Here is a 57,671-nt window from a genome sequence, read left to right on the forward strand (position 1 = left end):
TTTACGCGCAGATGCTAAAGCTTGCTGGGGTTGATGATGTTGTGACGGTGCATAACCATTCTGTGTCTGTACAGAAAATGTTTAGCGAAGTGTTTGGTGGCCGATTCTACAACCTTATTCCTTACAAGATTTACGCCCACTACTTGTTGAATTCAAATATTTTGAGTTACGGGCCAGACGGTGAAGGACTTGTTCTGTGTGCGCCAGACAAAGGTGCTCGCGACTTCGTCAAAGAGATGTACAACACTCTTGGTTTAACCAAGGCAAAGTTCATCATGTTAGACAAAGAACGTACTGCTGAACGTAAGGTAGAAATCACCCTTCACGAAGAAAGCGAAGATACTTTCGACGGTCTGAATAACCCTAGTATCGTGCTATTTGATGATATGGTTCGAACGGGTTCAACAGTAGTAAAATCCTGCCAGTTCCTTCAGCAGTTAAAACCTGAGCGCATGGTATTTACCGTTTCACACTTCTACGCAAGCACCGAAGGCCGTGAGCGCATGTCTGACCCTGCACTGGGTGAGATCCTGACATTGAACACAATGCCGACGATCCTTAACAGAGATGAGCAAGGCCGTTTACGCAAGAAAATGGTTGTCCTGAAAATTGAGAAATTTTTGGCTCAAGAGCTGTGTAAGATTCTCAACATAGCACAGCGCTCTGAAGAGACTAATCCTTACAAAATTGACATGTCATCAAAGAACCCTCGCTTCCAGCGTAAAATTTGGTTCTCAGATCAACTATCCGAACTGTAATCGTTAATATGGTTACGTACGTAACTCATTTTGCCTCCGGTTCAGAGTGACGACTAAGGTAGAGGCTGCAAAAGCCTTTGCCACGAAAAAAGATGTCTCTATTCAAATAGATTTCTGAACAACATAGGGAAACGGGCTGTTTCCCTATATTCTCAACAGCTTTTGATACTCAAATATCTGTTTTCAAGGTCATACCCTGCTTACTGTGAGATTTTTCATATGTGGCATGCTGGATAAAAGCCTCGCTGAGCGGAGTTTGGTGTTTGAGCGGGGCGCGAACAATGTGCCAATTGGTGAGAATTGGAAAATTAGCGACAGAGAGTTTCACTAAACTTGTACTGGGCTCATCTTCCAATGCGTATTCCGATAAAATGGTCAGCCCCATACCTGCGATAACACAATGCTTGATCGCTTCGTTACTTTCGATAACCAGTTTCGGTTTGAACTGGAGGTTGAGTTTTTCAAAATGGGCATCGATAGCGAATCGGGTGCCGGACCCCGGCTCTCTGGATAGCCAGGGGTAGTTCAGTAGCTCTTTCGGTTCTATGTGCGATTGGTTTGCCAGTGGATGATCTTTGGGTGCAACGGGGTAGAGCCGATTAGGCAGAAACTGGATAGAGTGAGGTTCCATCTGCGGCTCTAAATGGCTGAATAGATAGATGTCATCAAGTCCTTGGTGATAGCGCTCCAAAATAGATTGCCTGTTACCCACTTTCAAAATGATATCTATAAGAGGGTATGTATCACAGAAGCTGCCCAATAAGTGCGGAATAAAATATTTAGCTGAGGTAACAACGGCAACTTTTAGGGTTCCTGCTTTTATCTCGCTCAGGTTAGCTAAATCAATTTCTAGCCGATCAATGGTATCAAACAGCTCGTTGCAGTAATTTGCCAAAATATCGGCTGCTTGAGTGAATACCATTTTTTTACCGACAACCTGGTACAAAGGCATGCCGATTAAGTCGGTGAGCTGGCGCAATTGGATGGAAACAGTGGGCTGAGTCAAGTTTAGTGTCTTGGCTGCTAGGGTGATGGACCCTAGTTCATAAACACTTGAGAATACTCTTAAGCCTCTAATGTTGCCGAGCCGGGATCTGAGGTGTTGTTGGGACATGTATAGATAAATACCTATGAATATCATGTTTAATATTAATTATACTTTGGGTATTGAATCCTGCATATTTTCCTCAAGCAAAGCACCCATGATGGTGTTCTGCACCGAGGAGGCAGCATGAGTTTCAATCAACTACTTATCCCTATTGCGCCAGAACAGCCGCTTGATGAATCCTTTCACCAGGCTTTCAGATTTGCTAATCAAATTTCAGCCCAGGTGACGTTGTTGACTGTCATTGAGGACTTGGCTGAGTTAAAGGAAATCTCTCGTTTTTCATGTACAACGCTCGATCTTATTGATAAATCAACTAAAATTTATCACGGCATTCTGAAAGAGTGGGTACAGGTGCTCAAACAGGAATACACCAACATCAAATTTCAGACCAAGATACGCATTGGCATCCCGTTTATCGAAATCATTAAAGAGGCGAATGATAGCCAAGCCACCATGGTGATCCTCGATACCCACAGAGAGGCAAAAGAAAAAGCCTGCCAGCGGGGGAGTACGACTTTACACATAATGCGTAAGTCCGAAGTGCCAATCTGGTCGATAAGTACAGCGCCACGGCCGGTGAAAAATATCGTAGCGGCTTTGGATATCTCAAACCAAGACTACCGTGAATTTAATGAAAAGATTTTGGCGCTAGCTGTTGAGTTTTGTTCGATAACAGGAGCCAACTTAACCGTTTGTCATGCATGGCGGCTGGATTCGGAAGGGTTCTTGAGAAAATGGAGCGGTTATGACGACTTGGATATAGCGCTTATATCTAAAAAAATGCGGGATGATAGGGTAGGAAGACTGCGATCTTTGCTGATGCCATACGAAAACAGCCCAATTCATACTTCGATAAAAATATTGGAAGGGGAAACCCGTCAGATATTGCCTAAATATGTCAATGAAGAAGGGGCTGATTTAGTGATATTAGGCTCGTTGTCTCGCACCGGTATTGCGGGTTTCTTGATGGGCAATACCGCTGAGTCACTGCTTAATGAAATCAATTGTTCGGTCATTACCCTTAAACCTGATGACTTTACGTCACCGGTGCTGGATGAGGGGTGATACGGATTTTCGCCCCATCACTTATACTCAATGGGTATGACGGTATTTTTGCGTAAACCTATTGCCTTTTGGGGGAGGGAAAACCATGAAAATAGATAGTAATGATGTGTTATCGGCAAAGCTGCAGGTTATTATTCATTGGGCTGTAAGAGCGCTCTCAATTATCATGGTTTTTGTTATTGTAATGGGCGTACTCGATGTGGCCTGGATATTGTACCAGCGCCTGATCACACCTCCTCAATATATACTGACAATCTCCGATATGCTGGCGACTTTCGGTGCCTTTATGGCAGTGTTGATAGCAATCGAAATCTTTATCAATATTACGATCTACCTTCGTGAAAATGTTATCCATGTAAAAATAGTCATGGCAACAGCTTTGATGGCGATTGCTCGTAAGGTGATAATTATTGATGTTGAAGAAATGGAAGTTGCCTACTTGTACGGTATCGCTGCGGTTGTGCTGAGTATGAGTATCGGCTATTGGTTGATACATCAGCTACCACGAAAAAGTCATCTAGAGGAATAATTGTGATAACGAAAGTTTATTCAAAAAATGAATATTCCTAGGGATATTTAAAGGTAAGCCATTACAAATTACCTCTGTAATAAAGAGTTTCCAGAGAGATTATTCCTTTTGGAATTATGTGTGGGTGAAAAAATACGCGCATCTTATTGACTTGATTGCATTTCGCCATTAAATTGACGCTCGTTAGAGTTAATACTCGATGGGTTTTATAATGAAAAAAAATGGCTTTACACTGATAGAAATGGTCGTTGTGATCGTGATTCTTGGCATCTTAGCTGTTACCGCTGCTCCGCGTTTCTTAAATTTGCAGGTAGATGCCCGAAATTCTGCACTGGAAGGATTGAAAGGTGCTGTTGAGTCTGGGTTAGAGATTGGCTATGGCAAAATGGCGATGGCAGGGCTAGAAAGTAGAGCCCATATTACAAATCTTGACTCAGCAGAAAATGATACCGGCAAATATGTAGGGGAACCGATTCCTATTCCAGGCTGTGAGCTGAACTCAAATAAGCGTGAGCGATGTATATTCAGATATGGTTATCCTGAGTCTAATTTTTATACGATTACAACCTTAGTAGATGGTATTAACAAACACTACGAGGAAGATAAAGATTGGGGGATTACGAAACTTAATGATGAGGATGCATTGCTTATAACCGATAAAAGGAACCTTGACTACACTGTTGTTCCTCCAAAGTTAATCAATAACAGCTGTTATCTACGCTACCTTCATCCTACTCAAAAAGACGAGACTTATCGCTTAGAGATAAGTACCTGCCAATAAGTATCACGAGTTAATTGATAACACCCGCTCTATGTAATGAGCGGGTGTTATTAATTTGAGAAGATGTTAGCAACAGAGTCTATGACCCTTTTGATTTACTGAGCTGTGGGAATAAGGAGGCTTACTCCTCCTTACTTTTTATATCTCATCTTTTTTATAGTTCACTTTATATTTGTTATTTTATTGATATAAAAGATAAATTTTGAATTGGTTTAGTCCTTCCTAAAACTGCACACTGTTTTCCAACAAGTCATTCCGAGAATTAACTCGAAGAAGGTTGGAGAATAATTGCATGAAAAAATCACTGTTTGTTATGGGGAGTCTGTTGGCTTCTTTAAGCTTCTCACCCATTGTCATGGCGGATTTAGAAGATTGGCACGAGGAGCGTGTAGAAGAACGCCGTGAGGACAGACGAGAGGAAAGGCGTGAGGAGCGTCAGGAAGAACGCCAAGAAGAACGCAGAGAGGAGCGTCGCGAAGAAAGAAGAGAAGAGCGCCGCGACGATTAATCTTTTTAGATAGTTATCAATGCTGCTGAGTCGCACAAGCTGTACTCAGCAGCTGTTATTGCTCAAGGCGTTTCTTGTCTAATGGGATTATTGAACCGGCTTGAGCCGGTATAGCTTGAGCTCGTAACCATTAAAGAAACTAGTGAGCAGGCGGTTCTCTCCGGGAATTAATCGTACCGAACTGACAACGTTGGTGTTTTTATCCAGGTTGTCTTTTAGAGTAGGATCATCCGCATTAGCATCAATTTGGCGGATCACGATGCGATCATCGACATCTTTCTGGTAGTGGCTGAGGTATTTCACCTCAAACTTCTGATCTTGCTTGTCCTGCCCATACACGTTCATTCGATTACCGTTTAACTCGATATAAAAACGCAGGCCGTTTTCGGCAGTGGTGTACCACATTCCCTCATGTTGGTTAAATGTTGGCAAGATCCTTTCTTTGGCTGTGATTAAAGCGGCAGAAAAAATCAGTACGGTAATGAAGAAGTGGATAATTACTGTTTTATTTTTGAACATACTAGATTCTCGTCGCAGCCATAAAGCGTTTCTTTTACCTTGTCGATATATTGGTAATTGTTTTGTTCAAGCAAGTTTTCAAGCACTTCGATTTCACTATCTTCAGGAATGAAGAGGACTGTTGTATCACCCATGCTGTAAGCGGTATCGGTTGGCAGGAACCAGTGCAGCATGGCAACAATCACTAGACTTGTACACAAAGCAGAAAGGTAGAACCGAACAGACTTTAGGTGAGAAAGCGAGTTTCTGTCGCTTCCTTCTTTAGTATCCGATATTGATTGGCTTGCGCTTTGTTCCGCCAAAGCTTTGTATGCAACTGTATTTGTGTTCCGGGCTTTAGAGTGAGCATTTTCAGCTGTTGGGCGAGTAACAATTGGCTGCTCAGAAGGCACTGAGGAGTCGACAGAGGAGCTATGCGCTAGATTCGAGGATTGATGAATCACTGAGGTGGTTGGCTCAGTGTCATGATATTCCGGCATAACGGTCAGTTTATAACCGCGCTTTGGCACAGTCACAATATACGCTTTGCCTAGATCAAACAGTTTGGATCTCAGACCATTGACCGTTTGGTTGATGGTGAAATCAGAGGCGTAGGTTCCGGCCCAAATGGTATCTGCCAATTCTTTTCTCAGAGTAACCTCTGGGTAGTTTTGGCAAAGGATTTTCAGCAATTCCATTTCTTTAACTCGGAGTTTATTTTTCGCGCCAGTCTGAGTATGCCGAATGGTCAACTCATTGACAGAGACTTCCAATGTCTGCAATGAGATATAGGGTGATGTAGGTGATTGGTTATTTTGCATATTGTTCGAGTAATGGTTGCGTTATCAAAAGCCAATATAGAGCAAAAAAATAGGTCTAACGTTATTTTTCTGTCAAAAACGGCCATATTTCAAGCAAATGATAGCTAATATACGCTGCTTTTTTGAGGTTGATAAAGGCAGGTTTATAACAATCCTGCCTTTATCATTTCAGGCTATGAAAAAGGCTGATTAAACGTAGGCTTCATCGTCCTATTCGAATGACTTGCTCATCCTTTCAAGCATCGTGACTTTTTCCCGCATCTGTTTGGATGCGGTTTCCATCCTTTCCACCTGCTCAAGATTTTTTGTCGATAGGTAGGAGATCTGGTGGACATTATTACTGACATCCTGAGTGACGGCACCTTGCTCTTCTGCTGCTGTTGCGATTTGGCTGGAGATGTCTGCGATTTCATCGACCATTTTAACCACCGCCCGAACCTTCTCGGCGGTGGTGTTGGTGTTGTCAACGCATTGCTGGGTACGGGTAATGCTTTCTGAGGTGGTCAGCTGCCACTGCTCGAGCGTGGTATTGATGTCTTCGATACTGGATTGAATTTGTTCTGTGGCACCATGGGTTCGCTGTGACAGCGCCCTGACTTCATCGGCAACCACGGCAAAGCCTCGCCCTTGTTCACCGGCGCGTGCGGCTTCTATGGCAGCATTGAGGGCCAGCAAATTGGTTTGCTCGGCAATGCCTTGTATTTCGACCATCATGCTGTGAATTTGATCTGACACCTTGGTCAGTGATTTGGCCGTCTGGGCTGTGTTTTGGGTTTCAATGGCTAGTGCGTTGATATTGTCGAGCGTTGTCGTCAACACCGATTCTGTATCACTGCACTGCTTTTGGGTTTCGTTGACTTTGTCGTTGGTCGTTTGGGTGTTGGTCGCAATTTCATTGGCAACGGCAGACAGTTCAGTAATCGCCGAGGCAACCAGCTGGGTGTCGCGGTCCTGCTCGGAGATAGAGGCTTGCGTTTCCTGCGACGCGGCCAGTAGGTCATCGGCAACGGTGTTGAGGTTTTTTGATACGTCAGCCGTCCGGCCAAGCACGGTTTTTATTCGGGCGTCATGGAGGGCGAGGTGAAATTCAGCAATCGAAGCCTGTTTGTCACCACTGTATATCAACCGGGTAATGCTGTCATAGTCCTGCTCAAGCCGTTCAAAAAAGCGGGGGGTAACATAGGTCTCTTGTCGGTAGAGCAGCCCTAACAAGCACAGTGGCAGCAGCTGGCCGATCAGCCGGTAGAAATCGTAAAAGAAAAAGGAGCTGGCCACCGAGCCTGTGATGAGCACCGTGGCGATCGCCAGCTTCTGCATGACAGAAAGCTTAAAGCTGTAAGGGTTTTTCTTTTGATTTAGCTTTTGGTAGGTCGTGGCGGCGGTGGTTTTCATTGCCGAGGTAGGCTTGCGTCTGACCGATTGAAAGCCAATCAGCTGGTTGTTTTCATATATCGGGGTAACATAGGCATCGACCCAATAATGGCTACCGTCTTTGCAGCGGTTTTTGACAATACCTCGCCAGGGTTGGCCTTTTTTTAAGTGCAGCCAGAGATCGGCAAAGGCCTGTGGCGGCATGTCTGGGTGACGGATGATATTGTGGTGCTGCCCAATCAATTCGTCAGCGCTGTAGCCACTGATAGTAATGAATTCCTCATTGGCATACGTGATAACACCTTGGGTATCGGTTGTGGTGACCAGTTGTGCGTCCGGCCTGAGTTCAACCTCATGGTTGTTCACATGCTGGTTTTTTCTCATCGTAAGTTCCTCTTCATACGCAAAAGGCCCTACGACAAAAGCGATACTGCAACTCTACAAGGCCGTAACTATCTTTTTGTTTTTTTTATAGCTTTATCATTGTTCTTCGTTCAACTATAGACGTATTTCCAACAAGAAAATTACAGCTACGGGGAAATACTGTAATGTTTTATTTTAATATGCTAATTCAGCATAATTATCTGGAGGGTATCTCTTTTGTGTATCCCATGGATCTTGGTAGCGAGCGTCGCTCAATATTTGAAGCAATATGTCGTCAGCAAAAAAAAATCCCGATATGGCTCATGCCCTATCGGGATTATTCGGCTCGCTATTGTGTTAGCTGTACATTGGAACCAGTGCCACGGTACCGATGATCACAGTCGCAAGACCACATAGCACAGGTACAGAAGTACGTTTAACCACTTCGAATGGGCTAACGTTACCCATACCTGAGGTTGCCACGATGACACCAGATACTGGAGAAATCGTACGGCCTAGGTTAGACGCCTGTAGCATCGGAATGATAAGGAAGGCAGGGCTAAGGCCCATTTTACCTGCAAGTGCTGGTGCTAGCTCTACGAATGCGTAGAACGGTGCGTTACCTGAACCTGTCGCGATAGCGGCTGCAACCGTCAGGCCGGTTAGCAGTAGCATCAGGGCAAAACCACCTGCACCGGCTGCTTCAGCAAGACCGATCAGGTTGTCGATAGCACCGATAGACATCAGACCCTGTGCAAATACACCCGCTGCAACCAACAGCATTACCACGCCTTTGAACGCATCAGCCATACCCTGGTAGCACGCTTCCAGATCTTCCAGTGTTTCCTTACCCTTGAAGCGCTTGGTCACGAAGTCAACAATAGCGCCAATGAAGATAGACATAACAACGATTGTGTAGATATCCAGCGATAGACCTGGGATAGTTTCACCGTTGAATGCAAAGACACCGATAATTGGCAGGAATGGCAAAATGGCGTAGTACGCAGGTGCTTTTACTTCGATTTCAGAAATATCGACTTTTTCCATCACGATGTTTTCTTTCTTATCGAGGTACTTGTTCCAGAAGAATGCAGCAGCAGCCATCACGATGATTGCACAGATTGAAACAGGCAGTACGGTTTCAACGGCAAAAACGTGCAGTGGCAGGCCTGATTTTTCGGCCGCAACAATCACGTCACCGGATGTTGGTGAAAGAATAATTGCCGCCGGTGAGGCACAGATAGCAACGGCTGCTGGGCGCGAGATACCCATAGCTGTCATCATCGGGAATAGGGTGGCCATCAATAGTACACCTAGGCCAGTTGCCGAACTTACTGCCAGTGACATCAAACACGCTACGATGTATGCCGCTACCAGCAATGTGTATGGTGATTTAATAACCGAAAGAGGTTTAGAGAATTGTTTTACCACCACATTGTTAGCGCCAATGTGCGTCATGTAGGATGCAAAACCACAAAGTAGCATGATCTGCATACCCAAACCGCCGCCACGGTATTGCAGCATGTATTTCACATACTCCAATGAATCGGTGACGAAGTTACCGGTCGCCTGAATCTTCTCAGGCAGTACTTTATATCCAAGAACGCCGGTAATGAGCAGTAACAATAGACCTGCTGTGAGTAGAACGCCCGCGGGCTTGTATCCTTTAATGATGAAATAGCCAACAGCAACCGTGACTGCCAAGCCAATCAATAGCTCCAACATGGAAAAAATCCTCTTAAACCACAAAATTAAGAAATAATGTGTCAATTGATAAAGTTTTCTTACACATTATTTTCGATAAATTTACCTAAAAAGTGGTGGAGGAACGACAATAATCGGACCAGTTTATGATCTGAAACAGAATTTTGAGTAATGTGTTAATTTTGCGCTACAGCTATGAAAAGATACGCAACATCATATGTTTGAATGTCGTTAATGATTATATTTTGCTTGTCTTTTGCGCAAGTAAACTTAAACACAAGTAATACATTGCCTATACGAGTTAATAACTAATTTACCCTGTTACAAAATGTAAATTTGATTACATTTAGCGATTATTCTTCACATATTCCATAAAAGCCTTATCTGCCACCGATAAATAACCGTCTTTTCGCCATGCAATGGCAATATTCAAGATGACAGGTTGTTCAAAGGGGATAGGGACAACACCGGATTCATTTTCTGTCACCATGTCGAGCAATGCCGTCACGGCAAAGTCGTTGCGGACAATCTTTAAAATCATCGGTAGCAAATTAGTTTCGAAAGCAATATTGGGTTCGAAGTGGTTTTCTTGGCAAATGCGGTCAATGTATTCGCGATGGAAATAACCGGGCTTGAACATGACCAAATCTTGTTCGAAGAAGGTTTTGAAATCGATGGTATCGAGCGTGGCCAACTCATTTTCTGGGTGAACGGCAGCCACCATTTGGGTCGTGAGTAAGTGCTCTGTCGCGAGTCTTTCCGGAATGTGGTCACAATGAATAATGCCCAAATCGAGTTCTTTATCCAACAGCATCTTACGGATTGTCTCGGTACCTGCTTCGACGATGGTCAACTTGAGATTGGGGTACTGGCTTTTGAAGCCCATTAAGATATCTGGCAGGTAATAGGAGCCTAGTGAGCTGGGTACGCCGAGCTTGACTTCGCCTTTGGTGAGTCCTTTTAGCTCTTCCATAGCTACGGTGGCATCATGCACGTTCTGCAGGATCAACCGGGCATGGCGTAAAAGTACTTCCCCTTCAGGGGTCAGGGAAACGCGGCGCTCGTTGCGATCGAACAATACGATACCCAGTTGGTCTTCGAATTTTTTCACCGCAATACTCAGTGCTGGCTGGGCTATATGGAGCTTGGCGGCTGCCCGGGTGAAATTGGCCGTGTCGGCGAGGGTAACAAAGTAATTGAGTTGGCGAATATCCATTGGCTATATAATTCCTTTATAGCTTCCATATTTTTAATATATTTTCACTATTCCTGTTGAATTGCTACGGTTGAAGCAGATTTCTTTTTTGCTGATAACCGACATGATAGACATTCAAACCACAGAGTATCGAAGAGCCAGCTTTGCCTTGTGTCTGGGCTCATTTCTTATTTTCTGCAATCTGTATTTATTCCAGCCAATGTTGCCACTAATGGCGGAGAACTTTGCGGTGTCAGCGACCCGGGTCAATTGGCTGGTGGCGGCTGCGACCTTGGCTTTGGCTGTCACGCTGGTGCCCTGGGCGGTATGGTCTGAACGCATTGGCCGGCGACCGGTAATGTTAATCAGCCTGAGTTTGTTGCCGGTAATTGGCTTTTTAATGCTGACAGCAGAAAGCTTGCTCATGCTTAGTTTGAGCCGTGCCTTGATGGGAGCGGCGTTGGCGGGTTTTGCCGCTGTAGCTGTGGCGTACATGGCCGAGGAGTTTACCTCTCGCGCCCTAATGCTGGCGGTCGGTGGTTACATTAGTGCTAACTCACTGGGGGGGATTGTCGGCAGGATTTCCGGTGGCTTTCTGTCTGAACGCTTTGGCTGGCAAGGTGCCGTGATTTGCATGGCGGTGTTTAGTTTGGTGGTTGCCATCGCTATCTATTTCCTTTTGCCTGAGCAGCGCAATTTTAAGCCCGCCAAAGGTCAGCTTCGCCAGCAAACCTACAGTGTACTGGTACACCTGCGTACCCCAGAACTGTGGCAGGCTATGCTGATCGGCGGGGTTAACTTTGCCTTGTTTGTGAACTTGTATTCTGTCATGGGGTTCAGGCTGGTGGCCGAACCTTACTCTGTGCCTGTAAGCTGGGCGTCGATGATTTTCTTGTGTTACCTCAGTGGTACGGTATCGGCAAAATTGAGCGGGCGCTGGACACAGCGGTTTTCGACAGTGCCGGGTATGGTGCTGGGAACCTGTATCAGTGCGATGGGGATGTGGGTCGCCTGGTATGAGTCCGTATTTGCTATGGTACTGGGGTTGTTGTTAATTAGCTCAGGGTCTTTCTTTACTCATTCGTTGGCTTATGGCTGGGTCAGCCAGCGGGCTAAAACGGCCAAGGCTACTGCGACGGCATTGTATCTGGTCCACTATTATGCCGGGGGGAGTTTAGGCGGCTTCTATCTTATTGGTTGTTGGCAGTACTTTGGCTGGACTGGCGTGATCGCTGGGGGCTCTGTCCTGTATGTGTTGATGGGTATGCTGTGTTACCGGTTGTACGCAACAACAGAAGGAAGCTCAGATGCACCACTGCCTTCTGAGCCCCGATAAGCCATTACTTGTACTTGAATTGACCGACTACTGCATCTAGCTGCTCGGCCATATTCGCAACGTCTTGGCTACTGGTGCTGGTTTGGCTAACAGCCGCTGCTGTATTGGTTGCCAGCTCAGCAATTCGATGAATGTTCTGATCGATTTCTGCAGATACCGCGGACTGTTGTTCAGAGGCCGATGCGATCTGAAGGCTTCTGTCTGAAATATCAGTGATAGCCTTAACAATTAAGTCGGCAGCCTCTTTAGCTTGTTTGGTGTGAGCCACTGTATCCCCAGCTAATGCTCGGCTATGCTGCATGGCAGCGACACTTTGGCTCACTGTTTCAAGCAGCTGTTCGATGGTTTGCTCTATTTCTTGAGTCGAGCTGTGGGTACGCTGGGCAAGTTGGCGTACCTCGTCAGCCACCACAGCAAACCCCCGGCCATGTTCACCTGCCCGTGCGGCCTCGATAGCCGCATTGAGGGCCAGTAGATTCGTTTGTTCTGTAATATCCCTGATAACGGATGTCACCTTGTTGATGTTCTGGCTTTGTGCTTCCAGTGTTTGGATTTGAACTTGTGCTGACTGGATCTCATCGGCGAGCGAATCAATAGACACGGCGGCCTGCTGGCTTATTTCTAGGCTTTTTACCGCATTATCTTGTCCGTTTTGTGCTGCTGTTGCGGTATCACTGATATTGTTCGCAATTTCACTACTGGTCGCCAGCAGTTCATTGACAGATGTGGCAACGTTGGCTGACTCACTTTGTTGTTGTTCGGCATTGGCCAAACTGCCAGATGCCGCAGATTTGGATTCGTTGGCCGCTTTGGATAGTTGCTTGGAGATATCGGCAATATTATTGATGATTGCCTGAAGTTTACTGGTAAAAAGATCGAAGGATCGACTTAGCTGGGCAAGTTCATCATCGCCTTGGTCATTCATTCTTACGGTTAGATCGCCTTCACCTTGGGCGATGTCGTTCATCATGCGGTTTACTGCGTTTAGCCGCTTATTGATAGTCCGGCTGATCACAAACAGCACCAGCGTCATAATGAGAGTAATAGTGCCGCCACCTACCAAGAGGATCATTTTTTCCTGAGACTGCATGTCATCAATTGTATTGATGATAGTTTGTTCTAATTGGTCGATTTGGCTCTCGACTTGTTGAACATTGGTTCTCAATTCACCATAAAGACCTTCATTGTAAGTTAGGCCTATATATGTATATCCCTGGACGAGCTCGTCGAACATCATTTGATAGATAGTGATACTTCTTCTTAATCTTCTTTTTTCTGATGCAGGGAGATCGCTAATGCCTAAGGTGGAAAGTAGGGTATCAAGGTTGTTGTTGAATACCTCGATATGGCTTTGATCTTTAGTGATCAGGAAATCTTTCTCGTTCCGGCGTAATGTCAGCAATAGTCGATAAAGTTTTTCGTGACCGTTGATCAGCAGTAACTCTTCGGTATCGTTTGCAGCAGAGCGGATATTTCCTCTTAGCCCTTCAGAAGGCGTTAGCCCGAGCAGTATGGTTTGATCGGCGATGATATTGAATTGATTGGCATATTTACTTAGAGACTGTTTGACTTGCTCAAATTCAGCGCTATGTTTATCGTTGTATTTGGCTAATAACGCTTCCACAGTTGCCAATCGAGCATTGAGTTCTATTTGTTTTTGATTGAATTTCTCTACGTAGCCAGCATCAAGACGGGCTAGAAAATCTTTTTCGTGGCGTCGTAAGGTTAGTAAGTCGGCATTGCTGTGTGCCGTTTCCTGGGCTGCGAGCTGAAGATTATCTAATTTGATAAATGAAAGGGTTTCGAAGGCACCGAACGTAACCATGGCACTGACCAGAAAGAGGCTGGTCAGATACAGCTTGGCTTTGATCGTTTTAACAAGATGGCGTTGCATTCCACTCTCCCTGCTTGCATATAACAACCCAATCACAGACATATGCGTACTTGTCATCAAATCAAGACAACCTAGTCTGTATTGCTATATATAACTATAGGGGCAGAAATGAAAAAATCCCGAAATTTGCCCTTTTAACTTGGGGAACAGAGGCAAATTTCGGGATGAGGGTGAATACCAAATGTTAAGCCAGCGCCATTGCTAGCAAGGAAACAGGGTGGATGGTTTCTAAATCAGTGTTTTCTTCTATTTGCCATTTGCAGGTTTCACAGTCGGTGATGGCAAAATCCGCTTTGGAGCGTTTGATTTGCTCGAACAGGTTGCTGCCAATAGCCATAGAGGTATCATAATTTTCCGTTTTGAAGCCATAGGTGCCAGCCAGGCCACAGCATTGGCTATCGAGTACTTCTACCTCAAGACCCGGGATCATCTTCAGCATTTCAATGGTGTACAAGCTACCACCGGTCTTTTCGAGGTGACACGGCGTGTGGTAGACCACTTTCTTGTTGATAGGTTTCATCTTCGGCGCACGCCCGTTCATGAACTCTTTGAGCAAGAAGCGGGTCACATACTCAATTTTGTTGGCGACCTTGCTGTTATCCACCTTAAGTACGTTCGGGTACTCTTCTTTCAGCGTGAAAGAGCAGGTCGATGACGTAGAAAGGATCGGCGCATCATGTTTCTCTACTGCGGCAGAAAAATTGTCGATGTTCAATTTGGCATTCTTTTTCGCTTTGTCAAAGAAGCCGTTGGCAATCAAAGGCACGCCACAACATTTCTCTTTGTCCATCAATTGGACGCCAATACTCATCGCATTCATTACCCTGACAAAGTCTTTACCCAGCTGTGGGTGGTTGTAATTGACATAGCAGCCGTGGAAGTAATGCACTTGCTTAGGGTACAAGGCTTGACTGGTGCAGTTTTGCTTGTACCAGCGGCGGAATGTGCCGTGGGAGTATTTTGGCAGGCTCTTGTGATCGTGCACGCCAATGGTTTTGTGCATGATCTTCTTGACTGGCTTCAAGCCTGTAATGGTATTGACGATTGGCGCGAATGGGGTCGCTGCCGAACCCATCAAGTCGGTATGGCTTAGCACAAAGTCACGGATGGTTTTGATGTTCATCGGTAGTTTGGCATGCTCATCACGGGCAACGGCAATCATATCGCCAATTTTCACCCCAGAAGGGCAGGCGGTTTCACAACGCTTACAGTTGGTACACAGCTTTAATGTTTCATCATAGAAATCAGGGCTTTTAATGCGCAGACGTTCGCCGTCTGGACCGCATTGCTTAGGGCCAGGGTATTGTGGGTTGGCTTTGGCGACCGGGCAGTAGACGGTACAAACCGTACATTTGATGCATTGGTCGAAGCTAGTGTCTTTTTGAAGAAGGCTCATGCGATTGTCCTTTCTTGTTTTGGCTGTGTAACTGTAACTTGTTCGAGCTGGTGGTGATGCGCGGCAATCATTTGCTGGGCCACATAGTAGCCAGTGGAAATAGCCACACCTGAACCAGAGCCTTCCTGTACCGGATCATAGTGGGCCAAAATGGCACCTGCGCAGTATAGGTTTTTAATAACTTGCTGGTTGATGGTTGGGTTCAGCTGCTTATTGCAATCAACCCCCATTCTCATAAACGGATGGCTTTGAGGCGCGAAAAACTGAGGCTGATACCAGTGATCTCTATGGGTATTGTCAGCCATGTCCAGGCCAAAGATTGGCTCGTTGACCGCATGGCGTTGCGCTGATAAACCTTTGCTGAAAAAACTACCGCTTGCCAGTAGGAAGCTATCGGCTACCAGCGGAATATCTTCATGGTTTCGGGTGAATATTTTCTCCAGACGGCCATTGTTGAATTCTCCCTTGAGGACATCATCCCCGGAAAGAATCAAGCCGCCTAGACGTTTGAAGTGTGACTTCATGGCCTCTTCTAGGCGAATGCCCAGCAGTGAAGGGGGCATGGTTGGTAATTCACAGATCTTGAAGCCAGTCAGGCCTTCGAGCAGCTTGATTGTGGCAGCACCGTCGCCGTTGCCGAAGATCGCAGGCAAAACAACAAGATCGGCTTTGCCAACCTGCTGAATCATCGACTTGGCAAAAGCGTGCAGCTTGGTTTCGTCGCGTAACACGCGTGAAATATCGATTGAACGGAATTCACACGGGTTACGCTGCATGCTTTCGAAATCAGGCAGTTCAACCGCTGCGGTTTTGATTTTCACCCCTTCGAAGGCACTGAGCTTTGATAAGTTGTCAGCGGCCAGCTGCGGCTGGAAATCACGGAAGCCATCGACTGTCACCAAAGCAATTTCGGCTAAACCTTCTGCTAGCTGGTGGTGCGGGAACTGATACACAGTTTGCTGAGACAACCATGTAGAGCGGAAGGTACCCATAGGCGTGACACGGTAATGGTTCTTTTCATCGGCCTGAGCAGTGAGGTAGACACCACAGTGCTCCATCATGTCCTGATACCAATTGATGGCTTCACGGCACTGCAGTTCGCCCAACTTGCTATAGGGATGAGAAGGGCATTGGTCTTTCAGCTCAGCAAAAGCAGAGAAAGGCGCGTCAACCGCTTCACCATTAGGCAGGCGGCTAAGTACATCCACCGAGCCAGAAGAAAAGTGCAGGGCGCTTTGTCCAGCTGCGATAACCGCAGTTTTTAGACCGGCTTCTGCGCAGCGGATAGCGCAACTTAGGCCTGCAACACCGCCGCCGATGATGATGCTATCAAATTTCATTGTGTTACCTCGTCAGCTGGCGTTGATTGTTGTTCTGGTAGATCACTGACGCCAAACAGCCCTTCGTAAATCCAGTAGGTAAATTCGCCTTCACGCAATGCATCGCCCCAGAAAACAGGTTTGATCCCTTTCCAGCGTTCTTCTAGGAACTCTTCGAGTAAATGGCTCGCTTCATTGCCCGAGGTTTTGCCGTATTCGGAGAACAAGCCTGCGGCACGGTAGGAGCAGAGTTCACCCTGGCAAGGGCCCATACCGATGCGGGTACGTCGGCGTAGGTCAACAAGATTATGAACATCCAAATCCTTGATGGCATACTCCACTTCGCCACAAGTCACCATTTCACATTCACAGATCACGGCTTGGCTTTTCTTGTCGTTACCTAGGAATTTTTCTGCCCGTTCGCCATGGCGGTAGAAAGCCGATTGGTAAACAGGCTTGGCCAAACTGGCAGTCGCAGTTTTTTTCGGTTCGGCTTGCTCTGAGCCCGGTAGCGGTTTTTCATGGGTAATGCATGGTGCAGTATTGCCAAGTTTCTTCGCCACCAAATCGGTGGTCCATTCTGCCATCATGCGGTAGGTCATCAGTTTACCGCCGGTGATAGTGACAAAGCCGTCAAGGCCGTCACGTTCAGCGTGATCAAGCAGTACGATTCCGCGGCTGATATTACGGCCACTGGTATCGCCATCGACCGCAACCAGTGGTCTCACGCCAGCATAAGCACGCAGCACACGGGTATTGGCCATGATTGGAGCCAGTTTGGTGCCTTCCTCAAGCAGAATGTCGATTTCCTTGCTGGTCACATGTAGATCATCAATCTTGTCGTAATCTATCCGTTCGGACGTCGTGCCGATAAGAGAAATAGTATCGCCGGGCACCAGAATGTCAGCATCGGACGGTTTGCGACAGCGGTTGATCACCAAGTTGTTGATGCGGTAATCAAGGATCAGCAGTGATCCTTTAGCCGGGAACATCTTGATAGACAGATCACCATACTCACAGATTTGCTGGCCCCAGATCCCGGCGGCATTAATCACTTGCTTGGCACGGATTTCAAATGACTGGCCAGTTTTCATATCCAGGCAGTAAACACCACGGACAGTTGCTCCTTCCCGGATGAGGCCTGTGACATGGGTATGGTTGAATAGCCGGGCACCGTGCTCGACTGCATCGAGAACATTGGATGCAGATAAGCGGAAGGGATCCAAGGTGCCGTCAGGCACTTTTACCGCGCCGATTAGTGATGGATTACAATTTGGTTCAAGGCGTAGTGCATCTGCCGGTGAAAGTTGCTCAACATCGATATCCGCGCTCTGGCATGATGAAATAAAGGTTTTTTGAAAATCGAGATCATCGTCAGGTAGGGAAATAAACAGCCCTTGAGTATCTTCAACGCAGTGGCGGGCGATGTTTTTCAGAATGCGGTTTTCCTGAATACATTCTTTGGCCGATTCCTGATCGGTAACGGCGTATCGTGCCCCAGAGTGGAGAAGGCCGTGATTTCTTCCCGTAGTTCCTGATGCAAGATCGTCTTTTTCAACCAGAATGCATGGGATTCCGCGCAAGGCACAGTCGCGCATAATACCAGTGCCGGTAGCGCCGCCGCCAATAATCACAACATCTGTTTCAAACCAACTATTCATGTTCGTTTTCGCTTATTGTTTTGGTCCGTGGTTCAGGAAATGGATAATTCCTTCAACTTTATGCTATGTAATATGCCACTTTCTGTAAGGGTAATATTTGATCGGCCACACATTTATGAGCGTTCGCGCATTCGATCGCGCGTTAATGTGATTGTTTGACTGAAAAAGAAACAGTTTTAGTAGGTTCCAGCCATCCCAAAGGCTGTGCGAGTACTTTTACTAGAGGGAAATGACTAAACGAAAGTATTTAGTTCACAAGAGAAAAGGGTAGATCAAGCGATGGCCCTACGCCTTTCGCTCAAAATAGGCGTGTAATCGAAAGGGTGGTAGCGGCTACAGTCACGTCCTGCATCTTTGCAATCATACAGGGCCCTGTCAGCGCGTTCTATTAATGAGGAGAGGGAATCACTATCGCCATAACTGGAAATACCAATACTGGTGGTAAAGTTGATGGCAGTGCTATCAATCCCTGTCTCAACTTCTAATGTTCGTATACGTGATAACATTCGCTCAGCAATTCTTTCTGCGTCGTTAGACGTACACTTTGGCAGGAAAAGGATAAACTCTTCTCCGCCAAAACGACCAAACAGATCCGTTTTGCGGATATGATCCTGCATAAAATTAGCAAATTCTTTCAATACTTTATCGCCAACGCCATGGCCCCAGGTGTCATTGATTCGCTTAAATCGGTCGATATCGAACAACATAATGGAGAAAGGCTGTTCTTTTTGTATACAGTTGGCTAACTGTTTATCTGCTAACTGTAACAGCATGCGGCGGTTATAAATTCCGGTAAGTGGATCAAGCGTTGCTTGTCGATACAACCGCATTAGCATGTGTAGCTTAGACAACTGGGACCAGACAACCATTAGTGCCAGTACGTTCTGTAGCCAGTAGCTGGCGATATTCTCTGGACTAAATAAATGACCAGACAGGTAGTCAACCAAGAGCTGAGTTACCGCTGTGACTGCTAGCATGCACAGGCTTTCTTTTAAAGTGACAGGCAGAATCGTTAAGATGGCGACATGAATGATTGGCAGTAGGGTATAGCCATAGACAAAGCCGCTATAGACAGTCGGAAAGTCGAGCACCCAAGCGGTATAGAGGTAAAATAGGTTGATACTGAGCACCATTAAGCCCATGTACCATTGTGCGCGCTTTAACGTTGTATGCCTGTGATTCAGCCATGCGATAGACAGCAGGAAGCTACCCAGTAGAATACGGGAGCCTGCAATATGAAGGTGGGTAGGCTGTGCGAGGAACAGCAGGTCGAACGGTAGCCATAAGATCACCAATACACCCCAAACGGAAGATAGCATGGTGATTCTGCTACGTAAGTAGCCGCTGCGGGTGTTTTTAAAGCTGGTGGAATGCGCTCGTGCACTCCAAAGATCAGGAATGTATAGCTTGAGAGATTGGAACAGTTGGTGCAGTGATGACGTCATAGCGCTTGTCCTTGCTACATCCTGTTAGTATTAGATCCAAACCGCTATTGATCTTTGCTTGCAGTAAATTGCCATTATTCCATGTCGGCATTTGTGATTCAGTGATATTGATCCAAAAATTAAGCCACTATTGCCTAGTTTGATTAACATTAAAGAAAGCAAAATAACGACTTAATCAGACGCATAGTGCATTTTCATAGTTGGTATAGCACAGGGTAATTGCTATCATCCACACACTTTGTTTTGCTACATCAAGATAATCCCATGAATGCTGCTTTAATTTTTCTGATCCCCGCTTTGCTGGGTGCCCAGCTAATTCTGACCTTGGTATTGACCAAAGGAGAAATCTGCCCGGGCCAAAGGGGAAGGGTACATAAAACCTTACCTGCTATTCTGCTGGGTTGGCTAGTCGTCGCTCTGGCCCAGCCTTATGCATTCTTACCGTTGGTTGCTTTGGGTTACTTCACATTGAAAGTCAAAACGGGCAAAACCCGCGATGCAGGACCACTTAACGTATTCTATGCAGCGAATGTATTGGCATTTCTCGTTTGGTTCTCGCTGTTACCGACATTAACGCTACCGGTGGCAGTATTGAGTACGGTTAGCATTGCATTGTTCGGCTCTCTGGCTGCCCACATTCTTCTGACGCAAGCAAGAACTCGTCTGCAGGCTTTCCACCGCTTGCTGCCTTTCGCTGGTTTTATCAGTGCTATGGTGAGTGTACTTTGTTTGCTGTGGCTATCTTCTCTACTTGATGAGAGCCAACTCGCATCACTAACAACCAATGTAGTTGCGTCTTTGGTATTACTGGTAGCAGGCCTGCTTGTATGGTCGATGCACCTGTTGACGGGAAAAACTGTAAACCGTTGGCAATTGGTGGTGGCTGCGGGCATTTTAGTGCTCTCTGCCAACATGCAGGTCGCATTAATTTAATTGCTACGCCTTAGAGCTAAGCCAGTTTGGTGAAATGTGAGGCGGCGCTTTCTCTTTCCGCCTCATTCTGTCTATGCTTACTCATGAGTGAATACTTACCGAGGGGCAGGCAGTATGGAGATTAACAATCTTTTGAACATGGATGGCAACATCGTTCTCGGTATCGTGAATGAGCGATTACGCCTTGAGTGTTCGACAGTCGAAGAATTGGTCAGCCGCTACGAGCTGGACTTCAACGAACTAAATCAAAAAATGGAAGACTTGGGCTACCATTACGATCCAATCAATAACCAATTCAAATAACACCCTTTCTCTAAATCAGGCTGCAATGGTGAAGGTGAATAACTCTCATCGTGGTTATGCAGCCTTGATCCCTTCCAAGTGTGTTTGGCACTGTTGCTTTGCCGTAGCAAAAAATGCTGATAGATAATGGCGCTCTCGCTCTTGTGCTCTAATCGCGGCAAATAAGCGACGCCATAGGCCATCACCAAGCGGTTTGCTGATAATGAGCCCTTGGCGGGCAAAGTCATAAACTGCCCAGTTCGGCAGTGCAGCAACGCCCAGTCCAGCAGAAACCATCTGAATCAGCATCAGGGTATTATCCGCTTGTTTCCAATTGGCGGGCTCTACTCCGGCAGGTTGCATGAAGTGTTTTACCACATCAAGGCGGCTGCGCTGTACCGGATAACTCAGCATGGTTTCATGGGCTAAATCCTCCGGGGTAATCACATCTTTTGAGGCCAGTGGAGATTGCGGGGATACAATCAGGCGCATCTCAAAATCAAACAACGGCTCGAAATGAATTTCGCTTCGAGTTTGAATATCCGAGGTAATAACAAGATCGAGCTCTCCGGCGCTCAGTGCTGGCAGTGGCTCGAAACCAAAACCAGAGGAGAAGTCCAAGGTGACATTCGGCCAGTGGGTTTGGTACTCCTTGAGTGCTGGCATTAGCCATTGGAAGCAGGAGTGGCACTCGATCGCCATGTGAAGTCGGCCGTTGGTATCTTCTTTTAAGCTTGCAAGTTCATGTTCTGCTTGCGCCAGTCGGGGAAAGAGGTCATCGGCAAGGCGCAATAAGATATCACCCTCAGCCGTGAACTTTACAGGGCGAGTTTTGCGCAGGAAAAGCTGGCTACCAAGCCGCTGTTCTAAATCTTTTAGCTGGTGAGACAACGCAGACTGGGTCAGACACAAAGTAGTGGCTGTCGCGGTTAACGATCCGGTATCTCTCAACACAGTCAGTGTTTTTAAGTGCTTAATTTCAATCAAATCGTTTCCTCATACTTTCCGTGTTGGCGCTGTCCCTATAACGCTTTTACTGTAACGAGAAAAAATAGCGGTGTAAACATCTAGACGGCTAAATAGCGTTTTATCTATGAATACACAAGTCAATTCATATGAATTTTATTCAAGATAATCATTAATGATAAGAAATTGCTCATAGTCAGTGGGTGGGTCATTGTTATGCCAACAACGGTAAAGAATGCATGGACGGAACAATAATGACTGTAAAAACAACAACACATATTTTGGGGTACCCGCGATTCGGCAGCCAGCGAGAGCTAAAGCTTGCCCAGGAAAAATACTGGCGCGGGGAAATTTCACAGGCAGAACTGAAGGAAGTCGGTAGTCTGCTTCGTCATCGCCACTGGGGAGAGCAATCCGGTGCAGGGCTTGATGTGGTCACTGTCGGTGATTTTGCTTGGTACGATCATGTGCTTGGTACCAGTATGCTGCTTGGCCACTTGCCAAAGCGCCACCGCAGTGGTTTTCCTGATCTTGATACACTGTTTCGGGTTGCGAGGGGCAAAGCGCCAACTGGCTGTGCGTGTGCAGCATCGGATATGACCAAATGGTTCAATACCAATTATCACTACATTGTGCCTGAGTTCAGCGCCGACGATGAATTCAACGTAAGTTGGCCGCAACTGTTCGAAGAAATCGCTGAAGCCAAGCAAGCAGGCCATAAAGTGAAACCTGTACTGCTGGGGCCTGTTTCTTATCTATGGCTTGGAAAAGAAAAAGAGCAAGGCTTTGATAGGCTTTCTTTATTGCCAAGGCTACTGGCAGCGTATCAGCAAATCCTGACTAAACTGGCAAACCTCGGTATTGATTGGGTACAGATTGATGAGCCAGTACTGGCGCTGGAGCTTCCTAAAAAGTGGCGAAATTCATTTAAAATTGCTTATCAGGTGCTCCATGGCGCACCAAAACTGTTGCTGACGACGTATTTTGATAGCATTACTCATCATTTGGATATGATCACCGGACTGAAAGTCGATGGTCTTCATGTGGATGTCTCGGCAGCGCCTGAACAACTGGAAGAAGTGGTGCAGCATCTACCAGAAGGCTGGGTGTTATCGGCTGGCGTGGTCAATGGCCGAAACGTCTGGCGGGCAGATCTCAGTGCTCTGCTGGAAAGACTACAACCGATCAAGGCTCTACTAGGAGATCGCCTCTGGCTCGCTTCTTCGTGCTCGTTGCTTCACAGCCCGATGGACTTGGACTTGGAAACCGAGCTTAAGCCTGAAGTTCGACAGTGGCTGGCTTTCGCCAAGCAAAAATGCCGTGAGCTGACCTTATTAGCACAGGCCATGGATGGCAATGAGATCGCGATTGAAGAGTGTGCTCGTTACAGTGCGCCGATCAAAGCCCGAGCAACCAGTACACTGGTGAATAATGAACAGGTACGCCAGCGAAGTGAAGCCATTACCGATGCGCTGGCAGAGAGAAAACTGCCTTACCAAGAGCGTGCTCGTATACAGCGCCAGTCATTAGGGTTACCGCTGCTGCCAACAACAACCATAGGTTCCTTTCCGCAAACCAACGAAATTCGCACCCAACGAAGGGACTTCAAAGCAGGGCGGTTGAACGAGCAAGCTTATGTCAACGCCATGCAGGGGCATATCGACGATGCGATTGAGCGCCAGAACAAGCTCGGCCTTGATGTCCTGGTTCATGGTGAAGCTGAACGTAATGACATGGTGGAATACTTTGCTGAACAGCTTGAAGGTTTTGCCGCGACCCGCTTTGGTTGGGTACAAAGTTATGGCTCACGATGCGTGAAACCTGCCGTGATTGTGTCTGATATTTATCGTGCTAAGCCAATGACTGTCTCTTGGGCGCACTATGCTCAATCACTGACGGAAAAGCCGGTAAAAGGTATGCTGACAGGGCCTGTGACAATCCTAGGATGGACATTCCCGCGGGAAGACTTGAGTCGCGAAGCAATTGCTAATCAGATAGCACTGGCCTTGCGAGATGAGGTGGCGGATCTGCAAGAAAAAGGCATCAAGATCATCCAGATTGATGAGCCGGCGATCCGTGAAGGAATGCCACTTAAGGCAAGCCAATGGCAAGCCTATCTCGATTGGGCTGTGAAAGCCTTCAAGATTTCTGCCGCCAGCGCGGAGCCGAAAACCCAGATCCATACCCATATGTGTTACAGCGAGTTCAATGACATGATTGAATCAGTCGCTGCTCTGGATGCTGATGTGATCACCATTGAGACCTCCCGCTCTGATATGGAGTTACTCAAAGCCTTCGAGGCCTTTGATTATCCAAATGAGATTGGTCCTGGAGTTTATGATATTCATTCTCCGAACATACCTACGGTAGAGCAGATCGTCGAATTGGTTGAAAAAGCAGAAGCGAAAATACCGGCTAAACGTTTATGGATAAATCCAGATTGCGGACTGAAAACGCGGAGTTGGGAAGAAACCGAAGCAGCTCTGACAAACTTGGTTGAAGCGGCGAAATTATTGCGCCAGCAGTATCAATCGAAAGCCGTATAAGATGATTAATGTGAAAAGATGCTAATGTGTTAAGTAAAGCCCCTGTGAGATCTCTCAGGGGCTTTGATGTATTAAGAGCGACCTTTAATATCATCGAAGCTAGGTTTGTAGTCCGATTTGGTATATTTGGTCTTCAGCTTTGGAAAGTGGGTACGATTATTTTGGCCCTGTAGCTCTTTGCTTGTAGGAACATAATTGGACGGTTGGTACTCGACTTTCTGAGGTGATATTTCACTGTTGTCGTTTCGACCTTGGAGCTCGTATGCGACAGCTGAGTTAGCAATGAATAGCCCTGCAATCATTAACGCGATAGTTTTCATAGCAGCCTACCTTAGCAAAATGGAAAGGTGTACCGAGTTGCCTTTTAAGCGTAGATGATAAAGCTTTGTCATCATGGTGATTTACAATACTTTAAGTTTAATTCTTATCAATAACCCCACATAGATAGCATATTATCTATTTTTATGAGGATGAATAATATAACTAACTTATTGAAAAGCCATTGGATCGATTAAGCGAAGAGAAGTTGAAGCTGGAGTGAATTTAATTTAAGTGATAAAAGATGAAAGTTTTATGAATTAATGATTTTTGTTGATTTATAAAATAATACTCCTGCCAATTGCAGGAGTATTAAATCATGATTGGTTACTTACTCAGCTTCGGTGCGCGTGAAAGTAAGCGTATGCTCTGTACCGGCTAGCGTTAGCTGGTTGCCTGCCACAGTGGCTGTGCTCCAGTCCATTAGCGTTGCGCTCATCACTCGCTCAAGCTCCATCGCTGGCTCTGGACAAGCCATCATGGTCATGCCCATTTTTTCGATGCGAAGTTTGCCTTCGTTAAGCTCAGCTTGACCGAAGTAACGGTTACAGCCAGCATGGCCGTTGGCACCGAGATCAGAAGATAGTTGAAGGTTTGGAGTCTTGAATGGTTCAGCAATTTCAAGTGCATTGCCGTCAACTTTGTTAAGCACCCAGTTGTAAGAAGCAAGATCAGTATTCGTAATCATAGCGGTAGTCGGCTCGCTTTCAGTGTTTGATGCACAAGCGGCAAGAATGACAGGTACGGCCAAAGCGGCAAGAAAACGTTTCTTCATCATCATAAATTCCCAGAAGTCTTTATAACTGTCTAGCCAAGCATTATTCCCCTGAATACATAAGCTAGAGAATTAATTGTACGTTGTTTTTTATCTTGTTTTACAATATATATCAGATTTTGGTGTGAGGGAATATAAAAAATCACACAAAACCTTAACTATATTCAGGTTTGGTTATGTTTTAGTCCATAGAAAAACATAAACACTAAACAATATAGTAGTTTATAGAAGCCAAAAAGAAAAAATGTTAAGCCTGCGTCAGTTTAATCTTCATTTTTTTTTATCATATGAAGATGAACATCTTGTTGTGGGAACGGAATAGATATGCCTTCCCTGTCAAAGCGCATTTTTACCTCTCGGGTCACATCCCAGTAGACATCCCAATAGTCCTCAGTTTTAACCCAAGGACGAACGATGAAATCGACAGAGGAGGAATTGAGAACATGCAGCTTGATGGTTGGTTCGGGTGAGCGCAGTACCATTGGGTGATCGGCCAGGATCGCTTCCAATACCTTCTCCGTTTTTTCGATATCATCGCCGTAGCCGATGCCAAAAACCATGTCTACCCGACGTACCTTCTCATGGGTGATGTTCTTGATGGTATCGCCCCAGATCTTGCTGTTCGGTACGATAAGGATTTGGTTATCAAACGTCTTGATGGTAGTGCTGACTAAGCTCATATGACTAACTTTTCCGGAGGTGCCCCCCGCTTCGACAAAGTCATCGACATCGAATGGGCGGTAGATCAGCAGCATCATCCCGGATGCGAAGTTAGACAGGGTATCCTGCAAGGCGAAGCCAATGATCACACCCGCAACACCGAAACCAGTCAGCACAGGTGCAAGATTCAACCCGATTTGTGATAGGGCAATCAATATACCGATACACAACACCGTGTTGCCACTGATTGAGATGAAGAAGTCTTTCATCAGCTGCGACATCCTCAGGGTCGGTGAGGAGACCGCGCGGGTAACAATACGTCGGGTGATATTCTTGAAGATTTTGAAGATAAAGATAATGACCAAGAAGACAAACAGCTTGAACAGCGCGGCAGGCGTATTTTGTGCCAACCAATCCCTGAAGTCTATCAACCCATCTGAGAGTAGTGACCACAGCACTTTGATATCCAGTATTTCATTGGTGAGGTTACCAGACACAACAAATAACTGTTTGGTGTAGTCGGTAGTGTCGATGCCCATCTTGTTGGCAAGATCGACGATAAACTGCAGTCCCTCTATGTCTCCGGCCACTTGTCGTTGCGCGAGGATATATTGTAACTGTAAGGAGGCCTTTTCTTCTTCTGCCGCAGATTTAATCTGGCTCGCCAGCATGTTTTCCTGTTGGTTGTCGAATGACAGCTTGGTCGATAGAAATTCTAGCCGTTGCTCGATCTCCTTGATGAGCTCGGCTTTTTTTCTGTCGTCAGGCTTACCCAGTAACTCCAGCCAACCAAAGTTGGTCCAATGTTCACCAAGAATGGTGTGGTAGAAGGTTGTCGTTTCATGCAGCGTTTTTTGGATGATCAGCTTCTGCTCTTGATCGGCACTATCCAAATCACTCTGTAATTTAGTAACTTGCTCAGCAAGAAAATCAATGGCCAGAGTGAGGTATTCTATCTGATCATTGACAAACCCTATGATTCTTGGAGTGTTCTCTTCCGTGCGTTTATTGATCAGTTTTTGCAGTTCAGCACGGATATCTTCATTCTTTTTCAGCATCTGCATATCAATGATGCTTTTGGCTGTGCCTGTTTTCCCCTGAGAGTCCTTATAAAGATCAGCTATTTCCAATTCCAATTGCTCTATCTTGGCAAATTCATTCGGTTTTGGCTCGGGCGCCTGTTCGGCCTCCTCGGCAAAGCACGTCAGAGAGAAAAAAAGGGCAAGGATAATTAGCCAGCGCATGGATGGCGGACTCCACAGAGACTTACATACCTATAAACATAGAGATCGTGCGAAGGGAGGCTGGCTTAAATGTTAGAAGAACAGCGAGATACCCAGGCCGTTTCTGGCTGGGAGCGAGATCATTTCTCGTCTCCCTTGCCTGCAATCACCACCTCTAGCCGGTATGGCGCAACTTCGTTGCGGCGTGCGGCTGAACGCATCATATAGACGCGGATCTTGTAGTCGCCGCTCGAGGGCAGGGCGCCTTCGAATTGGTTCTCGTTGATCGAGCCATTGAACATCGCTTCTGCATTTTCGCCGGGTGCGAGAATGTTGAAGTACGTCGCAGTATGTTTTGTTGCTAGGCTGACATTCATGGTCTGCCCTGCCCGTGCGCCTAGCAGGTAGTCGACCACCTCGTAGCCGGTGATAGAGGACTCAATGACCGCATTATTGGAGCCAGGCTGGAACTGCACCCGCTCGGAGCGGATATCGTCACTGGCGTGGGCCCAAAAGACGGCATACAGCAAGAGCAGGTAAGCGTGCACTCTCATCGCTACAGTGATCTTCATGGTTAGCTTCCTGTTAAGGGAGGTGGCATATGATTCGTCACCCCAATGCTGTGCGGGCAGCCGACAGCACCGAGGTCGCTAAAAAACACTTCCCAACAGTTTAGTTGATCTTGGCGGGGTGGGTAGAGCAGACAAAAAAAGGCCCCCTACTTGAGGGGGCAATATTTACCATCGCTGTTATTATTCGTCAAAATTCTGCATACGATTCGAGGAAGCGATTGAAAGGCTATTAACCGAAGTCACCGTTGACGTAACCGCGAGTGCGGTCGTCCGCTGGGCGGCTGAACAGCACGTCTGTCGAATCGTGCTCAACCAGTTCACCCATCAGGAAGAAGGCGGTACGGTCGGAAATACGACGAGCCTGCTGCATAGAGTGGGTAACGATAACGATGGTGAAGTCCTTCTTCAGAGTCTCCATCAAATCTTCAATTTTCTTAGTCGCAATTGGGTCAAGTGCTGATGTTGGTTCGTCCATCAGGATCACTTCTGGCTCCATGGCGATAGTACGGGCGATACACAGACGCTGCTGCTGACCACCCGACAGGCCGAATGCGTGTGATTTCAAACGGTCTTTTACTTCATCCCAAAGGGCAGCGCCGCGCAGTGAGCGCTCAACCACTTCGTCTAGAATTTTCTTGTCTTTAACGCCCTGAGCACGAAGACCGTAAGCAATGTTCTCGTAGATGCTCATTGGGAACGGGTTCGGCTTCTGGAATACCATACCTACTTTGATGCGAAGTTGTGCAACGTCGATGTTGCCGTATACGTCTTCGCCATCCATTGATAGCTTGCCTTCGATTTTCACGCCTTCGATCAGGTCGTTCATACGGTTAAGGCAACGCAGTAGGGTTGACTTACCACAACCAGACGGGCCGATAAGCGCGGTTACCTGACGGTTTGGAATTGGCAGGTTGATTTGCTTAAGTGCCTGGTTTTCGCCGTAGTATAGGTCTAGATTTTCAATGCTAAATTTATTCATGGTTCTCTTCCTCAAAAATTAGTAAGTCGCAGTATTGAATCGGCTAGCGATGATCTTCGTTAGCAAGTTAATAACAAGAACAACAATGATTAGAATGGTGGCGGTTGCGTATGCCTGGTTCCATTCGTGAATTGTGTATAGCTCCTGCGTTAGTTTGTACAGGTGAACGGTTAGCGTACGGCCAGAGTCAAACATGCTCTCTGGGATACGGGCAACCATACCTGCTGTCATGAAGACCGGTGCAGATTCACCGATAACACGACCTACACTGAGGATGATGGAGGTAACAATACCCGGCATAGCGCTTGGCAGGATTAGTCTCCAGATGGTGTAAATCTTAGATGCACCCAGACCATATGAACCTTCACGGTAAGTCTGAGGAACAGCCATTAGTGCTTCTTCAGTTGTACGGATAATAACTGGCAGAATCAGGATACTCAGGGTCAGGGCACCTGACAGGATAGAGTAACCAAAGCCCATTACGACAACGAAGAATGTCATACCGAATAGACCGTAGATAATCGACGGAATACCGGCCAGTGATTCAGTACAGAAACGAATCACTTTAACTAGCTTACTACCTACTTTTGCATATTCGGTCAGGTAGATAGCAGTCATGATACCTAGCGGTGCAGCAACACCGATTGAAGCGGCAACCATGTATAGGGTTGATACGATCATTGGCCAGATACCTGACTCCTGACCGATAGTGGTGTAGTTGCTGGTGATGAATGTCCAGTCTACGTAAGACAGGCCATTGCTTAGGATGTACCAAACCACCCACACTAGGAAGCCAACAGTGATAGAGGCTGCCGACCAGATAAGCGCCAGAGAAATGTTATCTTTCATCTGCTGCTTTTGTGTATTTGTACCTTTAAGAGCCATAGTGATTACCTCGCACGCTCACGGTTCAGATAAAGAAGCGCGCCGTTTAGTACCATGATGAAGACCAGAAGAACGATACCCGTGGCGTAAAGAGCACTTGCGTGCAGGCCTGTCGCGTAAGACATTTCAATTGCGATGTTAGCCGTTAGGGTACGGGCTGAATCCAACAAGCCTTGTGGCATTGCAGGAGAGTTACCCATTACCATGATGATTGCCATGGTCTCACCCAGTGCACGAGCAACACCCAGGATGACGCCGGTCATGATGCCTGAGCGGGCAGCTGGTACTAGCAGCTTAAAGATAGTGAACATTTGCGATGCACCCAGAGCGTACGAACCTTCTTTGTAAGTACGTGGTACAGCGCGGATTGATGTTTCAGACACCGTGATAACCGTTGGCAGAATCATTACCGCAAGTACAATGATACCGGCCAAGATAGTGTTACCCGCAGGTACCGAGAAAACATCTTGAATCAGGGGGACGATGATAACCAAGCCGAAGAAACCGTATACAACAGACGGAATACCCGCCAGCAGCTCAATCATCGGACGAATTGTATTGGCAAGACGCTTCGGGGCAACCTCGGCAATGAAAATCGCAGTGAGCACGCCAATTGGCACACCCAGAACAACCGCACCAGCAGTAGACACTACAGACGCCACGATCATCGGAGCGATACCGTAAAGCGCTGGTGGCAGCCAGTTAGTACCGAATACGATAGAACCAACACCGGCTTGGGCAAAGGCATCGTAGCCTTCACGGAAAATAAAGTAGCCAATTAAGATTAGCGATAGAATGCCAAGTGCAGCACTCGATAAAAAGAGATATTTAAAAAACAGTTCTCGCCAGTCGACTTTATCTTTTGCTTTAAGCGAAGAGCCTTTAGCTGAACTTTCAATGTTATTTGCGATGGTCATATCTTTACTCCAGATATTGGCTAAACAAGGTTTACCCGAATACCGAGGAATCAACAAAACCGGCCACCATCATCGGATGATGACCGGTAAATAAAACGTTTACTTAGTTAACAGCGATGTAGCCTTTGTCAGCAACAATCTTCTGGGCTTCAGCGCTCTTAATCCACTTCAGGAAGTCTAGTGCAGCTGTAGATGGGCGACCTTCTTTGTAAAGAACAAGGAACGGACGCTGTACACCGTAGTCGCCAGCCTGGATAGCTTCAACTGATGGCTCGTGGTTGTCGATTGACAGCGGCTTAACAGAACTGTCAACAGAACCCAGAGAGATGTAGCCGATAGCAAACGGGTTGTTAGCGACGATAGTCTTTAGCTGGCCATTGCCACTTGCAACTTGTGCACGCTGAGAGATAGCTGAAACTGAAATGTCGTTAACTTTCATTTTAAGGTTCATGATGTCTTCGAAAGCACCACGAGTACCCGAAGCTGTATCACGGGTTGCAACTACGATTGGCTTGTCTTCACCACCGACTTCTTTCCAGTTTGTGATTTCGCCTTTGTAGATTTTCGTTACTTCTTCTTTAGATAGGTCCGATACTGGGTTGCTCGTGTGAGCAACTACAGCGATACCGTCGCGAGCAATAACAACTTCTTTGATGTTGTCTGCTTTCTCTGAATCTTTAAGATCGCGAGAACTCATACCTAGGTCAGAAGAACCATCGTGGGCAGCGCGAACACCAGCAGATGAACCTGGGCCCTGTACTTCGATAGAAACATCGTGAGATTGTGAATAGGTCTCACCTAGAACTTCCATGATAGGTGTAACAGAGTTCGAACCGACTACTGAGATAGTTTCTTTTGCTACCGCAGTGTTAAATACCATTGAACCTGCTAGGGCTAGTGCGCCGATAACCTTTGTTTTCATTTTCCTAATCCTTAAAAAGCTGGCCGTATTGCCAATAGGTTTGAATGAACGAGGCCAAGATTAGGGAAAAAGTATGACAGTAATGTTTCAGTACTTTGAACACTCTATGACGGTCATCATAAATGTTTAATAAGTGTCCAATTTGACCTCTGTTCCACTTTTGAAGGTGGCGGGCCTTTTTGCAGCAAATATAACCGACAGAGCATCACTCTCATTAAGCGTATGAAAGCGCGGTGTTTGTCATCTCGAAAACGGTATTTCATTTTCTGCCTCTGTTACAATGTCTATCATAGTGAGCTTCAAGAAATACAGTCATAATGATCAAAAAAGCCCAACAGATGGTTGTGTTTAATGCGCTGACCAATCAGCGTAGCTTTACCAAGGCGGCACAGCTACTTGATATATCCCGCACTCAAGTCAGCAAACAGGTACAGCAATTGGAACAAAGGCTGGGAGTACAGCTCGTACAGCGCACAACCCGTTCGTTATCCTTAACCGAGGCAGGTGAAAGGTTTGCTGTGCACTGTGCCAATATCGTTGCCGAGATCAATGAAGCGGAAAGCGAGCTAGTCCAGAGCTCCGACAGTATGCAGGGGATCCTCAGAGTAGGCAGTGCCCAGTCTTTCGCACGCCATCATATCGCGCCATACCTAGCGGCCTTCCATCAGCAATTTCCCCAGCTGGATGTTGAGATGAGTTTGTTTGATCACAAGGTTGATTTGATTGCCGAGCAGTTGGACTTATGGATAGGGATGACGGACTCGCCACCGGAAGGGTTTGTCGCCAGGCACTTAGCAGATTGCCATTTTGTGCTGGCAGCAAGTCCGGATTACCTTACTCGTCATGGCGTACCTTACCAGCCTGATGATCTCAACAATCATAATTGCATTACCTATTACAGCAGAGAGCGTAAAGATAACATCTGGAGTTTTCAGAAGGATGGTGAGCAACAAAATATCAAAGTTTCTGGAAATTACCGGGTCGATTCCGCGGATGCGATCCTTGACGCGACACTTGCTGGCCATGGGATAGGGTATTTGGCGACTTATTTATTGGACAAGGAGTTTCAAGAAGGCCGGCTAGTGCGCCTAATGCCTGATTGGGATTTGTCGCAGCACATGCCTTTATATGCTGTTTACCCCCGTTACCAGTTTCTGCCAAAGAAGGTCCAGGCATTTCTCGATTTTATTCGCGAGAAGATTGGTGAACCTGTGTACTGGGATAAGGTGCTTTAATCACCAGTAAGGTGCAAACACGAAATCGTTTTCGCATCATCACCTCTGTAATAAGGGGGGATATTGTCAACTGTGGTGACAATAGTATCCCGTATTTGCACTAATCATGATGTATAGGCATGATTTGGCTTATAAATAGCCAATTCCCAAGCTATTTGTGGTGAAAGTGTAAATACGTGTAACAAGTTGATCCTTGTCACAGTTTTATTTCTAAATAGAATGCCTCCGCAATCGTTTACTAACAAATTTGTGGAGTTTGACCATGAGCTATCTGGTCAGTGCACTAGGCGTATTGGCGCTTTTTGCGGTTGCAGTTCTATTTTCTGAAAATCGTCGTGAAATTAACTGGCGTACTGTGGGTGGTGCCTTTGCCATCCAGCTGGTTTTTGCAGGCTTTATCTTATACGTGCCTGTGGGGCGTGAGATCCTCAACTCTGTATCATCGGCTGTTTCAGGAATCATCGACTACGGCCGTGTGGGCACTGAGTTCCTATTTGGCGAACTGGCTCAGTTCAAACTTGGCTTTATCTTCGCGGTCAATGTTCTACCGACGATTGTCTTTTTCTCGGCTTTGATCTCAGTGCTGTATTACTTGGGCGTAATGGGCTTCATTATCCGCAGTATTGGTGGTTTGCTTCAGCGTTTACTGGGCACCAGCCGCACGGAGTCGATGTCGGCGACGGCGAATATTTTCGTTGGCTCTGTCGAGGCGCCATTGGTTGTCCGTCCATATCTTGCCAAAATGAGCCGTTCTGAACTGTTTGCCGTGATGGTTGGTGGCCTGGCTTCTGTTGCTGGTGGTACCTTGGTGGGCTATGCAGGTCTTGGTGTAGACATTAGTTACCTGATCGCTGCCAGCTTTATGTCTGCCCCTGCCGGTTTGATGATGGCGAAAATTCTTGTTCCTCAGACCGAAGTTATCAATGATGACAATGCGGCAGATGATGATGCCGATGATGAGCCAGTGAACATTATCGATGCGGCGACACAGGGTGCACTGAGCGGCCTGCAAATTGTCATGGCTGTGGGTGCTAGCTTGCTGGCGATCATCAGTTTGATTGCATTGATCAACGGTGGTCTTGCACACGTTGGTGGCTGGACCGGTATCGACAACCTTAGCCTTGAGCTCATCTTCGGTTACTTGTTTGCGCCAGTGGCATGGTTGATCGGTGTGCCGTGGTCTGAAGCGACGGTTGCGGCTAGTTTGATCGGCAAGAAGATTGCTGTGAATGAGTTTGTTGCGTTTGCTGATCTTATTGCTGTGAAAGATCAACTTAGCACTCACTCTCAGGCTATCGTGACCTTCGCGCTATGTGGTTTTGCTAACCTGACTTCAATTGCTATGCTGATGGGTGGCCTGGGTGGTGTAGTGCCAAGCCGACGTCCTGATATTGCCCGTTTAGGTTTCAAAGCGATTTTTGCTGCGACGTTGGCAAACCTGATGAGTGCGACAATCGCAGGTGTATTCCTTTCTTTCTAAAACGGAGCTGTTAATAGGTAGAAAGTGACTGATAGATAAAAGAAAACAGAGTGCGATGCACTCTGTTTTTGTATGTATCAATAGTGCCAAGTACACTATGATCATTTGAACTGCAATATAAGACCTAAGGACCATTTGAGTATATGTAGCCAATCCGGTAGTGTCTGTCTCACAAGTGATATAAATAAGATAAAGGGTGGATGATGAAATCTGACGTTGATAAGTTGCTGGGCCAACACAAGAAGCTTGTTCATTCCGAAGATAAGAAAGTCGCCTCGCATACCCAGCGCGAAAACGGAGACTGGATCATGCACTCCCTGATGCTTGAAGGCTACGATGTGCCGTTTAAATTCAAGCGCAAGAAAAAGTACCAATCGCTAGCAGGCGCAAAGGTAAACCTGACTTATTATCCAGCCACGGAAGTTGTGGCTGGATTGAACTTTGAAGTGATGAAAGTGGTAAGGATTAAGCGCGCTTGATTGCGGCGGTTAATGCCTGTGGCTAGTTTCTCAGCGAGCATGTTCGATCGGGTATAAAGCGGAAGTTTCTGTACTCGGCAGTGATAGAGGTCGCGGGATCTTTACTGAACTCTCCAGCCCAATTAGAGATCCTATCATCGGTTGCCCAGACATTGGCCATGATCCGAAGGCGGCTGTCGTTTACGGAAGGAATAGGATCGTCGCTGCTATTTTTCACCTTGTAGACCAACTTGCCATCGATATACCACTTGATCGCCCCTTTGGTCCACTTAATGCCATAGCGGTGGAAATCTTGTGAGGCATCGAAATCCAAGTAAATTAATTGCTCGTGGCTACGAGCATAGCGGTCATCGTTGGTCCAGAAGTTCACTTGCATGACATTGGTGTTATTGCCTAAAAACTCCACATCAATCTCGTTGTGCATCCCATTGCCATCTTCAGGCTTATCGTAAGGACCGGCAAATAGAAAGAAAGAGCTAATGACGCCAGGCGCTGCAATAGGCTTCATTTCTACCTCATAACAGCCATAGCCATAATAGTCATGGCTTCTCAGCTCCCCAGATTGAAACTCAAAGTCGTCACTATCATTAGGAGCATGGCTCAAGGTGATCGCCATGCCATCGGATGAATGGCTAATCGCTTCTCCTTCCCAGCGATTGTAGAAAGGAAAACCATTGCTCCAGCCATCGGACTTCCACCAAATGCTGGTATTTAGCTCGGTAAGCGGGTCTTCGATTGGACTACTGGCAAGCGCAAAGGGGGAGAGAGTAATCATAGTGATGATGCCTGCCGTTTTATTGAGAGATCGTAACAACATAAATACAGATCCTTTGGAAATTAAAATAGGCTTGTAGCCAAGTTCTTGTGCCACTAGGGTATAAAACTAGCAGGATTATTTTGCTCTATAACTGCAAACCTGTATTGGATCTGAGACGAAGAATGAAATTATGCGACGCAGTTTGCTAAGTGAAACTGAGCATTATGCAATTTTCATATTAGCCCGGCTCAATGAGTGGGCGGAAATGGCGTTTTTTATACCACAAGGCAGTTAAAATCAGTGAATTGGTGTTGATGTTGTAAGCGCTGTTAGGGCCTCCATTTAAATAAATCCCAGTAGGAACAGCCCTGTGTGTAAGGCTATTGTCTATCACTTCATCCGCCAGCTGGTGGCTAAAGTCATCACCATCGAACAAAACACTTAAGCCAAAAGCGACTTTATTGCTAAAAATTTGTGGGTTCTCAACGGGCTTGCCACCGGGGGCGATACTCAACCACGCACTGCCATAAATATAGATGTTGTTGTAAGAAAACCAAGGTGACCGGCTCATGGCATCTTCGGCAAAGATCCATGGTTTTGTTTCTTTGGACGATTTTCGTTTCTGTAGCCGAAACAGTACATCTAGTTGATTCCACCACTGGTCTGTCGAACCAATTTCAATACCATATAGCACATAAGGGTCTGTGGTGAAGTAGGGGAGATTTCGCTTGTCTACCAAAAGCTCAAAACCATCAACAGTAACTTCATCGATATCATTTTTCTCATAGGCTTTGCTGACATCAAAGCCAAAGAAGTCAAAGCCCGATGCGGCATATTGCAGGTAGCCAAGTCTTCCTTCTTGCCGGTAATGGCGCTTTTGGGCTGTTTTAAGTTCACCATATAATGTGCCATTGGATACGGCTTTGTCTAAATCCCATCTATCCAGGATACGCTCTATAGCTTGGGTTAATTGGGGCTTGTGAACTTGGGTTATTTCCAGCCAAATTAACAAACGGCCTATGTCTAACGCCGACCAGCCATTGCCGTTTGAACTAGTGCTACTATAGCGGCCAGATGGTTGGGCTGTATGGGTATTGTATTCACGGTTAGGTAACGCGTTGTTGTATAAAGGGAGCGCTAATAGCGACTCGAAGGTCTTTTGCAGTTTGCTGTCCGCTTGTTCTGCCGTGATAAGCCCTAGTCCCTCGGCCGAGAGAGTCGCGGCAATACCACTGGCGACATCCCACATGGTACTGTGATGGTAGCCCTGCACCGAATTGATCAGCCCGGTGTCATTATTCCAGTTTTGTTCAAAATAGTAGTAGGCTTTTTTTGCGAGTAGCTTTTCGTTGCGGCTAAGCGCTATGGATGGGAGTTGTCCAGGCGATAGTGTAATAATAGGGTTTTCTGAAACAAGCAACGTGCTAGCGTCTAGTTCGGCGACTTCTGCGATTTCTTCGTTGGTGATAGGTGGAGCGATTGTCCGTCGTTGAAAATGTATCTCGCGACTGGACGCATCTTTATTATTATGGGTGACGCTACGGCCACCATAAAAACTGGGACTCGGTTCTTCCGTCTCGTTATTAAAAGCCGCAAACACTGAAAATGACATCAGCAATGCAGAATACAAAGCCGTCAATCGCTGTGCTTTTCTTGTTTGAAAAACCTTTTTGGGCATTACCTCTGCATTCCTTTTCGAAACTACATACTAAGTTATATCGGTTTAATTCATATGTTGGGATAGTTTGCTATGCATGCAGAGCAAAAATGTGACACTGCTCTCGTAGATAACTACCTGATGTTTAATTAATTATCTGTAATTTCTTTATTGTATTTTTTTTGCTTGTCCTATAATTAATATGCTACTGGTGGTGTATGGCAAAGAGTTTTGCTTAGGAAAGTGTTAGCAACGCGGTGATGGGCTTACTTTAATCATAAAAAGCGGTGATCATATGGAACTTGGTATCGTATTCTGGTTTCTCTTTTATTTGGCTTTTTTTTGCCTATCGACCTATTTGGGCTACCAAAAAGGGAATTTAATCGCTGGTATATTGTTGGGTTATGTCTTGGGCCCCATTGGGGCTTTGCTGATGTATATGAGTAAGGATAGAAAGCACATCACTTGCCCGTCTTGTCATGCCGAAATCCATAAGCGGTCATACATCTGCCCGAAGTGCCAGGTGAAAGTTGGTGTCAGTGTAACAGCGGCTCAAGAGTGATGATATGAAAAGAAGAAAAAGCAGAGCAAAGTCGTCGTCATCATCCTTGGTTCGGGTTGAGCATAAATCCATGTTCTCTCAGCGTCGGTTGGCCGCCCTTGCAGGCATCATCTTTACTGTACTTGTGGCTCAGGCTGGGTACTTTTATTGGCAATACAACCAAGGGCAAGTGGACTATTTATCAGTCCAGAATAAGTTTGATGAATACGAACAACAGCTGTTGGAAAAACAAACGCTGATTGATGAGTTTCAGCAGCAGCTGATTTCGAAACAAGCACAATTGGAAGAGCAGCAGCTAGTGATTGATGAGCTGGATGAGCGACTGATCAATCTGGATGAAAAGTATTTATTTCTTATGCAGGAGATCAATGCGACCAGTACGCTGTTGGTTGATAAAAACAGCGAGATTGCATCGCTTGAACAACAGTATATTGACTCACAGAAAGCACTGAAGAAGAAAAGCTCTCAGCTCTATAGCCTACAGCGACGCTTTGAGAGAGATGTTAATAGCGCGATTGCCAAAGAGAGGAGGAAGTTGACGGAGTCACAATTGATGGTGGATCAAGAACTTGCCCAACTACAATCTCAAGAAGCTGAAATTAGCGCCAAGATTTCCAATGTTGATGAGTGGGAGAGAAAGCGGGCTGAATTTGAGAAGCTGTATGCCAGCTCTGCACTTGAAAAGCAAAACGAAGAGCGGGTTAGCAAACTGATGGATCAATTCAATGAGCTTCGTGTTGATCTGGATGTCGTGAACGAGTGTGATAAAGATTATCTGTATCGCTACAATGAGGCGAAAAGCCTGCTTAATCATATTAGAACCTTTATTCAGAAGTATGAAATGCGGGATGAGTTCTACTATTACGTTATTTCAAATGACAGTATGATTAATTCACAAAACCGAAAGCTATGTGTGGTTGACTAATACATTGAAAGAAAGAGTCTAGGTTGAAATGTAAAAGCCTATCAGCTGTCGGTTTTTCATTTTATCGGCATGCACTATTGCCACATCACCAGTATGGCAGCCAGTGAAAGCAATAATAGGGCGAGCATTTCTTTTGCGCTGATGCGTTGTCCTAGCCAGAAATAAGAAATGAAGATCATAAAAATGATTTCGACCTGGCCAAGGGTTTTTACATAGGGTACTGCTTGCAGTGACATGGCGCTGAACCAGCCAAGAGATCCGAGCACACTGGTTAAACTTGTCATGATGACGAGCTTAGGCTTGGCGAACATAGCGGCTAAAGTATGTCGCTCTTTCACTAATAAATAGGCGGTAATAAGCAAGGTTTGTAGCAGTATGACTAAAAATAGTACCCAAGCGGCGCTGAAAGGGAAGGGTAGCTGTAAGCCCAGGCTAGCTTCCCTGATCCACAAGGACGTGAGGGCAAAGGCTGAACTGCAACTCAGGCCAAGCATCAGGGTTTTCATTGAAAGCTTGCGCCATCCCGACGGGCTACTTAGCAACAGTACGCCAAGTGTCCCGAGTAAGACCCCAACCCAGCCAGTAAAGGTTAAAACGGTACCAAAAAATAACACACCAAGCACCGCTGATACTGGGGCTTCACATTTTGCCAGCCCTGCACCGATGGCATAGTTCTCTAATTTGAACAGTAGCACCATCAAGCCGGTAGCGATTATCTGCATGACCGCTGCGCCAATGACATAAAAGCAGAACTCACCACTAAATTGCGGCATTGGTGCGCTTTGCCATTGATACAACGCGATTAAGTAGACCAACGCAAGCGGACTAGCAAAAATAAAGCGTGCCAAGGTCGTACCTGCCACACTCAAATCTTTACTTAATTTGCTTTGGAAGGCATTGCGCCATGATTGGCTAAGAGCAGCGAGGAGGGTAAAAGCAATCCAGCTAAATGACATTACGGTTCCATCGTATTGAAGAGCGGTTGGACAGTGTAGCGGACATGTATTGAAGATGGAAAATAATTGGTTGTTGATCAGAAAGAAAAAGAGTAGGCAATGGTGATAGAACCATCTTTAAAGCGTCCGGTACCTTCGGCGCGATCCGATGAGTTCCAGCGGTTTCCCGAGTAGTTGTTGTACTGAACAGTGATGGTACCCGGACGCCAGTCAAAGTAACCAAAACCGTAGGTGTAGTCAGGGTTCCAAGGCTGTTTTTGCGAGCTGTCGAAGTAATAAAAGGCGGTACCGTTGACGTACCAGTTGCCAAAAATAGAGTACTTACAACCGAGACTGAGGGTCTTGTGACCTGTCATATATGAGGTGGTGGCAAGATCGAAGTATTCCGGGGTGTAGTTGAAATCAATCTGACAGCCAATCGCTCCCTCATCGGTAAAGGTCAACCAGCTTCTCACAGGGTCGACAACAGGAAATTTCCAGCCCAACGACCAAGTGCCCTGGTTGAAATTGGTGACAGGCTGTTCATCGGTTGCTTTGAATCGGTTACCGCCATAGTTGGCATACATCAGGCTAAAGGTGTAGGGCCGCCAGTCGCTGTAACCAAACACATAGGTAAAATCTGGATTCCATGGCTGCTGTTGATCTCCATCCCAGTAATAGTAAAGAGTTCCAGACACGAACCAGTTGCCCAAAATAGTGTATTTAAGCGACAGGGTCGTGGTCATATTGGTATTGGCTGGCCCGTTGGTGGCGTTGGCAGGAATATTGGCTGCCGGCGTTTCGAGTAGCGGGTAGCCGAAGCCGAGGTTGCCGCTGAGTCCGTGTAAAAAAGATTTGTCTTCATTTTCTTCCCATTCTTCAAACGGAAGAGAAAATGAGCTTGAGACCCCCTTCCAAATCAAATCTGCTTCCGTCTCTTCTTCATCCGTTTCAAAGTTGGTTATCTTGCTGGCTGGAGTCAGGGATGGAGAGGTAGGCTCAGGAGCATGCTTGCGTGTTTCACTCATATACTCATCGGCCATGCTGGGCATAGCGATCAATAGCGGAAAAAGAGTAAAACAGATACAGCGCAAGCCCATCATCCTTGTGTGCCAGAGTGCAAATAGTCACTAGTAGTGGCTGCTTTTACATGCAAAGTAAATCAACTACTAGTAAATTTTTGATGTAACAAACAGAAAAAGAACAATTTTTTGTTGTGTCTAGTAAACCTTACTAGAATGTAGTTGTACATAAAAGTGGTTGCATATCAGTTGGCTTGAAAAAATTGCTGTGCAACAATGTGTTTATGCTTGGGTGGCATGGTTTTCAGGTGATTGGATGAAGAAAATCTTACTGGTTGACGATAACAGAACCATGCTTCTTTTTATGGAGAAAGTGCTATCCAAGCGTGGCTTTGATGTCATTACTGCAAGCGATGGTATGCATGCATTGCAGGTGCTTGAGGATCGCCCGGATATTCAATTTGTCCTTAGCGATTGGATGATGCCGGAAATGGATGGTATTGAGCTGTGCTCGAGGGTGAAGTCGGCTGACTATGGCCGGTATCTGTTTTTCATGCTGCTTTCAGGCAAAGACGATAAAGAGTCTATTGTTAACGGAATCAATGCAGGTGCCGATGACTTTGTGGTGAAAGATACCCATGTCGATGAGCTGGTTGCGCGTATTCAGGCGGGATTCCGGACTTTGGCGCTTCATAATGAAATAACGACTAAGAATGAAGCGCTGGACAGTGCCTACGCCACCATGAAAAAGGATTTGGAATCGGCAGGAGAGTTGCTCAAGCGTTTGTTACCGACAGAAAAGATAATGTCAGGGGTAGAGCTTAGCTATGTCTCTATTCCAAGTGCGCAAATCGGTGGTGACATGCTGGGTTACATGAACCTAGATGAGGAGCATGTCGCCATTTATCTGTTGGATGTCGCGGGGCACGGTGTGTCTTCCGCCTTGTTGTCTTTTTCGGTACAGCAAAGTATTGCCGTAAGTTCTGGCCATGGCTCGATTGTTAAGACGGCGATCGAAGAGCCGCCATATTACCGGATCACCCCTCCTCATGAGGTACTAAAGCGACTGAATGAACAATACCTCAGTGATGATCAGAGCTTGCTCTATTTCACCATGGTCTACGCCGTACTGAATATCAAAACAGGAAAAATGGCTTTCTCCATTGCCGGTCACCCACCATTGGTATGGCTGCGCTCGAAGACGGGAGATGCTGAGTTTATTGGTCAGGAAAGTTTTGTCGTCGGGGCCTTTGATTTCGTTGAGTACGAAACATCTTATATCCAGTTGGAACAAGGCGATAAAGTGTGGATGTATTCCGATGGGATCACGGAAGCGGAAAAAGGCAATGAAATGTTTTCGGAAGAGGGCTTCCGGAAGACGGTGGTTGATTTGAAAGACCAGCCAACCACGCTACAAACAGAGTTGTTAGTAAACAATGTAAGAGATTGGCAGCAGGCTGAACAGTTTGATGATGACGTCAGCGTGCTTGTTGTGGAATGGAAAGGCAATCCAGAAAGGGAGCAGCTATGCAATATGAAACTATCAACCAAGGTCAATGCACAATTCTTCAAATAAAAGAAGAGCGCTTTGACGCGAAGTTAGCACCTAGTTTCCGGGAAGAAGTGGAGAAGCTGTCGTCGGATATTGGCAGCCATCTCGTGCTTGATTTATCGGAAGTCCGCTTTATGGATAGCAGTGGCCTGGGTGCAGTAATGGCAGTTTATAAGATGCTACGAGGCAAGAAAATCAGTGTAGTGAATCCACAGCGAGCGGTTAAAGAACTACTTAAATTAACCCGCATGGATAAGTTGATCACCAGCTTCGATACAATTGAAGACGCTGTCGCAACCATGGCATAAAGGAGTATGGCATGAAAGGAATGATCCTCGCCGCAGGGAAAGGGACCCGAGTTAGGCCGATTACCCAAATAATTCCCAAACCGATGATTCCTATTTTGGGTAAGCCCGTGATGGAATCCATGATCCAGCTGTTTGCATCACATGGTATTGATAAAATTGTGGTCAATACTAGTCACCTGGCTGAAGTTATCGAAAATTACTTTGGCGATGGCCATCATTTCAATGTCCAGCTTTCATTTTCCTACGAAGGGGAAATTGTTGACGGTAACTTTGTCAGCAAGGCGCTAGGTTCTGCTGGGGGTATGAGAAAAATCCAAGACTTCTCGGGCTTCTTCGATGAAACCTTTGTGGTGGTATGTGGTGATGCCTGGATTGATTTGGACTTGTCTGAAGCAGTCCGTCGCCATAAGCAAAAGGGGGGGATTGCGACAATTGTCACCCGTGATGTGGCGTTGGAAGAAGTTTCAAAGTACGGGGTTGTTGTCACCGATAATTACGGCAAGGTAACCAGTTTCCAAGAGAAACCAGCGATGGAAGAGGCGCTGTCGACGCAAATCAATACCGGTATATATATCTTCGAGCCCGCTATTTTTGACTATATTCCAGCCGAGCAGGAATATGATATTGGTAGCGAGTTATTCCCTAGATTGGTTGAAAATAATGTTGACTTCTATGCGGCCAGTATGGATTTTCAGTGGTTGGATGTCGGGAATATCAGTGATATATGGACGGTAACTAGCGATATCATGAATGGCAAGGTTCCTGGTTATCCTATTCCGGGCACGCAAGTCAAACCAGGTGTTTGGGTAGGGATCAATACGGTTTTTGATATTGATAGTTGTGATATTACACCTCCTGTTATTGTTAGCAGCGGCTGTGAAATCGAACCCGGCGTGACTATTGAAGGTCCTGTTGTTATTGGGGCTAACAGCAAAGTTGAGTCGGGGGCGGTTATAAAACAGAGTCTGGTAAGTGAGTATATCCATGTTGCTTCAGCGGCTTATGTTGAAGAAAAAACGGTATTCGGTGATTATTTCATAAGCCATGACGGCTATACGCAGTCTTTGAGTGAACTTAAAGCGGTAAATATTCTCAATGATAGGCGCCAAGTTCAGCCTATGATGGGTAGCTTGGGCAATATTTCCACATTTGTTCCCTCTGTATCTGATAAAGAGGAAGAAATTCTTAACTAAGTAGATAAGGGCTAACCAATGGATCTAGTCACTGAAGGGTTTAGTAAGAAGTACAGTAGTTCCCCAGATGTATCGCGCGATATTGCTGAAGATATGCAGCAATATTTGCGAAGCAACCAAGTTTCACAAGACGTCATAGACCAAGTTGAACTTTGTCTTGTGGAAGTGGTGAATAATGCGTACGAGCATGCTTATCAGTATTCAGATGAATTACCGATAGAGTGTTCTTGCTTTTTTAACTCGAATAATGAACTGGTCTTTGAAGTATCTGATTATGGCAAATCAATGACCAAAGAAGAGTTTAATCGAGCAGTGAATGGTGAATTCATTGAACCTGATCCCGATGATCCGGAAACATGGATAACATCAGGGCGGGGATTCATTATTGTCGTGCAGCTTACTGACAATCTTGAATATATTAAAAATGGTAATAAAAACACTATTAAAATTTTAAAACGCGCAGAGTAGCCATTATAAAAAGATGGGAAATATGAGAATAATATTATTCATGACGTTATTCTCATTATCTTCTTGTGCCTCTTTTTCGGAAAATAATGACTGGGTTGTTAATAACCAGACATTAAACGGGAAGTGGCGCTTAGAGATAATTGATGAAAATGACACTTGGACAGGACAGTATGATGTTTCTGTACCTGGCCATTGGAAAACGTCAGGCATCAATTATGCTGGTGCTGCTTATTACGATAGGCAATTTGAACTGGATAGCCAGAATCAATTAAGTCGCTATTGGCTTGAGTTCGATGGTATTGATTATGAGTCGGCAGTGACCGTCAACGGAAAATATGTTTCCCGTCAGGCAGGCTATTTTGTTCCCCACCATATGGAAGTTACGGATGTTGTAGAGCCCGGTGACAATAAACTCAATGTCTGGGTGCATAGCCCTAACGAGAAGCTGGTTGCGGATTGGTCATTATATAAAACGTTGATCAAAGGTGTACTGAACCATCATGATACCCGCCCGGGTGGGGCTTGGTCAGATAAAGGTCAGGATTGGAACTCCGGAGGGATTTGGGGTGATGTTACGCTGAAACAAACAGGTCCTGTTGCAGTGGAAACACTTAAAGTGCGTCCTAGGGTAAATCACTTCGGTAAGCAGGTTACCTCAGCAGAGATAGAGTTAGCGCTTGACTCTAATCGTGAGGTAGGCGCAACCATCGAAATGGTACTGCAACAGCAGGGAAGTAATGATGCTGAGACGTTTATTGTTGAACAGGAATTAAAAGCCGGCCAAACCAATTTAGAGCTATCTATCCCTCAGGCCGCGCGAAAGCTATGGTGGCCTTGGGACTGGGGTGAGCCAACGCTCTACGACCTTACTGTTTCGGTATCAATAAATGGTCAGCTGACCGATCAGAAAACCGTGGCCATTGGTTTTAGGGAAATGACCCTAGACAGCAACAACAAACAATTTCTGGTTAACGGTAGACCCTATTTTATCAGGGGCACTAATTACATCGCTAGCCAATGGTTGGGTGAAGTAACTTCCGAGCAGTATCAGCAAGATCTCGACTTGATGAAAAGCGCTAATGTCAACAGCGTCCGTGTCCATGCTCATGTGGCAGGAAAGGCTTTCTATGAGTTGGCTGACAAGACTGGCATGGTGGTTTGGCAGGACTTCCCTTTGCAGTGGGGATACAGTGACTCGCCGAGCTTTGCCCTTGAAGCGGCTCGGCAGGCAAGGGCAATGACAGACTTATTGTTCAACCATCCTTCTATTGCATTTTGGTCTGGTCACAACGAGCCGCCATGGGATGCGACTTGGATGAAGTACAAGTACCCATCTTATCAATCCACCCAAAATAAGCATTTATCAGAGAGTGTTTATCAAGCTTTGTTGGCTGCCGAGGATAGACGGGTAGTGCGCAAAGCCTCCTATACCCATGAGCATCCTTGGCTGGGCTGGTACTCGGGTTCATACAAAGACTACCGTACTTACCAACCGTCAATGATTGTGAGCGAGTTTGGTGCTCAGGCGATGCCTAGCTGGGAGATATTGGAAGCAATCGCAGAGGGGAAAGTTGAGTGGCCATTGGATGACGCTGTTTTAAACACGCTTGGTTATCACAATTATCAGCATCATGAAACACTCAATATTGCTCATATTCAACAAGGTGAATCCCTGTCACACTTTTGGAATAATTCCCAGGAATATCAAAGGCTAGTAACCAAATTTGCTGCTGAGCATCTAAGGTTGAACAAAGGTGGCGGGGTTGCAGCGATTTACCAATTCATGTTCGTTGATAGCTGGCCGTCGGTGACTTGGTCGGTGATGGATGTTGAGAGAGTACCTAAGCCGGGCTATGACGCCATGAAGGAATCTTACCAGCCGGTATTGGCTGTTGCGCAGGCCGAACTGACAGCCTTGCAGCCTTCGCTGACGTTGAGCGTGATTAATGACTCTCTCACCAGTTTTAATGATGCTTCTTTGGTAGTGACCAATAGCTATAACCAAAAGAGCTGGAAATACGAAGGGCTTAACATTGCTGCCAATTCATTGGTTGAGGTGGCAAATCAGCAGCCTTTAGACGGTTTAGCTTCTTATTTAACGTTGGAGCTTAAGGATAACAAGGGAGAAACAGTGAGTGTTAACCGCTACCTTGCACAGGACTTGGAAGGCTAGATTATGACAAAGGTACTTAGCTATATCATGGGTGCAACGATTGCCTTCTCGGCACAGAGCGCAGATATCATGGTAAATCAGTCAGGGTACCTCCCGGCAGGGGATAAGTTTGCCTATGTCTTGGCTGAGCAAGCTAGCGATGTGCAGTTAATATCTGTTGCAGATGGTCGTGTTGTTGCCGAATTGGAGCGTTCAGGCGAAGTTTCCCTGCCTGATGCGCGCAAGGTCACTACGGTTGATTTTTCGCAGATAAAAACCCCTGGGTGGTATCAATTAGAAACTGGCAGTGGCCAATCAGTGCCCTTTCAAATTGGAGACGATACTTACCTGCCAATTAATGAGCGCTTGGTCCACGCACTTTATTTGCAGCGTTCTGGGATGGCGGTTCAAGATATCTCCACAGGAATGAACCGCCCAGAAAGCCATATGCTAGATGGCCAGATATTTCGAGCCGATGAGTTCCATAAAGCCGGGACTCAGTTGGATGTTATCGGTGGTTGGTATGATGCGGGCGATTTTGGCAAGTATGTGGCGACCACGACAATAACCGTTGCCAGATTGCTTGAAGCCTATCGTCAAACTCCCCAGTTATATTCGCAGACCAAACTACCGGGCAGCAATAAGCCTGCGATTATTGACGAGTCAATCTATGCGCTGGACTGGCTTTTAAAAATGCAGCGCGAAGACGGTGCAGTATACCGCAAAGTATCAGGAGCTAGATGGCCGGCGAAAATTGGCCCTTGGCAGGATAACCAGACTCGCTTTATTTACGGTGTTAGCACGCCTGAAACCGCAAAATTTGCTGCGGCCATGGCCTTTGCCGCCCGAATTATCAAGCCCTACGATGCAGATTTATCTCGCCAGTTCCTCAGTGCGGCCATCCATGCTGCTAACTATCTCTCTAGCCAAAACGAGCAATATATCGATTGGAAAGAAGGGGATGACAGTGGCTCAGGCCCATATATGAAGAACAAGTTTGATACGGAAGCTTCACTGGATACCGATGTGGATGACAGGCTTTGGGCTTACGCTGAATTGTATATCACCACCGGCCAGGAAAAATTCAAAGCAGCCTTCCAAGAAAACTACGACCCGCAATGGGTTGATATTTTCGAATGGAAGAATCCAGCAGCGATGGGGGTATGGCATCTAATTTTGGCTGAGGAGAAAGGTGAGTTTAGAGACCAGCTTGTTAACGACCTAGCCCTGGTAGCCGACCGTTATATCCAACAAGCGCAGCAGTCGCCATTCAGGGTTGCTAACCAACGTTTTATCTGGGGTTCGAACAAGATGACGGCAGAAGCGGGAATTTTGATTAGCTGGGCTGATTTTGCCCAAGGGCGCTTAGACAATCGCGCCTCGGTTCAGTCTCAGATTGACTACTTGCTAGGGGCCAATGCCTTCGATATGAGTTTTGTCACTAACAGCGGCACTTATTCGGTACGCAATCTTCATCACCTGTACCAAATTGCAACAGGGGTCAGTTTACCTGGCTACCTAGTCGGTGGGCCAAATGAAATGGCGCAAGCTGGAGTCGCACCGAAAAATATGGGGATGCTGAGTTATGTAGATAGCAAGAAGTCGTATGCAGTCAATGAGTTTGCTATTGATTACAACGCCAGTCTGATTGGTTTGATTGCCGTGCATCACGCTTACTTTAACCATTATTAACCGGAGTGAGAGCTCATGGATTTTTATTTCAAGGAATTCGAACATCGTAAGCCACCGGAGCCGGTGCCTTATAGCATGTCGAGAGAACTGCTCTACCAGTACCTTGCCACTTGTAATCTCACTTTGGGTATTTGGTATCTTTGGTGGCGCTGGACCTACGCGCTGAACTACGATGCGATGTGGTTTTCTTTTCCGCTCGTTTTTGCTGAGTCTTGCGCATTTATCGGTTCGGTCCTGTTCACGTTCAATTTATGGAAAACCAAGGACGAGCCGAAAAAAGCACCACCGTATACCATTAATGAATGTGTCGCAAAAGATAGCGCTGAAGCCAGCGAGACACGCCCAATCAGTATTGATGTTTTCTTCCCGAGCTATGATGAAGAGCCGGAGTTGGTCAGGCTGAGTATCGAAGATGCGCAGAAGATACGTTACCCCTATGACATCGAGATCAAGATTTTTATCCTCGATGATGGCAAGCGTCCAGCAATGAAGGCGCTCGCTGATGAGATGGGCGTTGAGTACATTACCCGCGAAAGCAATATTGGCTTTAAGGCGGGTAACCTGCGTAATGCCTTGGAGCAGACATACGGCGACTTCATTGTTATCTGTGATGCTGATACCCGTCCGTTCCCGACTATTCTAGAGCACACCATGGGTTACTTCCGTGACCCGGATGTCGCCTGGGTACAAACCCCGCAATGGTTCTTTGACTTACCGGAGGGTGAGCGTCTACCCAATTGGTTGCAGCGCAAGTTTGGCAAATGGGCGGCGCCTATTGGCCGCGGGGTAGAGAAATTCTATGGGCCGGTCAAAATCGGTGAAGACCCCTATGTGAATGATCCCCAGATGTTCTATGACGTGATTCAGCGACGCCGCAACTGGGTGAATGCGTCTTTTTGTTGTGGTGCAGGCTCTATTCACCGCCGTGAAGCTGTTATGGAAGCAGCACTGCGCAGTTACAGCGAACAGATCAGTAAAGAACACAAAGAGATCGAGAAGCAGATCAGAAAGATCACCAAAGAGAAAACGGTGGATCGGGATGTGTCTGATAACTTGCGCCAAGAGATCATTTTCGACACTGAATTTACGCCTTATAAATTCCACGTATCGGAAGATATTTATACCTCGATCGTGCTGCACTCAGATACCGAAAGGAACTGGCGTTCGGTTCAGCACCCGGAAGTCGAAAGCAAGATGCTCTCGCCGCAGGACCTGCAGACCTGGACAGTCCAGCGTTTCAAGTACTCCGGTGGTTCGATTGATATTTTCATGAACGATAACCCGTTGTTCAGAAAAGGGATGAACCTGAAGCAGAAGATGATGTACGGTGCTAGCTTCTGGTCAAACTTGTCAGCTATCTGGAACATTATTTTCTTAACCTGTCCGATCATTTACTTCTTGACCAGCATCGCGCCGGTAAGTGCCTATGACGTCACTTTCTACCTACATTTCATTCCGTTTGTTCTGACGGCTGAGCTAGCCATGATGGTCGGTACCTGGGGCGTCGCTGGGTATAAAGGGAAAACCAATTTCCTCTCATTCTTCCCGGTCAATATGCGGGCGCTATGGACGGTTTTGCGCGGCCGTAAAATCAGTTTCCCTGCGACACCGAAAGAGAGGCAAGATGGCACCTTTGGTCATTTGGTCATACCGCAAAAGCTGGTATTCGGCTTGAGCCTATTCAGTATGTGCTTCGCTTGGTTTAGCTACTTTACTGGCATGTTCGGCAGCTACCCATTGGGCGGGTTGATATTCAATAGTTTTTGGACAATTAACAACATGATGGCGATGTGGGGGATGATTGCTGCCGCTTATTGGACGCCGCCACCAGCAGACAAGACGCAGGAACAGGAATCTGAGGAATTAGAATATGGAATTTAAGCAAGCACTCGTGAATGCACGGCACCATATCGTGTTTTTATTTGGCCTTCTTACTGCGTTGGTGATTGCCTTTAGTATTGAAACCCGTGATTACGGCCATGTGCTCGGTAACATTACCTTTGAAGCTGAGGAAGAAATCCCAGTCCGTGAAAGCCGCGTGCTTTCTGAAGAAGAGTTCGAGTGGGCTAGCATCGCTTGGACATACTTCGAAAATAACTATCAGGAAAATACCGGGTTGGTGAACTCGGTAGACGGTTATCCATCTACTACTATGTGGGATACCGCCTCTTACCTGATGGGGTTATTGGCAGCAGAAAAGCTTAATATTATCAGTAAGAACAAATTTGACTTGCGGATGGAAAAAGCGCTGAACACGCTAGCCCGTCTTCCGCTGATTGATGGCAAGCTGCCAAACAAAGCCTATAACACCCAAACCCTTGAAATGGTGGATTACCAAAACCGACCGGTTGCAAACGGTATTGGTTGGTCAGCGATTGATATCGGCCGGATTTTGGTGCCATTGAATATCTTGGTTTGGCAGTATCCTGACTTCAATGCTCAGGTCAATGCGGTGCTTAATCATTGGGACGTCGGTGTGATGATCAAAGATGGCTACCTGTATGGGTCCCGTCCTCAGCAAGATGGCGGCACAGAGATGGAATTGGTTCAGGAAGGCCGTATTGGTTATGAAGAGTACGCATCCAAAGCGATGTCCCTGATGGGGCGAGACGTATTCAATGCCATGAAATATATCGATTACCTGGAGATGCGCAATATCGATGGTGTTGATATCCCAACCGATTTACGTGACCCGGCCAAATACCATGCACATAACTATGTCGTTAGTGAGTCCTACATTCTGGATAGCTTGGAGTTTGGTGCGGACAGTGTGTCGAAGATCTTTGCCCACCGTGTCTATAAAGCGCAAGAAAACCGTTTTGACCGAACAGGCATTCTCACGGCGGTGAGTGAAGATAACGTCGATGAAGCGCCGTACTTTGTCTACAACACCGTATTCTCTGATGGCAAAGAGTGGAATGCGATCACAGACCAAGGCGAGGATGCCTCTCACCTTAAAACACTGTCTACCAAAGCAGCATTTGGTTGGTATGCCTTGTATGACACACCATACACTGAGCTGCTAATTGAAGATGCCAAAGATTTATTCTCGGAAGAGAAAGGCTGGTATTCAGGCCGTTATGAAGTCGATGGCCGTGTGAATAAAGCAATTACGGCAAACACCAACGGGATTGTTTTGGAATCGCTTGCCTACGTCGAAAATGGAGCCTTACTGAGTGTGGGCGTGAAGTAAACCGCAACTATGATAGGGAGTATCGTATGCGTTATATCATTGTTGGCCTTTTAGGGGTTTTGGCTACCGGTTGCGGTAACAAATACAGCAGTTTTTCTGATGATGTGATAGATAGGAAGAGTCACTGGACAATTCCCAAGCCACGTCAGGGGCAACTGACTGAACAAGAAATGGATATGGCTCGCATTGCCTGGAAGTATTTTGAAAATAACTACCAGGAATCAACGGGTTTGGTGAATGCGGTAAATAATTACCCCTCAGTGACATGGTGGGATGCCGCGTCCTATATGGCGGGCATGGTAAGCGCATATGAATTAGGGATCATCGAAAAAGAGGAGTTTAACCGCCGTCTTATTCGTATTTTGACAACCTTGAACACGCTTGATCTGTTCATGAATGAACTGCCCAACAAGGCGTATAACACTCAATCTGCGGCTAAAGTTGACTACGGCAACCAACCTGGCGAAATTGGCTACTCGGCGCTAGATCTTGGCCGTTTGCTGATTTGGCTCCATATCATCAAGCACCGTTATCCTGAGTATGCGACCAGTATCGACTCAGCCGTTTTGCGCTGGAATTTCTGTAATGTGGTCGATGAAAACGGCACCATGTTCGGAGCACTGCTTGAGAAGGACAAGCCCGTCCAATACCTGCAGGAAGGGCGATTGGGCTATGAAGAATATGCAGCAAAAGGGTTTGAACTATGGGGTTTTGATACCACCCAGGCTGCGATGGCTGAGCCATATAGCACCATTAACCTTTATGGCTACGATGTCCCGTATGACACCCGCGACCCTCGTAAACTCAAAGCGCACAGCTACGTGGTCACCGAAAGTTATGTATTGGATGGTATCGAATTGGGATGGGATTTGGCGGATGACCGCTCAGCCCATGACTACAACTATTCCAATGACTGGATTGCGGAATTTGCCCTGCAAATATACCGTGTTCAGGAAGAGCGCTATAAGCAAACCGGGATTATTACTGCGCGTACCGAGCACCAGCTGGCAGGCCCCCCCTATTTCGTCTACGACACCATTTACACCGATGGCTTCGCGTGGAATACCATTTCGGAAGTGGGTGAGTATCTTCCACAGTACTCTGCGGTCGCCATCAAAGGTGCGATGGGGATGTGGGTGTTGTGGGATACCGAATATACCGATTTGTTGTTTGACCATGTTGCGCATTTGTATGACCGCGAAAAAGGATTTTATGAAGGGATTTTTGAAAATGGTACCGGCCTGATCAATACCTTTACCTCGAACAATAACGGTATTACTTTGGAGATCTTGCTTTATAAACAACAGGGTAAGCTACTTACCTATAAAGATAACGTTGCACCAAGCCTGTGGGAAAAAGCGCTTGAATCACCATTTGGTTATGAGGGGCAGTGCCTGCCTCGCAGAGGGGCTTTCAATAGCAAGCTCAAATAGCCGTAGTAAGGAAATAGATGTTGAGAAATACGGTGATTGCAGCCAGTTTATTCTGCCTGACATCTTGTGGAGTGGTCTATCAAGGTGTTCAGGGTGGAATAACGTCGGTTAACGAGTCGCAGATATTGCGCCAGGGACGGTATGGTTCGTTAACCGAGCAGGAACTCGAATGGGCGCAAGTTGCCTGGACCTATGTTGAAAATAACACCAACCTCACCACGGGGTTGGTGAATGCGCTTGATAATTATCCGACAACCAATTTGTCAAACCTGGCCGACTATCTGATAGCGCTAATGGCAGCCCGTGAATTTGAATTTATCACCAGCAAAGAGCACGACGAACGTTTGACTCTGGTGCTTTCCTTCCTCAATAAAATGCCACTTGGCCTGACTGGTGTCCCCAATAAGGTCTATAGCACGGGGACTGGGATGATGGTGGATTACGCTAATCAACCCGGAGAGCTTGGCTGGTCTTCGATTGATATTGGGCGTTTGTTGATCGCATTGGCAATGGTCAAACAGCGTAACCCTGAGTTTTCCGAGTATGTTGACAAGGCGGTCTTGCGTTGGAATTTCTGCGAACTGGTTACGGAAGACGGTGAGCTTTACGGTGGTGCGATAAATAACGGCCATGTCCACCGCTACAAAGAAGGGCGGTTGGGTATCGAAGAGTATACCGCCTATGGCTACCGAGATTGGCAAATCGTGCCTGAAAAAGCCATGATGCTTGAACCTTATGAAGTGGTAACCATTAACGGCATTGATTTATTGTTTGATGGCCGTGACCCGCGAGATTACGATGTCCTTCGACCTGTTTATAGTACGCCATATTTGCTTCTGGGGCTTGAGTTTAACTGGGATGAGATAGACGATCGCTATTCTTCAGACTCCAAGCATACTAATGATGTATTGGCTGCGATGGCTGATTCGGTATACCGCATCCAGGAGTCGCGCTGGGATGTTGACCGTATCTATACTGCGCGCGGTGAGCATGTTGTCTCAGGAGAACCCTATTTTGTGTACGACAGCATCTATGCGCTGGGTACACCGTGGATCACGGTAGCGGAAGACGGTAGTGACCATGATGAAAAAGCCCTGGTGTCTACCCGGGTCGCCTTTCAAATGTGGGTGCTATGGAAAACTGATTACACCGAACGTTTGCTGACGCTAGTTAGAGAGTTATACGACCCAGAGCGTGGTTGGTATGAAGGACGCTACGAGTTGACCAGCAGCTACGAGAAGAGTATCTCCCTGCAGACCAATGCCGGGGTGCTCGAAGCACTGCTGTATAAAGCCAACGGTAAGCTGTACCAGCCGACCAGAGACCGCGAATACCGCGATGTCCAATTTGATTCCCGTTTTTACCATCCTCAAAAATGCTTGGTGGAGACATTTCGATGAATAGGGTTTACCTGATAGCGGTTGCCGTAACCATGTTCGCGCTATTGCCATTGAAGGGAATGGCCTCGGCCGTGGATGTGGAGCTCAATTACTATACCAAGGCCAACCATTTGGTGAATGCAGGCCGTTACCAGCAGGCCTCAGAGCAATGGCATCGGTTGAGTATTTTGTTTTTGAGTTCGGAAGCCAAACTAGGGCGTAAGCGAATGTGGCAATATGCCGGGCTATCGGCAGCGCTGGCAGCCATTTCTGCGGACAAAGCTAATGATGCCGTGGCCTATCAATATTGGGCGGACAGTACCCGTTATTTGATGACAGGCGGGACAAACTGGAAGCAGATGAAAAAGAAGCTGCACCGTCGCTACGAACATGCCAATACCTTGCTTTCGACCCAGTTACAGGTGGCTGATTTAGCCTCAAGTATCGATAGCGAGTGGGAAAATGAGCTAGCGGTGTTGCAGAGTTGGGATGAAAAACTTTCACTGTTTAGTTTTGAAAGCCCGAAGTTGGGCTTAGCTGATCACCAAGACAGAAGCGCGGCAAATCAGTCTGTGTCTGTCACACCGAAAGTGATCCCTGCTTACCAACCACCGCAAGGCGGTAAAAAGTTAAGTGGCATAAATACCTCATACAGTAAAGAGCAGCATGTTATTCCTACAGGAGCTCCGGTTGAGTCAGTGCAAGGGGGGAACACCGCCAAAATTCAATCTGAACAAGCTTCCGAGAATGCAGTTACTGGAGATCAATTACCAGATACTAACGAAACGGATTTCGAACCTGATGAAGTAAAACCAGTTCCTATTCCCCCGGAAACATCAGTCAGCCGCCATTTGGTGGTCTCTGATGCCGAGGTTAAATTGCAAACTGTCCCAGTTATGAGTAAAGGGATTGTTATATCAGGGCCGCAAAAGTCGGTGCAAGCCGTGGAGTCTAAGGTGGGATCTGATGCTGATAAAGAAAAAAAGCAGGAAAGTTTACCAACAGATACTTCCAAACCGGATTCGCAAGAAGCTAAAGTCCTTGTTACACCAGTTGAAGAAATCAAGTACGAGGAGCAGGACTTGAAGCAGCTTGTTACTCCGAAAAAGCAAAGTCAGAATAATCCACAGGATACGGAGAGTGAGCAAATTATTATTCCGTCTGGACACTTCGGGCAGCCTGAAAAACAAGCTGTTGCTCCTTTGCAGCGCAGGAGTTTTGCCCCTGTTACTCAGTAATTGTTAATTTTCCCCCCCCCCAGTAGCAAAAGCAAATTTTTACCTTGCAATGTAAGGCACCTCGGAATAATGCTCTCAATGCAATTGGTTGCGTAAAAAATTTGTCATTATTATTGCTGTTACTAAGCTTAATTTAAGCCCTGTTGTCGTTGTGGGTGAGTACTTAAGGGAGTAGCCAAGAGGGATAAGCAATGACAGCATCAGAAAAAATTGTTCAACAAGCTTATGACAAAGCAAGTGACGTTTTTGACTTAACAGAATCTCAGCATCAAAAGCGATTATTGCAACTTGCCAATACGTTATATTGCTTAACGGACATTCCTACCAGCCATTACCAGCAACTCGCATCTTCAAAAGACTGTCCTCTTGAGTTTCGCTTGGCGGTTAAATTAGTTGAATCCAAACGTTATGTGCTCAAACTAAAACGACCATTGTTGGTCGGGGTTGTGTTTGCTATGTGGGGTGAGCATAACCGTTTAAATGAAAAAACAACGTTGAACCCAAATGGGGAAGATTCACTACGGGTTAAGATTGCTCAGCTCAATTGGATAACCCAAGGCTCTGTTGTTGATTGGCATCTATATCCGGTGGATGATGGCTGCCCCCATAACAGTGCGGGTATTGCCGGGCAAATTATTGCTGAGCATCCAGACAAAGGTAAAGTATCTGTGCTGCGGCTTGCTGATGAGCTTCCTGTTGCTGATGGCCCTTTGAAAAACCTTGCTTCAGCGGATGATTCCCGAAAAGGCGGAGCGATTATTCTAGGCTGTCAGCAAGCGATGGCGGATAGAGCGGATTGCATCATGTATACCGATGCGGATAACTCTGTTCACCTGGGCCAGTTAGGCTTACTACTGAAGCCTTATGTTTCAGAGAATGCCACAGTGGTGCTGGGAAACCGCAAAGATCCAGACTCTATTCTGGTTAAGCAGGAAGAGCGCTGGGGCATTGGTGTTAAAACATTGCGCCATATGCAGAGGATGATTGGCCGCGCAATTTTCAGCAACAACATCAAAGATACCCAGGCGGCATTCAAGTTATATGATCGCGAGGTGATCAAATATATTTTGGCCAAGCCGTCTGTGTATGATTTTTCCTTTGATACCGATTGGATATTCGCAGCCATAAAAGGGGAGTACCCGATGATGACGGTACCGTTCGCCTTTATTGACTCTGATGCCGAGTCTGCCTCGATAACCCAGGGGCCTATGACGACTTGGTATACGTTGTTAAGTGGTTTGGCAACAGCGGCCAAAGCCCGGGATATTGACCATAACCATGAGATGGTGAGGATCTTCGAAGACCATATTCATAGCCATCAAGACCTGGAGTTGATCATCGATGTATTACCTGAACAACTTCAGGAGACTGAAGATGCAGATATTGGTGATCCGTTGATCTTCGCGCCGCGCGAGATAGAGCATTGGCTGGTGGAGCAAAAGCAGGCTGAAGTGGGAGACGTTTCTTAAATTGAAGTGCTAAGCGTATCAAGAAAAGCCCAAACTGGATCTGCCAGTTTGGGCTTTGCTTCATTGGGTGATTAGTTAAACCGCTGCCTCATCGACCAGATAGAGAATAGACTGGTAGGGAATCCCACTGTGATGAGACAAACCTATTTCACAGGTCCGGCTGTTACTAAATCCCCGGGTACAGTCTGCCGGGACTTGCTCTTTCAGTGGCGCGACAGCAGCTTCGTTTAACTCAGGTGTGGTAAAGCCTTTGTCACCCGCCCAGCCGCAGCATTGGATATGCTCTGGAAGTACGACGTCTTCGGCGCACGCTTTAGCCAGCGAAAGCATATCTGCCTCCAAGCCCATGCGGCGGGAGCTGCAGGTAACGTGCAGCATCACTGTCTCTTTGATTGGAGAGAGAGAAAGGTGAGGCAACAGATACCGTGACACAAAACCAACAGGCTCGAGTATTTCCAAAGGCTGGGTGAAGTTTTCGATACTGCGTTTGGCACACGGGCTGGTGTCCATCAATACCGGATAAGTGCCTTCGTTACTTGCCTCCCAAAGCAATGACTCCAACTCTTGGGCTTTCTGCTTGGCGATATCGTTCATTCCCTTACTGTCATAGGGCATACCACAGCATTGACTACTGAGCTTTTCTGGGGTGATCACCTCAAAGCCAGCTTTCTTCAGCAGTGAAAGCGTGACTTCCGTCAGTGGACGGCTATCTTTGGCAGAATCCTGCTGGCCCATGGTTCGGCTGGCACAGGATGGCATGTATACCACTTTCTTGCTTGCGCTCTCAGCGTGTGCCGAATGTATTGAATTGG

At 46.4% G+C, this 57,671-nt stretch carries 50 protein-coding genes (2 of these 50 running past the window's edge); 25 read left to right on the plus strand and 25 right to left on the minus strand.

Features of this window, described 5'->3' with window-relative positions:
• Positions 1–758: the 3' portion of a phosphoribosyltransferase family protein gene (locus tag R2X38_RS05025; RefSeq protein ID WP_317521061.1), read on the plus strand. Its footprint begins 451 nt before the window's first position; 758 of the gene's 1,209 nt are visible here — the last part of the coding sequence; the start codon falls outside the window, past its left edge; the stop codon is at positions 756–758.
• Between the two features lie 169 nt (positions 759–927).
• On the opposite strand, the gene R2X38_RS05030 is transcribed toward R2X38_RS05025, so the two are convergent.
• Positions 928–1,899 carry a LysR family transcriptional regulator gene (locus R2X38_RS05030; protein WP_317521062.1) on the minus strand — a complete coding sequence of 324 codons (972 nt, stop codon included), beginning with the start codon at positions 1,897–1,899 and terminating at the stop codon, positions 928–930.
• A 90-nt stretch (positions 1,900–1,989) separates the two neighbouring features.
• Between R2X38_RS05030 and R2X38_RS05035 the strand changes: the two genes are divergently transcribed.
• The 4 genes from R2X38_RS05035 (at position 1,990) to R2X38_RS05050 (ending at position 4,749) form a co-directional block, all read left to right on the plus strand.
• Positions 1,990–2,931 carry a universal stress protein gene (locus R2X38_RS05035; protein ID WP_317521063.1) on the plus strand — a complete coding sequence of 314 codons (942 nt, stop codon included), beginning with the start codon at positions 1,990–1,992 and terminating at the stop codon, positions 2,929–2,931.
• 85 nt (positions 2,932–3,016) lie between these two features.
• Complete coding sequence (locus R2X38_RS05040) at positions 3,017–3,460, plus strand: phosphate-starvation-inducible PsiE family protein (RefSeq protein ID WP_107297610.1); 444 nt, start codon at positions 3,017–3,019, stop codon at positions 3,458–3,460.
• A 211-nt stretch (positions 3,461–3,671) separates the two neighbouring features.
• Entirely contained in the window at positions 3,672–4,241 is a 570-nt protein-coding gene (locus tag R2X38_RS05045; RefSeq protein WP_317521064.1) for a type II secretion system protein, read from the plus strand.
• Positions 4,242–4,533: 292 nt separating this feature from the next.
• Entirely contained in the window at positions 4,534–4,749 is a 216-nt protein-coding gene (locus tag R2X38_RS05050) for a hypothetical protein (protein WP_317521065.1), read from the plus strand.
• Positions 4,750–4,836: 87 nt separating this feature from the next.
• On the opposite strand, the gene R2X38_RS05055 is transcribed toward R2X38_RS05050, so the two are convergent.
• From R2X38_RS05055 to R2X38_RS05075, 5 genes are all read right to left on the minus strand, one after another.
• Complete coding sequence (locus R2X38_RS05055; RefSeq protein WP_317521066.1) at positions 4,837–5,268, minus strand: hypothetical protein; 432 nt, start codon at positions 5,266–5,268, stop codon at positions 4,837–4,839.
• Positions 5,247–6,068, minus strand: a complete 822-nt coding sequence (locus R2X38_RS05060) for a transcriptional regulator (RefSeq protein WP_317521067.1) — start codon at positions 6,066–6,068, stop codon at positions 5,247–5,249. The genes R2X38_RS05055 and R2X38_RS05060 overlap by 22 nt, the downstream gene beginning before the upstream one ends.
• A gap of 210 nt (positions 6,069–6,278) precedes the next feature.
• A complete protein-coding gene (locus R2X38_RS05065) occupies positions 6,279–7,823 on the minus strand; it encodes a PAS domain-containing methyl-accepting chemotaxis protein (protein ID WP_317521068.1) in 1,545 nt (514 codons plus the stop codon).
• A 336-nt stretch (positions 7,824–8,159) separates the two neighbouring features.
• The gene (gene dcuC, locus R2X38_RS05070) at positions 8,160–9,527 is read right to left on the minus strand and encodes an anaerobic C4-dicarboxylate transporter DcuC (RefSeq protein ID WP_317521069.1); all 1,368 of its coding nucleotides are present in this window, start codon (positions 9,525–9,527) and stop codon (positions 8,160–8,162) included.
• 325 nt (positions 9,528–9,852) lie between these two features.
• Complete coding sequence (locus R2X38_RS05075) at positions 9,853–10,722, minus strand: LysR family transcriptional regulator (RefSeq protein ID WP_317521070.1); 870 nt, start codon at positions 10,720–10,722, stop codon at positions 9,853–9,855.
• 103 nt (positions 10,723–10,825) lie between these two features.
• Between R2X38_RS05075 and R2X38_RS05080 the strand changes: the two genes are divergently transcribed.
• On the plus strand, positions 10,826–12,037 hold the full coding sequence (locus R2X38_RS05080; RefSeq protein ID WP_317521071.1) for an MFS transporter: 1,212 nt from the start codon (positions 10,826–10,828) through the stop codon (positions 12,035–12,037).
• A 4-nt stretch (positions 12,038–12,041) separates the two neighbouring features.
• Here R2X38_RS05080 and R2X38_RS05085 read toward each other — a convergent pair whose 3' ends face one another.
• From R2X38_RS05085 to R2X38_RS05105, 5 genes are all read right to left on the minus strand, one after another.
• The gene (locus R2X38_RS05085) at positions 12,042–13,931 is read right to left on the minus strand and encodes a methyl-accepting chemotaxis protein (RefSeq protein WP_317521072.1); all 1,890 of its coding nucleotides are present in this window, start codon (positions 13,929–13,931) and stop codon (positions 12,042–12,044) included.
• 184 nt (positions 13,932–14,115) lie between these two features.
• Positions 14,116–15,327, minus strand: coding sequence for an anaerobic glycerol-3-phosphate dehydrogenase subunit GlpC (gene glpC, locus R2X38_RS05090; protein ID WP_317521073.1), 1,212 nt, complete (start codon positions 15,325–15,327; stop codon positions 14,116–14,118).
• Positions 15,324–16,667, minus strand: a complete 1,344-nt coding sequence (gene glpB / locus R2X38_RS05095) for a glycerol-3-phosphate dehydrogenase subunit GlpB (protein WP_317521074.1) — start codon at positions 16,665–16,667, stop codon at positions 15,324–15,326. The genes glpC and glpB overlap by 4 nt, the downstream gene beginning before the upstream one ends.
• A complete protein-coding gene (glpA, locus tag R2X38_RS05100; RefSeq protein WP_317521076.1) occupies positions 16,664–18,307 on the minus strand; it encodes an anaerobic glycerol-3-phosphate dehydrogenase subunit A in 1,644 nt (547 codons plus the stop codon). Before glpA ends, glpB begins: the two co-directional genes overlap by 4 nt.
• A gap of 272 nt (positions 18,308–18,579) precedes the next feature.
• Positions 18,580–19,752: a GGDEF domain-containing protein gene (locus tag R2X38_RS05105; RefSeq protein ID WP_317521077.1), complete on the minus strand. Its 1,173-nt coding sequence runs from the start codon at positions 19,750–19,752 to the stop codon at positions 18,580–18,582.
• A 264-nt stretch (positions 19,753–20,016) separates the two neighbouring features.
• Between R2X38_RS05105 and R2X38_RS05110 the strand changes: the two genes are divergently transcribed.
• Both R2X38_RS05110 and R2X38_RS05115 read left to right on the plus strand, forming a co-directional pair.
• A complete protein-coding gene (locus R2X38_RS05110; protein ID WP_317521078.1) occupies positions 20,017–20,685 on the plus strand; it encodes a hypothetical protein in 669 nt (222 codons plus the stop codon).
• Positions 20,686–20,799: 114 nt separating this feature from the next.
• Positions 20,800–20,988: a DUF4250 domain-containing protein gene (locus tag R2X38_RS05115; RefSeq protein WP_044623045.1), complete on the plus strand. Its 189-nt coding sequence runs from the start codon at positions 20,800–20,802 to the stop codon at positions 20,986–20,988.
• A gap of 54 nt (positions 20,989–21,042) precedes the next feature.
• Here the strand turns inward: R2X38_RS05115 and metR are convergent, their stop codons facing one another.
• On the minus strand, positions 21,043–21,954 hold the full coding sequence (gene metR / locus R2X38_RS05120) for an HTH-type transcriptional regulator MetR (RefSeq protein ID WP_317521081.1): 912 nt from the start codon (positions 21,952–21,954) through the stop codon (positions 21,043–21,045).
• Positions 21,955–22,187: 233 nt separating this feature from the next.
• On the opposite strand from metR, the gene metE reads away from it, so the two are divergent.
• Positions 22,188–24,479, plus strand: a complete 2,292-nt coding sequence (gene metE, locus R2X38_RS05125; protein WP_317521083.1) for a 5-methyltetrahydropteroyltriglutamate--homocysteine S-methyltransferase — start codon at positions 22,188–22,190, stop codon at positions 24,477–24,479.
• 71 nt (positions 24,480–24,550) lie between these two features.
• Here the strand turns inward: metE and R2X38_RS05130 are convergent, their stop codons facing one another.
• From R2X38_RS05130 to R2X38_RS05165, 8 genes are all read right to left on the minus strand, one after another.
• The gene (locus tag R2X38_RS05130; protein ID WP_317521084.1) at positions 24,551–24,799 is read right to left on the minus strand and encodes a hypothetical protein; all 249 of its coding nucleotides are present in this window, start codon (positions 24,797–24,799) and stop codon (positions 24,551–24,553) included.
• Between the two features lie 329 nt (positions 24,800–25,128).
• Positions 25,129–25,572 (minus strand): META domain-containing protein, encoded by a 444-nt coding sequence (locus R2X38_RS05135; protein WP_411184822.1) that lies wholly within the window; start codon positions 25,570–25,572, stop codon positions 25,129–25,131.
• 263 nt (positions 25,573–25,835) lie between these two features.
• On the minus strand, positions 25,836–27,476 hold the full coding sequence (locus tag R2X38_RS05140) for a mechanosensitive ion channel family protein (protein WP_317521086.1): 1,641 nt from the start codon (positions 27,474–27,476) through the stop codon (positions 25,836–25,838).
• Positions 27,477–27,595: 119 nt separating this feature from the next.
• Positions 27,596–28,027 (minus strand): hypothetical protein, encoded by a 432-nt coding sequence (locus R2X38_RS05145; RefSeq protein WP_317521087.1) that lies wholly within the window; start codon positions 28,025–28,027, stop codon positions 27,596–27,598.
• A 229-nt stretch (positions 28,028–28,256) separates the two neighbouring features.
• The gene (gene pstB, locus R2X38_RS05150) at positions 28,257–29,006 is read right to left on the minus strand and encodes a phosphate ABC transporter ATP-binding protein PstB (protein WP_317521089.1); all 750 of its coding nucleotides are present in this window, start codon (positions 29,004–29,006) and stop codon (positions 28,257–28,259) included.
• Positions 29,007–29,024: 18 nt separating this feature from the next.
• Complete coding sequence (gene pstA, locus R2X38_RS05155) at positions 29,025–29,891, minus strand: phosphate ABC transporter permease PstA (protein ID WP_317521090.1); 867 nt, start codon at positions 29,889–29,891, stop codon at positions 29,025–29,027.
• Positions 29,892–29,896: 5 nt separating this feature from the next.
• Positions 29,897–30,808 carry a phosphate ABC transporter permease subunit PstC gene (gene pstC, locus R2X38_RS05160; RefSeq protein ID WP_039462572.1) on the minus strand — a complete coding sequence of 304 codons (912 nt, stop codon included), beginning with the start codon at positions 30,806–30,808 and terminating at the stop codon, positions 29,897–29,899.
• A 103-nt stretch (positions 30,809–30,911) separates the two neighbouring features.
• Entirely contained in the window at positions 30,912–31,730 is an 819-nt protein-coding gene (locus tag R2X38_RS05165) for a phosphate ABC transporter substrate-binding protein (protein ID WP_317521096.1), read from the minus strand.
• A 317-nt stretch (positions 31,731–32,047) separates the two neighbouring features.
• On the opposite strand from R2X38_RS05165, the gene R2X38_RS05170 reads away from it, so the two are divergent.
• From R2X38_RS05170 to R2X38_RS05180, 3 genes are all read left to right on the plus strand, one after another.
• On the plus strand, positions 32,048–32,965 hold the full coding sequence (locus R2X38_RS05170) for a LysR family transcriptional regulator (RefSeq protein ID WP_317521097.1): 918 nt from the start codon (positions 32,048–32,050) through the stop codon (positions 32,963–32,965).
• A 262-nt stretch (positions 32,966–33,227) separates the two neighbouring features.
• Positions 33,228–34,445 (plus strand): NupC/NupG family nucleoside CNT transporter, encoded by a 1,218-nt coding sequence (locus R2X38_RS05175; protein WP_317521098.1) that lies wholly within the window; start codon positions 33,228–33,230, stop codon positions 34,443–34,445.
• Between the two features lie 203 nt (positions 34,446–34,648).
• Positions 34,649–34,924: a hypothetical protein gene (locus R2X38_RS05180; protein WP_317521099.1), complete on the plus strand. Its 276-nt coding sequence runs from the start codon at positions 34,649–34,651 to the stop codon at positions 34,922–34,924.
• A gap of 22 nt (positions 34,925–34,946) precedes the next feature.
• On the opposite strand, the gene R2X38_RS05185 is transcribed toward R2X38_RS05180, so the two are convergent.
• A complete protein-coding gene (locus R2X38_RS05185) occupies positions 34,947–35,741 on the minus strand; it encodes a family 16 glycosylhydrolase (RefSeq protein WP_317521100.1) in 795 nt (264 codons plus the stop codon).
• Between the two features lie 178 nt (positions 35,742–35,919).
• Positions 35,920–37,359, minus strand: coding sequence for a DUF3131 domain-containing protein (locus tag R2X38_RS05190; protein WP_317521101.1), 1,440 nt, complete (start codon positions 37,357–37,359; stop codon positions 35,920–35,922).
• A 545-nt stretch (positions 37,360–37,904) separates the two neighbouring features.
• Here R2X38_RS05190 and R2X38_RS05195 point away from each other — a divergent pair.
• Positions 37,905–38,825 (plus strand): hypothetical protein, encoded by a 921-nt coding sequence (locus R2X38_RS05195; RefSeq protein WP_317521103.1) that lies wholly within the window; start codon positions 37,905–37,907, stop codon positions 38,823–38,825.
• Between the two features lie 74 nt (positions 38,826–38,899).
• Here the strand turns inward: R2X38_RS05195 and R2X38_RS05200 are convergent, their stop codons facing one another.
• Together R2X38_RS05200 and R2X38_RS05205 are read right to left on the minus strand one after the other, a co-directional pair.
• Entirely contained in the window at positions 38,900–39,781 is an 882-nt protein-coding gene (locus R2X38_RS05200; RefSeq protein ID WP_317521104.1) for a multidrug transporter, read from the minus strand.
• Positions 39,782–39,858: 77 nt separating this feature from the next.
• Positions 39,859–40,788 (minus strand): hypothetical protein, encoded by a 930-nt coding sequence (locus tag R2X38_RS05205; RefSeq protein ID WP_317521106.1) that lies wholly within the window; start codon positions 40,786–40,788, stop codon positions 39,859–39,861.
• 310 nt (positions 40,789–41,098) lie between these two features.
• Here R2X38_RS05205 and R2X38_RS05210 point away from each other — a divergent pair, with 310 nt between their 5' ends.
• From R2X38_RS05210 to R2X38_RS05265, 12 genes are all read left to right on the plus strand, one after another.
• On the plus strand, positions 41,099–42,358 hold the full coding sequence (locus R2X38_RS05210) for a PP2C family protein-serine/threonine phosphatase (protein WP_317521107.1): 1,260 nt from the start codon (positions 41,099–41,101) through the stop codon (positions 42,356–42,358).
• Positions 42,310–42,642, plus strand: a complete 333-nt coding sequence (locus R2X38_RS05215; protein ID WP_317521108.1) for an STAS domain-containing protein — start codon at positions 42,310–42,312, stop codon at positions 42,640–42,642. The genes R2X38_RS05210 and R2X38_RS05215 overlap by 49 nt, the downstream gene beginning before the upstream one ends.
• Before the next feature lie 11 nt (positions 42,643–42,653).
• Entirely contained in the window at positions 42,654–43,835 is a 1,182-nt protein-coding gene (locus R2X38_RS05220; RefSeq protein ID WP_317521109.1) for an NDP-sugar synthase, read from the plus strand.
• An 18-nt stretch (positions 43,836–43,853) separates the two neighbouring features.
• Positions 43,854–44,303: an ATP-binding protein gene (locus R2X38_RS05225; protein ID WP_317521110.1), complete on the plus strand. Its 450-nt coding sequence runs from the start codon at positions 43,854–43,856 to the stop codon at positions 44,301–44,303.
• A gap of 22 nt (positions 44,304–44,325) precedes the next feature.
• Positions 44,326–46,476 carry a glycoside hydrolase family 2 protein gene (locus R2X38_RS05230; RefSeq protein ID WP_317521111.1) on the plus strand — a complete coding sequence of 717 codons (2,151 nt, stop codon included), beginning with the start codon at positions 44,326–44,328 and terminating at the stop codon, positions 46,474–46,476.
• Positions 46,477–46,479: 3 nt separating this feature from the next.
• A complete protein-coding gene (locus R2X38_RS05235; RefSeq protein WP_317521112.1) occupies positions 46,480–48,147 on the plus strand; it encodes a glycoside hydrolase family 9 protein in 1,668 nt (555 codons plus the stop codon).
• Between the two features lie 15 nt (positions 48,148–48,162).
• Positions 48,163–50,028 carry a cellulose synthase catalytic subunit gene (locus R2X38_RS05240; protein WP_317521113.1) on the plus strand — a complete coding sequence of 622 codons (1,866 nt, stop codon included), beginning with the start codon at positions 48,163–48,165 and terminating at the stop codon, positions 50,026–50,028.
• Positions 50,018–51,340: a DUF3131 domain-containing protein gene (locus R2X38_RS05245; protein ID WP_317521115.1), complete on the plus strand. Its 1,323-nt coding sequence runs from the start codon at positions 50,018–50,020 to the stop codon at positions 51,338–51,340. The genes R2X38_RS05240 and R2X38_RS05245 overlap by 11 nt, the downstream gene beginning before the upstream one ends.
• Before the next feature lie 26 nt (positions 51,341–51,366).
• Positions 51,367–52,773 (plus strand): DUF3131 domain-containing protein, encoded by a 1,407-nt coding sequence (locus R2X38_RS05250; protein ID WP_317521116.1) that lies wholly within the window; start codon positions 51,367–51,369, stop codon positions 52,771–52,773.
• Between the two features lie 17 nt (positions 52,774–52,790).
• Positions 52,791–54,173, plus strand: coding sequence for a DUF3131 domain-containing protein (locus tag R2X38_RS05255; protein ID WP_317521117.1), 1,383 nt, complete (start codon positions 52,791–52,793; stop codon positions 54,171–54,173).
• Positions 54,170–55,390, plus strand: coding sequence for a hypothetical protein (locus R2X38_RS05260; RefSeq protein ID WP_317521118.1), 1,221 nt, complete (start codon positions 54,170–54,172; stop codon positions 55,388–55,390). The genes R2X38_RS05255 and R2X38_RS05260 overlap by 4 nt, the downstream gene beginning before the upstream one ends.
• 191 nt (positions 55,391–55,581) lie before the next feature.
• Positions 55,582–56,859 carry a glycosyltransferase gene (locus R2X38_RS05265; RefSeq protein WP_317521120.1) on the plus strand — a complete coding sequence of 426 codons (1,278 nt, stop codon included), beginning with the start codon at positions 55,582–55,584 and terminating at the stop codon, positions 56,857–56,859.
• A 75-nt stretch (positions 56,860–56,934) separates the two neighbouring features.
• On the opposite strand, the gene R2X38_RS05270 is transcribed toward R2X38_RS05265, so the two are convergent.
• Positions 56,935–57,671: the end of an FAD-binding and (Fe-S)-binding domain-containing protein gene (locus R2X38_RS05270; RefSeq protein WP_317521122.1), read on the minus strand. Its footprint extends 2,113 nt past the window's final position; only the last 737 of its 2,850 coding nucleotides appear in the window; its start codon lies off the right edge, out of view — the gene reads right to left on this strand; its stop codon occupies positions 56,935–56,937.

The sequence above is a fragment of the Photobacterium rosenbergii genome (assembly GCF_033022775.1).
GTDB lineage: Bacteria > Pseudomonadota > Gammaproteobacteria > Enterobacterales > Vibrionaceae > Photobacterium > Photobacterium rosenbergii_A.

What these genes read in the sequence shown, in the direction of transcription:
- R2X38_RS05030 (WP_317521062.1), bottom strand. Translation starts at nt 1,899, where the DNA reads ATGATATTCATAGGTATTTATCTATACATGTCCCAACAACACCTCAGA.
- R2X38_RS05035 (WP_317521063.1), top strand. Translation starts at nt 1,990, where the DNA reads ATGAGTTTCAATCAACTACTTATCCCTATTGCGCCAGAACAGCCGCTT.
- R2X38_RS05040 (WP_107297610.1), top strand. Translation starts at nt 3,017, where the DNA reads ATGAAAATAGATAGTAATGATGTGTTATCGGCAAAGCTGCAGGTTATT.
- R2X38_RS05045 (WP_317521064.1), top strand. Translation starts at nt 3,672, where the DNA reads ATGAAAAAAAATGGCTTTACACTGATAGAAATGGTCGTTGTGATCGTG.
- R2X38_RS05050 (WP_317521065.1), top strand. Translation starts at nt 4,534, where the DNA reads ATGAAAAAATCACTGTTTGTTATGGGGAGTCTGTTGGCTTCTTTAAGC.
- R2X38_RS05055 (WP_317521066.1), bottom strand. Translation starts at nt 5,268, where the DNA reads ATGTTCAAAAATAAAACAGTAATTATCCACTTCTTCATTACCGTACTG.
- R2X38_RS05060 (WP_317521067.1), bottom strand. Translation starts at nt 6,068, where the DNA reads ATGCAAAATAACCAATCACCTACATCACCCTATATCTCATTGCAGACA.
- R2X38_RS05065 (WP_317521068.1), bottom strand. Translation starts at nt 7,823, where the DNA reads ATGAGAAAAAACCAGCATGTGAACAACCATGAGGTTGAACTCAGGCCG.
- dcuC (WP_317521069.1), bottom strand. Translation starts at nt 9,527, where the DNA reads ATGTTGGAGCTATTGATTGGCTTGGCAGTCACGGTTGCTGTTGGCTAT.
- R2X38_RS05075 (WP_317521070.1), bottom strand. Translation starts at nt 10,722, where the DNA reads ATGGATATTCGCCAACTCAATTACTTTGTTACCCTCGCCGACACGGCC.
- R2X38_RS05080 (WP_317521071.1), top strand. Translation starts at nt 10,826, where the DNA reads ATGATAGACATTCAAACCACAGAGTATCGAAGAGCCAGCTTTGCCTTG.
- R2X38_RS05085 (WP_317521072.1), bottom strand. Translation starts at nt 13,931, where the DNA reads ATGCAACGCCATCTTGTTAAAACGATCAAAGCCAAGCTGTATCTGACC.
- glpC (WP_317521073.1), bottom strand. Translation starts at nt 15,327, where the DNA reads ATGAGCCTTCTTCAAAAAGACACTAGCTTCGACCAATGCATCAAATGT.
- glpB (WP_317521074.1), bottom strand. Translation starts at nt 16,667, where the DNA reads ATGAAATTTGATAGCATCATCATCGGCGGCGGTGTTGCAGGCCTAAGT.
- glpA (WP_317521076.1), bottom strand. Translation starts at nt 18,307, where the DNA reads ATGAATAGTTGGTTTGAAACAGATGTTGTGATTATTGGCGGCGGCGCT.
- R2X38_RS05105 (WP_317521077.1), bottom strand. Translation starts at nt 19,752, where the DNA reads ATGACGTCATCACTGCACCAACTGTTCCAATCTCTCAAGCTATACATT.
- R2X38_RS05110 (WP_317521078.1), top strand. Translation starts at nt 20,017, where the DNA reads ATGAATGCTGCTTTAATTTTTCTGATCCCCGCTTTGCTGGGTGCCCAG.
- R2X38_RS05115 (WP_044623045.1), top strand. Translation starts at nt 20,800, where the DNA reads ATGGAGATTAACAATCTTTTGAACATGGATGGCAACATCGTTCTCGGT.
- metE (WP_317521083.1), top strand. Translation starts at nt 22,188, where the DNA reads ATGACTGTAAAAACAACAACACATATTTTGGGGTACCCGCGATTCGGC.
- R2X38_RS05130 (WP_317521084.1), bottom strand. Translation starts at nt 24,799, where the DNA reads ATGAAAACTATCGCGTTAATGATTGCAGGGCTATTCATTGCTAACTCA.
- R2X38_RS05135 (WP_411184822.1), bottom strand. Translation starts at nt 25,572, where the DNA reads ATGAAGAAACGTTTTCTTGCCGCTTTGGCCGTACCTGTCATTCTTGCC.
- R2X38_RS05140 (WP_317521086.1), bottom strand. Translation starts at nt 27,476, where the DNA reads ATGCGCTGGCTAATTATCCTTGCCCTTTTTTTCTCTCTGACGTGCTTT.
- R2X38_RS05145 (WP_317521087.1), bottom strand. Translation starts at nt 28,027, where the DNA reads ATGAAGATCACTGTAGCGATGAGAGTGCACGCTTACCTGCTCTTGCTG.
- pstB (WP_317521089.1), bottom strand. Translation starts at nt 29,006, where the DNA reads ATGAATAAATTTAGCATTGAAAATCTAGACCTATACTACGGCGAAAAC.
- pstA (WP_317521090.1), bottom strand. Translation starts at nt 29,891, where the DNA reads ATGGCTCTTAAAGGTACAAATACACAAAAGCAGCAGATGAAAGATAAC.
- pstC (WP_039462572.1), bottom strand. Translation starts at nt 30,808, where the DNA reads ATGACCATCGCAAATAACATTGAAAGTTCAGCTAAAGGCTCTTCGCTT.
- R2X38_RS05165 (WP_317521096.1), bottom strand. Translation starts at nt 31,730, where the DNA reads ATGAAAACAAAGGTTATCGGCGCACTAGCCCTAGCAGGTTCAATGGTA.
- R2X38_RS05170 (WP_317521097.1), top strand. Translation starts at nt 32,048, where the DNA reads ATGATCAAAAAAGCCCAACAGATGGTTGTGTTTAATGCGCTGACCAAT.
- R2X38_RS05175 (WP_317521098.1), top strand. Translation starts at nt 33,228, where the DNA reads ATGAGCTATCTGGTCAGTGCACTAGGCGTATTGGCGCTTTTTGCGGTT.
- R2X38_RS05180 (WP_317521099.1), top strand. Translation starts at nt 34,649, where the DNA reads ATGAAATCTGACGTTGATAAGTTGCTGGGCCAACACAAGAAGCTTGTT.
- R2X38_RS05185 (WP_317521100.1), bottom strand. Translation starts at nt 35,741, where the DNA reads ATGTTGTTACGATCTCTCAATAAAACGGCAGGCATCATCACTATGATT.
- R2X38_RS05190 (WP_317521101.1), bottom strand. Translation starts at nt 37,359, where the DNA reads ATGCCCAAAAAGGTTTTTCAAACAAGAAAAGCACAGCGATTGACGGCT.
- R2X38_RS05195 (WP_317521103.1), top strand. Translation starts at nt 37,905, where the DNA reads ATGAAAAGAAGAAAAAGCAGAGCAAAGTCGTCGTCATCATCCTTGGTT.
- R2X38_RS05200 (WP_317521104.1), bottom strand. Translation starts at nt 39,781, where the DNA reads ATGTCATTTAGCTGGATTGCTTTTACCCTCCTCGCTGCTCTTAGCCAA.
- R2X38_RS05205 (WP_317521106.1), bottom strand. Translation starts at nt 40,788, where the DNA reads ATGAGTGAAACACGCAAGCATGCTCCTGAGCCTACCTCTCCATCCCTG.
- R2X38_RS05210 (WP_317521107.1), top strand. Translation starts at nt 41,099, where the DNA reads ATGAAGAAAATCTTACTGGTTGACGATAACAGAACCATGCTTCTTTTT.
- R2X38_RS05215 (WP_317521108.1), top strand. Translation starts at nt 42,310, where the DNA reads ATGCAATATGAAACTATCAACCAAGGTCAATGCACAATTCTTCAAATA.
- R2X38_RS05220 (WP_317521109.1), top strand. Translation starts at nt 42,654, where the DNA reads ATGAAAGGAATGATCCTCGCCGCAGGGAAAGGGACCCGAGTTAGGCCG.
- R2X38_RS05225 (WP_317521110.1), top strand. Translation starts at nt 43,854, where the DNA reads ATGGATCTAGTCACTGAAGGGTTTAGTAAGAAGTACAGTAGTTCCCCA.
- R2X38_RS05230 (WP_317521111.1), top strand. Translation starts at nt 44,326, where the DNA reads ATGAGAATAATATTATTCATGACGTTATTCTCATTATCTTCTTGTGCC.
- R2X38_RS05235 (WP_317521112.1), top strand. Translation starts at nt 46,480, where the DNA reads ATGACAAAGGTACTTAGCTATATCATGGGTGCAACGATTGCCTTCTCG.
- R2X38_RS05240 (WP_317521113.1), top strand. Translation starts at nt 48,163, where the DNA reads ATGGATTTTTATTTCAAGGAATTCGAACATCGTAAGCCACCGGAGCCG.
- R2X38_RS05245 (WP_317521115.1), top strand. Translation starts at nt 50,018, where the DNA reads ATGGAATTTAAGCAAGCACTCGTGAATGCACGGCACCATATCGTGTTT.
- R2X38_RS05250 (WP_317521116.1), top strand. Translation starts at nt 51,367, where the DNA reads ATGCGTTATATCATTGTTGGCCTTTTAGGGGTTTTGGCTACCGGTTGC.
- R2X38_RS05255 (WP_317521117.1), top strand. Translation starts at nt 52,791, where the DNA reads ATGTTGAGAAATACGGTGATTGCAGCCAGTTTATTCTGCCTGACATCT.
- R2X38_RS05260 (WP_317521118.1), top strand. Translation starts at nt 54,170, where the DNA reads ATGAATAGGGTTTACCTGATAGCGGTTGCCGTAACCATGTTCGCGCTA.
- R2X38_RS05265 (WP_317521120.1), top strand. Translation starts at nt 55,582, where the DNA reads ATGACAGCATCAGAAAAAATTGTTCAACAAGCTTATGACAAAGCAAGT.